Genomic DNA, 56,618 nt, shown 5'->3' with positions numbered 1-56,618 from the left:
GATGTGGCCGAAGCGCGTCTCGGTCAGCAGGAAGGGACAGTCGATCAGCAGTTCCGTGCTCTCTTCCAGGACCGCCTGTGCGAATCGCGGGTCCTTCTCCTCTCCCGCCACGTCGGCGATCCGGTCGGCGATCTCCCGTGCCCGGCCGCTGACGGGGTAGTCCTCGAGATTCGCCGTTCGTCCCTCGGCTTTCGAGACGATGGTGCTCGCGACGGTGAGTACGTCGCCGGGCTCGAGGGATGCCCGATCCGCGACGAGTTCGGCGATGTCGTCGCCGGGACGGATCTCGGGGAGATCCGCCACTGGTTCGAGTTCCATACCGAAGGGTGGGAAGGCGGCGTCAAAAACGCACCGTCACCGGAGAATGGGGCCAGCGTCGGGACCTCGAGTTCGCGGGCCGTCCCTCCCCGTTCGCTCTCGAGGCGCTCGCGTTGTGCTTCGCAACCGGCACGCGCCGTTCGGCCGGGAGTACGGCTCCGCGCACTCTCGCGCGGAGCCGTCCGACCCGGGGGAGGGCAGGCCGGCGGCCGTTCCCGGCGGACTGAAAGGGCGAGCGGTGCGAGGTCGAAGCGACCTCGAAGCGAAGCGGCGAAGCCGCGGAACGAGCGCTGCCGAGCCCTCGCGAGGGCTTTCGCCGGAGTAGCCGCGTTCGAGATGGTTTTTCAACCGATCAACCGCTCAACCGATAGACGTCCCTACACTCCGTACGCGCCTCGTATTCAGCTCGAGTCTCCCAACGGTCTCAACCCGGCGGAATCGCGGTGTTACGGAAAATCACGGAGAACGTCCCGCCCTTCAGAGCGGGGATGTCGAGTTTACCTCTGGGTCACGCCCGATCGCAGTCGAACAGCGCACCCGGCCCGTCGAGGTCGATCTCGAGCCCCGAACTCCCACAGACGTCCCACAGCGTCGCGCCGTTGCTCGTGATCACCGGCACCTCGAGTTTCGCCTTGAGAGCTTCGACGGCGGCCAGCGACCGGAAGTTCGTACAGGAGACGAAGACGGCGTCGAGATCGTCGGCAACGCCGCTCCCCACGTGCTCGAGCACCTGCCGATACGCGTCGTCGGCGTCTAACGCGCCGATCGCCGTGTTCTCCTCGAGTCCTCGCCCGTCGATCGAGACGACTTCGAACCCTGCGGCCTCGAGGAAGTCGCGCTCCTTCGCGTCGAGGTCGGCGGTGTAGGGCGTCACGACCGCGATCCGTTCGGCGTCGAGCGCCTCGAGCGCGCGGCTCACCGATCTGGCCGTCGCGACGGCGGGGACGCCGGCCGCCTCCCGCAGTTGCTCCTCGAGTTCCGCGTCGAACCCCGGTCCGTGGATCAGGCTGCCGGTGGTGCAGGCGTAGGCGACCGCGTCGACGTCGGCGTGGGAAAGCAACTCGGCGGCCCGCGCCGCATCGTCGCTCATCGCGTCCAGCGCGTCGACGGTCACCGACTCGAGTTCCATCCGCGCGGCGTGGACGGTGATTTCCTCGGGCAGCCACCGCCGGAACTCCGGTTCGGCCGTCGCGTTCGAGGAGGGAACGATCAGCCCGAGTCGGCCCTGTACGGGTGTGCCGTTCGCGTCGGGTCCCACGGCGATCACACCTCCTCGTCCGACTCGGTTCGTTTTCCAGCGGCGCGGTCGGTCTCGAGCGCCGCCGCATCGCGCTCGTTCGGCTCTCCGTGTCCACCGCCGCCGGGCGTCCGGACGGCGACCGTCGCCCCGGCGTCGACGTCGACGGTCGTCTTCGCGGGCACCGGCTCTCCGTCGATCAGGTTCTCGCCGAGTGCGCCGTTCTCGCCGCCTGCGACGCCCTTCGGCGCGTGGCGACGCCGTTCGGTCAGCAGCGACACCGTCGCGTCCGTCTCGACGGTGACGGTTCGCTCGAGACCCAACCCACCCCGGAACCGACCGCGGCCGCCGCTGTTCGGGCGGAGCGCGTAGCGCTCGACCCGGAGCGGATACTCGGTCTCGAGGGACTCGATGGGCGTGTTCAGCGTGTTCGTCATGCCGACCTGCACGCCGTCCATCCCGTCGCGATCGGCTCGAGCGCCGAAGCCGCCGCCGATGGTCTCGTAGTAGGTGAACGAGCCGTCGCGCGCGCCGATGGTCAGGTTGTTCATCGTTCCCTGGCCCTGGGCGGGTACGCGTTCCGGTGCGGCTCCCGCGAGCGCGGTGAAGACGACGTCCGTGACGCGCTGGCTGGTCTCTACGTTACCGCCTACGACCGCCGCGGGCGGCTCCGGATTCAGGAGCGATCCTTCGGGCGCGTGCACGCTAACGGGCTCGTAACAGCCGTGATTCGGCGGGATCTCGGGGTCCGTGATACAGCGCACGACGAAGTAAACCGCGCTCTTTGCGACCGCGATCGGGGCGTTGAGATTCCCCTCGAGTTGCCCCGCGCTCCCCGCAAAGTCGACGTCGACCGTCGTTCCGTCGATCGTCACCGCCACCGTAATCTCGATATCGTCGTCGGTGACGCCGTCGCCCTCGAGGCGGTCGCTCGCCTCGTAGGTGCCGTCGGGCAGCGCCGCGATCTCGTCTTCGATCCGCTCGCGGGAGTAGTCGATGACGGTGTCGAACCCCCGAAGCACCGTCTCGCGGCCGTGCTCTTCGAAGAGCGCCGCGAGCCGGGTTTCGGCGCGTTCGTTCGCCGCCAGTTGCGCGCGCAGATCGGCCCGGCGCTCGGTCGGGTTGCGGATGTTCGCGAGGATCAGCGACTGTACGTCCGTACGACGTTCGCCACCCTCGACGAGTCGGGTCGGCGGGAGTCGAAGCCCCTCCTGATAGATCTCCTGCGCCCCGGCGGGCATGCTGCCGGGGGTCATCCCGCCGACGTCGGCGTGGTGGGCTCGCGAGACGGCGAAACCGACGATCTCGTCGGCTGCGTCGCCGTCGGTTTCGCTTTCGCCAGCCCCGCTGTTCCCGGGTGCGATGGGCGAGACCATCGTCACGTCCGGCAGGTGCGTCCCGCCCGTGAAGGGGTCGTTGAGGACGAAGACGTCGCCGGGCCGCGGATCGTACTCGAGCACCGCATCGACGGCCGCGGGCATCGCCCCGAGGTGAACCGGGATGTGCTCGGCCTGCGCGATCATCCGCCCGTCGGCGTCGAACAGGGCCGTCGAGCAGTCCCGGCGCTCCTTGATGTTCGGCGAGTACGCGCCGCGGATCAGCGTCTGTCCCATCTCCTCGGCGACGCTCTCGAGTTGATTCCGGAGGACCTCGAGGGTCACCGGATCGATGCTGTCGTCGGAATCGTTTTCGGTGTTCGTCTCTCTCGTCATCGCTCGCTCACCTCCTCCTCGTCCGCCGTTCGACTCATCACGAGCGTTCCGTCGTCGAGAATTTCGCCGCCCCAGTTCGGCGGGACGACGGTGGTGCTCTCGGCTTGCTCGAGGACCGCCGGACCCGAAACCGTCGTCCCCGACTCGAGGCGATCGCGGTCGTAGACGGTCGTCTCTCGCGGCCCGGTACCGCTCTCGCCGGTGCCGGGGAACTGCGCTTCTCGGGTACCGAGGCGGGCGTCGCCCGTCCCGTCGTGGCGGACCGCGGGCTCCGTCCCCGGGATCGTCGCCGTCGCGCGCAGGTTGACGACCTCGAGCGATTCGTCCATCGCGTAGCCGTACGCGCGCTCGTGGGCCTCGTGGAACCGTTCGGCCACCGCCGTCGCATCGAACGACTCGTCGACGGGAACGGTCAACTCGAAGCTCTGACCCGCGTATCGACAGTCCGCGGCGCGTTCGACCCGCGCCGCGTCCGGATCGGACGCGTCCGCGAGCACGTCGGCGACGAGGCCGTCGTACACCTCCTCGAGTTCGGCCGGATCGGCCGTGTCAAGTTCGACGCCCACCGTTCGCACGGCGTCGTAGCTCTCGTCGGCCGCGAGCAGTCCGAACGCGGAGAGCACGCCGCCCGGTCGCGGGACGACCACCCGATCCACCTCGAGCGAGTCAGCCAGCGCGGCGGCGTGCATCGGTCCCGCACCGCCGAAGGCGACGACGGCGAATTCGCGGGGATCGTGCCCTCGCTCGACCGTCACCGCGCGAATCGTCCGGGTCATCGTCGCGTTCGCCACGCGGTAGACCCCGCGGGCTGCTTCGAGCGCGCTCTCGAGGCCGGCTTCGTCGGCCAGTCGCTCGAGGGACGCGCGGGCGGCCTCGACGTCGAGGGTCATCTCGCCGCCGAGCGCGGTCTCGGGACCGATGTAGCCGAGCACGACGTTGGCGTCGGTCACGGTCGGCTCGGTGCCGCCGCGGCCGTAACAGGCGGGTCCGGGGTCGGCGCCTGCGGAGCGCGGGCCGACGCGCAGCGCACCGCCGGCGTCGACCCACGCGATCGACCCGCCGCCCGCGCCGACGGTGTTCACGTCGACTATCGGCGTCCGGATCGGCAGCCCGTCGATCTCGGCGTCGGTCGTCCGCTCGGCCCGGCCGTCCCGGACGAGGCTCACGTCGCTCGAGGTTCCGCCCATGTCGAAGGTGACCAGCCCCTCGACGTCGGCGTCGTCGACGGTCGCCGCAGCGCCGACGACGCCCGCGGCGGGGCCGGACAGCGTCGTCGTGACCGCGTGTTCCCGAACGGTTTCGGGATCGGCGATGCCGCCGTTGGCCTGCATGATCCGCGGTGCGGGAATCCCCGCGTCCTCGGCTTCGTCGACCAGTCGACCGACGTAGCGGTCGATCGCCGGCCGAACGTACGCGTCGACCGTCGTCGTCGACGTGCGCTCGAACTCGCGGAACTCCGCGAGCACCTCGTGGGAGGCCGAAACCGGAACCTCGCACTCCTCGCGCAGCGTCTCGGCGACGAGGCGCTCGTTTTCGGGGTCGGCGTAGGCGTGCAGGAGGCAGACGGCGACCGCTTCGACGTCCGACTCGCGCAGCGTCGCCGCGAGGTCGCGAACCTCGTCGGGATCGGCCGGCCGCTCGATACCCTCGGTCGTCGTTCGCTCCCCGATTTCGAACCGGCGCTGGCGCGGGACGAGGGGGTCCGGCTTCTCGGCCTCGAGATCGTACAGATCCGGACGATTCTGCCGACCGATCTCGAGGACGTCCCGGAACCCCTCGGTCGTGACGAGCGCCGTCTTCGCGCCGCCGCGCTCGAGGAGGGCGTTCACCGAAACGGTCATCGCGTGGGCGAACGCGTCGATCTCGCCGGGGTCGATAGCCGCTCGGTCGCAGGCCTTTCGGATGCCCTCGAGGACGCCGAGTTGCTGCGGATCGGTCGTCGGCACCTTCGCGGTGACCAGACGATCGTCGACGGTAAGCGCCACGTCGGTGAAGGTGCCGCCGACGTCGACCCCGATCCGGGTGTCGTCGCTCGAGCGGCGGCCGCCGTCGGCGCGCAGGGCGGTTGGGCGATCGCCGCCGTCGGTTCGCGCGGTGTGGTCGTCCATCGATACGTTCGAATTCGTGTCGCAGTCGTTTGAATTCATTCGCTTAGAGGATCAGCACGTCGTAGAGCGTCTGCAGACCGATTCCGACCACGACGAGCGTGACGAGCCCGCCGAGGACGTTCTGGAGGGTCGTGTTCGTGTGTTCGCCGAGCAGTTCGTCGTTGTTCATCGCGTAAATGAGGAAGACGGCGAGAATCGGCAACAACAGGCCGTTGGCGACCTGCGCGAAGACGATGACCTCGACCGGGTTGTAATCCAGCGCCGAGAAGACGATGCCGGTGCCGAGGATCGTCATCCAGATCGCGCGGAATCGAGTCGATTTCAGGTCGTGCTCCCAGCCGAGCACACCGGCGGTCGCGTACGCTCCCGCCAGCGGCGCGCTCATCGCGCTCGTGAAGCCGGCCGCGAAGAGTCCGATCGCGAAGAAGGTGAGCGCGTAGCCGCCGAAGACCGGCTCGAGCTGGTCGGCCATCTCGCCGACGTTGCCGATCTGGGTTCCCTCGGGGAACACCGCGGCGGCCGTGACGACGATCGAGGTCGTGATGAGCCCGCCGACGAGGATCATTCCGATCGTATCGGTGCGACACTCCGCGAGGTCGTCGGGGCCGTCCCAGCGCTCCTGGACGGTACTCGCGTGTAAGAACAGGTTGTAGCCGACGACGGTGGTCCCGACGAGACCGGCGATCAGATACGCCGAACCCTCGGGAACCGTCGGCACGAGGCCGCCGCCGAGCGCGCCGAGGTCGGGTCGGACGATGATCGCGTTGAGCACGAACGCGAGGCCCATGACGGTGACGAGACCGATGAAAACCCGTTCGATCAGCTTGTAGTTGCCCGACCACAGCAAGGCCGCGGCGACCAGCCCGATCGCTGGCCCCCAGACGTTCTCGCCGACGCCGGTGATCGTCGCGAGGCCGGCGGCCCCGCCGACGATGTTCCCCGTCTGGAACGCCGCCGTGCCGATGCCGATCGCGCTCACGACGAGCGCGATAGTCGCGCCCCTCGCGATCGGGTTCGAGAACTCGCCGCGAAACGCCTCGCCCAGTCCTTCCTTCGAAATCAATCCCAGTCGCGCGCTCATCTCCTGCAGCACGATCGTCGCCAGGATCGAGAACGCGATCGTCCACACGAGCAGGTACGCGTACTCCGCCCCGATGACGCTCGCGGTCGTGACGGTTCCCGGACCGACGAACGCTGCCGCAACCAGCGCGCCCGGCCCGATCGCCTTCAGTCGGTCTATGACTCCCATGTTACACCCATGATGTATGTCCACACACAACCCTCTCCGAAGCGGGCAAAAAGGTTGTTAAGAACCGGACATACGAATCGAACCTGCGATTCGGAGTTGGTGATCGTCGTATGAATTCGTATGAACTCGTGTGAGGCGGTGGTTTCGTCGACGTCAGTCGCTCGAGCGTTCGGTCACGATCACCTTCGAGACGCCCTGGTCGACGTCGATCTCCGTCGGCATGTCGACCGTACTGCGTTCGATAAAGCGCGTCATGAACCAGCGGATCGCCTCGGAGGGGAAGACGATGTGGTAGACGTCGTCTTCCTCCCGGCGAACGTCGAGAAAGCCACAGAACGAGAGCCACTCGAGCAGTTCGCCGACCTCGTCGAACCGGGCCGCGTACTCGCGGGCGTGATAGTCCGAGACCCGATCGGCCGCCTCGATGAACGCCGGATCGGGATCGTCCCCCGCGTAGCAGTGCTCGAGAAAGGCGTGAAGGAAGTCGACGTCCAGCAGCACGTGTTCGCCCGAGGTGAGCATCTGATAGTACTGTTCCAAGTTGTCGCTCGGCCGTCCGCTCGCCGCCTCGAAGTTCGCGGCGTAGAAGGCGAGCGCGCGGCGGACGATCTCGCTCTGTCCCTTCCCCGTCTCGGCCAGCAGCGTCTCGAGTGCCGCGTGCGAGTCCTCGTCGAGCGAGACGGTTACGCGCTGTGTCATGCTCTCACGTGGAACGCGAGACGGGTATAGTTCACGGCACGTCCCGTACGACTCAGCGTCCGTCGCGACTCCGATACCCCCCGAACCGACCGGATTTGGGCCCGAAAGCCGAAAGCGATTCCCACCGGCCGACCGTCGGCTCGCGTATGAGCGATCGATCGGGGAGCGAAAGCGGAAGCGACCGCGGGAGCGAGGACGAACCGAGCCGCGTCGTCACCGCGTTCCTTCGAAATCGTGGCGAAGTACTGCTGTTGCGTCGCAGCGACACCGTCGGCACCTACGCCGGCCGGTGGGGCGGCGTCTCCGGCTTTGCGGAAGGCGATCCCGACGAGCAGGTCCGCGCCGAAATCCGCGAGGAGACGGGCCTCGAACCGGGCGACACCGTTTCGTTCGTCCGCTCCGGTCGACCGGTTCAGTTCGAGGACCCGGATATAGAGCGCGAGTGGATCGTCCATCCCTTCCTGTTCGATTGCGACACCCGCGAGGTCGAACTGAGCGAGGAACACGACGCCCTCGAGTGGGTCGCGCCGACCGAGATGCTGCTCGGCGGCGGGGACGCGGACGGCGACCGCGAGACGGTCCCCGAGCTGTGGACCGCCTACGAGCGGGTCGCGCCGACCGTCCGATCGATCGCGGCCGACGACGAACACGGCGCTGCATACCTGTCGATCCGCGCGCTCGAGGTGGTGCGCGACCGCGCGGGGTTGCTCGTCGGGGAGCGCGCCGACGCGGGAGCGGATCCGGACGGAGAGTGGGACGAACTCGCCGAACTCGCCGGCCGAGTACTCGAGGCTCGACCCTCGATGGCCGTCCTTCGCAACCGGGTCAATCGGGCGATGGCCGACGCGACGGCGGACGCCGCGCCCGATGGCGAACCCGCCAGCGCACCGGCCGTCCTCGAGTCGGCGGTCTCGAATATCGATCGCGCGCTGTCGGCCGACGACGACGCGGCGACGAACGCGAGCGAGCGCCTCGAGGGGGCCATCGCGACCCTCTCGCGGTCGGGGACCGTTCTCGAGGCACTCCGCGGCGGCGACCCGTCGCGGGTGTTCGTCGCCGAATCCCGGCCGGCGCGGGAGGGGATCGCCGTCGCCGAGGAACTGGCGGCAGACGACGCGATCGACTGTCCCGTGGCGGTCCACACCGACGCCGCTGTGGCGCACGTCCTCTCGAGCGAGGAGGTCGATCAGGTCGTGGTCGGCGCGGATACGGTGCTCGCCGACGGCTCCGTGGTGAACAAGACCGGCACGCGGACGCTGGCGCTCGCCGCCGCTCGCGAGGGGATTCCGGTATCCGTCGTCGCCGCGACCGATAAGCTCTCGACCCGCGAGGAGACGAACCTCGAGTCCGGCGCTCGTTCGGACGTGTACGACGGGGAGGCGTCGATCGACGTGCTGAACCCGACGTTCGACGTGACACCTGCGGATTGCGTTACCGAGTTCATCACCGAGCACGGGGCACTCGATCCCGGCGCTCTCGAGGGCGTGGTCGAAGCGCTACGCGGGTTCGAAGGGTGGCGCGATCGGTAGCGAGAAGCGATAGACGGAAACCCCTCGAGGGCGTACTCGACGACGGCGGCTGTGACGAACTGTTACCCCCTCTGAGCCCCTTGTGACGAGGATTTTTCCTGAGCCGCCCTTTCGAAGTACCCGGCGACGGCACCGTCTCTGAACCGTCCCCTCAGTAGTTCCAGTAGTCGACCGACTTCGCGGATCGATTGTCAGTAGAGGCGAAGAACGGTGCACTCACCGCGAGCGACCGAAGGGAGCGAGCGGGCCGACGACCGACCCGGAGGGGAGGGAGGAGTGCTTTTCATCAACGTTTTGCCGAGCGATCGAGCGCCAGCGAGGGAGCGCAGAGCAAAAGGTTAGCCCACCGAATGAACACTATCCTTTGTCCGACGCAGACTCCAGCAACGATGCCGAAGGCGAGTCTTCTCTGGAAAGGTTCAACTCGAGTTCGTCCGTACCCACACCCATGCAATTCGAACTCGAGCGACTCGGGGTTCACGATTCGGTCGACGCGGTGTTTCCGCCGTCGGAACTCGCGGGATTCCTGTCGGGACTTCCGGTTCCCGTCGACGTCATCGGCGACGACGAGATCGGGACCTGCGACGCCGTCGTCACCCTCGAGTACCGCGAGGCGTTCCTCGGCCTGAACTGGGTTCACTCCATTCAGGCGGGCGTCGATCGGTTTCCGTTCGACGACTTCGAGGCCAACGGCGTCGTTCTCACCAACAGTACGGGGATTCACGACCGGACCGTCGGCGAGACGGTCGCAGGGTACCTGCTGGCGTTCTCCCGGCGACTGCACGATCACGTCGCCGACCAGCAACAGCGCCGGTGGGACCGCCCCGAGTGGGACGAGGCGTTTACCCTCCCGGGGACGACCGCCTGTATCGTCGGCACCGGGACGCTCGGCCGCGGCGCCGCGGAAACCCTCGGCGCGCTCGGCGTCCGTGTGACGGGCGTCCGGCGATCGGGCGACCCGGTCCCCGGCTTCGAGGAGATCCATCCGAACGACGAACTACTCGAGGCTATCGCCGACGCCGAGTTCGTCATCGTTACCGTGCCGCTGACCGACGAGACGCACCACCTCTTCGACGCCGAGGCGTTCGCTGCCATGCGCGACGACGCCTACTTCGTCAACGTTGCCCGCGGCCCGGTCGTGGACGAGGCGGCGGTAATCGAGGCCCTCGAGTCGAACACCATCAAGGGTGCAGCGCTGGACGTCTTCGAGGAGGAACCGCTGCCCGAGGACTCCCCGCTGTGGGAGATGGACGAGGTGATCGTCACGCCTCACTGTGCGGCCTACACGCGGGACTACTTCCGCGACATCGGCGAAATCGTCCTCGAAAACGCGGATCGACTCGCGGACGGCGACGCGCTCACGAACCGCGTCGTCTGAGTCGCGCTCGAATTAACCCCATCGTCGTCCGAATCGCGTCGAATTACCCCAACCGCCGTCCGAATCGCGTCGAGTTACAGTCGATCGTCGTCCGACTGCTGGCGTCGCCGATAGACGGCCCCAGCCGTCACCCCGGCCGCCGCGAGGATTCCCGACCCGGCCAGAATGGGCGTTCGATTCTCCCGAACTGTCGAGCCGAGCGAGCCGTCGGTCGCTGGCGACTCCGCGTCGTCGGAGTCGGATTCCGTCCCCGTTCCGCCGTCGCGCTCGTCGCCCGCGCCGTTCTCGCCGGATTCGTCGGCAAGCGCCTCCCGAAGCGTGACGATCTCGAGGTCGCGCGCTTTCGCCTCCTGAATCGCGAATCGGACGCGCTCGGGCGTCGTCTCGTCGAATTGGCTGTGTCCGACCACGATCCCGAGGTGGTCGCCCGCGGCGACGTCGTCGTAGAAGCGCTCGATTTCGCCCCTGTTCACCGACTGTCCGTCGATGCTCGAGCGTCCGAGTTCGTGCGGATCGAGCCCCTCGAGCGGGTTCAGCCCGTTTCCGCTGTGGTTTGCGAAGGCGGCGTAGTGATCCCGGATGAGTTCGTCGGCGAACCCCTCGCCGCGGCCGAACGGCGAGACGAAGGAGTCGACGGTGACGCCCATGTCCTCGAGCGCGTCTTTCGAACCGACGACCTCCTCGCGGACGCGATCGTCGCTAAAGCGCGCGAACGCGGTGCCCGCGTCGAACGCGTCGCCGACCGGTTCCGCGAGGTCGAGGTAAATCCCGGTCTCGTCGCGGTCGCCGCCGGCGATGGCGTTCTCGACGGTCCGATCGCCGTCGCTGATCACGATTTCTTCGCCCTCGTGATGACCGAGGAAGCTGCCGTCGAGATAGAGCCGTTCGTCGTCCGATTCGGCGGGCTCCGTCAGGTAGAGATTCCCGACCGCGACGTGGCCGGCGGTGTGCGACATGATTTCCCAGCCTTCTGCCTCCATCTCTCGAAGGTGCTCCGGAAGCAGCCCCCAGGAGGTGTCGATGTAGTCGACGACGGCCGAACAGCAGGCGGGGACGCCCTCCTCCTGGTGGATGGGGAACGTGTCGGTCCAGTCCTCGCGCCGGCTATCGTCGTAGACGAACACGACCTGACCGCCGGTGCTCGCTCCGGTGGAGCCGACGACCGATCCGGTTCCGGACCCGACCCCGGCCACCGCCAGTGCGCCCGCCGCTCCGAGCCGACAGGCCTCGCGTCGCCCCAGTTCATCCATCACTCCCACCCGCCGTCTTCGGCCGGTTTCGTGTGCGCTGCTCGTCGGAGCGTCGGCGAAGCGTATCCAAACTGCACGCTGAGATCCATAGATACGAATCGGAGCCACGTAGCCGTTATTATTGTACCGTTAAGCGCTCGAACAGCGGGGAACCGGATCGTAGAAGAGCGAGCGGTTAGCGTCTGTACCCGCGGTCGACGTCGTCGCGTGTCGGCGAGGAACTGGGCGACGACGCCCACACCGCCTTTCGGTCGCCCGTGCCGGGATCGGCGCGGACACCAACACGGCAGACCGCAAAGGGAACGGTCGTTAGAAAAACTTGAACAGGTCGTCGCGCTGTTGCTCGTGCAGTCGGTCGCGGACGGCCTCGTTCAGGGAGCTGATTTGTCCGTTCTTGGCGGTGATCGGGGCGATTGTTTCCTGCCACTGTTTCCACGGCGGGAGCAGGCCGAGGCGGTCGCAGAGTTCGTTCAGCCGCTCGTCCCTGTCGTCGACCTTGTCCATCTTGTTGACGGCGACGACGGTCGGCACGCCGAGTTCCCGCAGGAAGTGAAACATCTCGACGTCGTAGGGGATCTCGTCGGGACCGGAGTGGCGGTCGATGATGTCGACGACGCTCTTGCCGTCGACGACGAGGATCGCGACGAGGATGTTGTCGGCGTACTCCTCGAGATAGCGGACGATTCCCGTCTTGATCTCCTCGCGGTGGTCCTCGTGGACGCCGCTCATGAAGCCGAAACCGGGCAGGTCGGTGATGACGAAGTCCTCGGGAGCCCAGTCGTAGTGATTCGGTTCGCGGGTGACGCCGGGTTTCCCCCCGGTGTCGAAGCTGTGGCCGGTTATCTCGCGCATGAGCGTCGATTTGCCCACGTTCGAGCGACCGACGAGGGCCACTTCGGCGTCTCGGTCGGGGCGCGTGTCGAACATACGCCACCGTAGGTGCGTCCCGTGTTTATATACACCGTGTCGGCTCGCCCGTCCGCCCCTCGAGCCGCCGTCTCGTCGACTCGAAACCGATCGACAGACCGGCGAAAGCGCCCCAAGTTATGACCCCGGGGGTATTCAGCCACTCGTGTGCGGCTCGTACAGCTGACGGTTCCGACGGGAAAGCGCCAACTGATCCTCGAGCGACTCGAGGAGCGCGGAATCGACTACGTGCTGACCGACGAGAACAGCAATCGAGACTACACCGCCGTCGTTTACTTCCCCTTACCGTCACCGGCGGTCGAACCAGTTCTCGACGAGTTGGACGAGGCGGGCGTCGACGAGGATGCCTACACGGTCGTCGTCGACGCGGAAACGGTCGTCTCACGCCGGTTCGAGTCGCTCCGCGAGGAGTACGAAAACGGCGACGTCGCGACCGATCGGATCTCGAGACAGGAACTCGAGGCCGAGGCCGATTCGCTGACGCCGACGTTCGCGGTGTACGCGATCATGACGGTCATCAGCGCCGTCGTCGCGACGGCGGGGCTCTTGCTCGACTCGCCCGCCGTCGTCGTCGGTTCGATGGTGATCGCGCCGCTGATCGGCCCGGCGCTCGGATTGTGTGTCGGCTCGGTGATCGCCGACGAAGAACTGTTCAAAGAGAGTCTGCTCTACCAGATCGTCGGCATCGTCCTCGCGATCGGTGCAGCGGCCATCTTCGCCTGGCTCGTTAGGATGACGAATATCGTCCCGCCGGGACTCAATATCGGTTCGGTCGGAGAGATTTCCGAACGGCTCGCACCGGACCTACTCTCGCTCGTGATCGCACTCGGCGCCGGCGTCGCGGGGATCATCAGTATCGCGACGGGGACGTCCGTCGCGCTCGTCGGCGTCATGATCGCGGCGGCGTTGATTCCGCCCGCCGCGGCGGCCGGCATCGCCATCGCGTGGGGACAGCCGTCGGCTGCGATCGGTTCGACGGCACTCGTGTTGGTCAACGTCCTCTCGGTGAACCTCGCCGGCCTTCTCACGCTGTGGTGGGCCGGCTACCGCCCGGAGAACCTGTTCTCGCTCGGTGAAACCCAACAGCGCGTCCGCAGGCGGGTGATCGGTCTGGCCGTCATCGTCCTCGTCTTCGCGATGTTTCTCGGTGCCATCACCTACTCCTCGTACGCCGTCGCGACCTTCGAGGAAAACGCCCGCATCGAGACCGAAATGGTCCTCTCCCAGGAGGAGTTCGCCGAGTACCAACTCCTCGAGTTCGAGGTGATCATGGACGACGACTACCCGTTCGTCGGTCCGGAGCGCGTGATCGTCACGATCGGCGGGCCACAGGGCGAGATATCGCCGGCGCTGGCCGACACGTTGTACGAGCGGATCAATCGACACGCCGACAACCCGGTGGGGGTCGAGATCAGATCCGTCGGGATCACCGAGCGCTAGGGAGGCGCGTTCGCCGGCCGGAAACCCATAGGCGTTCGATTCTCTCCGACAGCGATTCCTCGAGTCCGGCACAGATCGGTCGGGATCGTCAGGATACGAGGCGGGATGCGCTCGAGACCGAATCACCGACGAAACCGGTCGAAGCGCGACGTCCGCCCGTCGGTGCTGTCCGAAGCGGGTTCGGCGTCGGAATCGGACTCCGTCGCGGTCTCGGAACCCGTCCCGAGGACAGCGTCTGCGTTCGCCGTTTCTTCCGCGTCCGTAGCCGCGCTGGCGCTCGCATCGGAGTTCGACCGCCTGCGAGGCAGTCGGCGTCGAATCCAGGCTCTCGGCCCGCCGATCCGGTTCACGAGGTACGTCGGGAAGTAGAGGACGAGCGCGCCGAGCGTCAGGTAGCCGACCGCCCAGGTGTACCGTCCCGTTCGGAGCGACTCGAGGCCGAGGAAGAACATCGGCCCGGCCATCGAAAAGCCGACGGCGGTCTGGAGCATCCAGAGGATTCCCGGTCCGTTCATCGCTGCTGTGGACTCGTGCGCTGGCTTCGATCGCGGTTTCGACGGCTCGCCGGCACGACTACTCCTCGAACGGAAGTTTCGGCCTGTGGTCGATCGCGTCGACGGCCGCCCTGAGAACCGTTTCGACGTCCTCGCCCGTTTCGACGCTCATGGTGTAGTCGGCGTTCATCTCGTCGGCCAGACTGTCGTCCCACACGTCGGTGCGGTCGACCTTGTTCGCAACCGTGAGGACGGGAACGTCCTCGAACTGGGCGGCGATCGAGTCTCGAAGCTCGAGTTGGGAGGCGAGCGGGTAGCCGCACTCGGCGCTCGGATCGAGCATGACGAGCATGCAGTCGGCGAGGTGTTCGACGGCGCTGACCGCCTGGGATTCGATCTCGTTGCGCTCCGCCGGTGGACGATCGAGCAGGCCCGGCGTGTCGACGATCTGGTAGCGAACGTGATCACGCATCGCGGACCGTTCGGTCCCCTCCGATTCGGCGGACAGGTCCGCCCCCTCGAAGTGGCCGAGGCCGATTCCGCGGGTCGTAAAGGGGTACGACGCCGTCTCGCCGCGGGCGTTCGTGACGTCGTTGACGAACGAGGACTTGCCGACGTTGGGGTAGCCGGCGACGACGATCGTCGGCTCGTCGGGGTTGATCTCGGGCAGGTCCCGCAGGTCGTTCCGGGACTTGTTGATGTACAGCAACTCGTCGTCGACCTGCTCGACGATGTCCGCCAGGCGCGCGAAGGCCTGCTTTCTGAACTTCCGAGCCGTATCGACGTCGGTCTTGCGCAGCTTTGGCTGGTACTCCTGGTGGATCTCGCGGGCCTTGCGGCTGGCCCACATCACCTCCGAGAGGCTCTGTCGGAGCTCGTCGACGTCGACGATCGCGTCCGCGAGTTCGTAATAGAAGGGGTGGACGTCGTCCTCGTACTCGAAGTCCGGCCACGCCGTGACCACGTTCTCGAGGTTGTCTGAAATGATGTTGGCCGCCACCTGGAGCATCGACTGCTGGGCCTCGAGGCCGCCTTTCGCATTCCCGGCCCGCGCTGCCCGCGAAAACGCTTTGTCGATCAGCTCTTCCGACGTGGGCGTTGTCGGAAGGTCTTCGAAAATCATACCCGACACTAGATCCCCCGCTCATAAAAGGTCGTTCGTTACGTACCGGCGGAAATCACCGCGGGATTATATCCCGTCCGACTGTTTAGATGGCACATGCACGTTTGTTGTTTCGTTTCCGGCGATCTCAGAGTGAGGAAACGGCTCCGGTCACTCGAACGAGAGAGCCGCGAGGTGACGATCACCGTCGTGGACGCGACGGACGTGGACGACTGGGACCGGACGGAATCGGTCGACTGCGTGCTCTGTCACGAGAGCGTCTCCTCGCCGGAGATCGACCGGATCCGATCGGAGTGGCCGGCCGTTCCGTTCGTTTACGTGATCGCTGATCGCGGCGAGGGGTTCGAGGAGGGAGTGATGTCCGAGTTGCGTCCCGTCGACGACTGGGTGGGCGAGGACCGACTCGTCGCGGAGCCGTCGTTCGTCGTCGCTCGTCTCCGCCGAACGGTCGAACGGGCGGAGGTACTGTCGGGTGTGCGAGAACGCGCCGCTCACTTCTCCGGCCTCGTCGAAAACGCGTCGGACCTCGTCACGGTTCTCGACGAAAACGGTGTGGTCCAGTATTTGAGCCCGTCTATTTCCGACATTCTGGGCTACGAACAGGACGAACTCGTCGGCGAGTACGCGTTCGACTACATTCACCCGGACGACACGGACCACGCTGCGGAGGTCTTTTTCGAAGGCGTCGCATCCGAAGGGAGCCGTACCGGTCGTGCAGTGTTCCGGTTTCGACACGCAAACGGATCGTGGATCTCCCTCGAGGGAGTCGGCCGGTCGATTCCAGCCGACACCACCGCCGATACGGAACGCGACGGCCGCGAGTTCGTGGTCATCTCCCGAGACATCACGGAGATGGGAAAGACGATCGAGGAACTGCGGAGCACGCGCGATCAGTTGCAGGTTATTCTCGACAACACGACGGCAGTCGTCTACATGAAGGATCTCGAGCAGCGGTATCTCTACGTCAACCCGGCGTTCGAGCAACTGTTCGATCGGTCGCGTGAGGAGATACTCGGAAAGCGATCGGAGGACCTCCATCCGGCGGTCAACGTCGAGCAGATCAACGAGATGGACCGCGAGGTGCTCGAGAAGGGACAGTCGAACAAGTACGTCGAAGATTTCCGGATCCAAGGCAAGCGCCGGGTCTTCTTCAACGTCCGAGCGCCGCTGTTCGACGCCGACGGCGATCCGTACGCGATCTACGGAATCGCCACCGAGATCACCGAGCGCAAGGAGCGCGAAGAGAGCATGCAGGCGCTCGCCCAGGCCGGGCCGCGGTTGCTGGAGTGCGAAACGATGGAGTCCGTCGGCTCGGTCGCCGTCTCAGTCACGAAATCGGTGCTGAACCAGCCGATCACCGCTATCCTGGTCCCCGACGAACGAGACGACGTGCTCCGACCGGCTGTGATGACCGACGAACTGATCGAGCAACTCGGCGACTCGCCGAGGATAAACGGGAGCGCGAGCGTCGCCTGGCGAGTGTTCACCACGGGTGAGCTGTACGCGTCGGGCAACGTCGACGCCGATCCGGAAGTGGAAGAGCCGACCGCGATCGCGAGCGAGATCATCGTCCCGCTCGGCGAGCACGGGGTACTACTCGCCGCTTCGACCGAACCTCGTGAGTTCGACGAACACGACCTCGAGTTCGCGACGATTTTGGGGTCGATGATCCAGGGGACGATCGACCGGGTCGACAGGGAACGACAGCTCCAGACGAAAAACCAGCGGTTGGGTGAGTTTTCGAACGTCATCGCACACGACCTCCGGAACCCGCTCGCCGTCGCGAAGGGGTACACCGAACTCGCACAGGACACCGGCGACGTAGCACACCTCTTGGACGTCGAGGAGGGTATCGAACGAGCGCTGTCGATCATGGACGGACTGCTCGCGCTCGCGCGGACCGGTCAGGGGGTCAGCGAGTTCGACTCGGCCACGCTCGAGCGTCTGGCCAGCGAGGCGTGGTCGTCGATTGAGACGTGCGACGCGACGCTACAGGTCGAGACCGACCGGACGGTTACCGCCGACCTAAGATGGCTCCGGCAGCTATTCGAGAACATGTTCAGAAACGCGATCGAACACGGCGGTACGGACTGTTCCGTTCGCGTCGGCTCGATCGACGGCGGCTTCTACATCGCGGATGACGGCCCCGGGATCGACCCGGAGCACCGAGATCGGTTGCTGGAGGGTGGAACCACCGATGGCGACGTCCGGTTCGGCTTCAAGATCATTCAGGATGTCGTCGGCGCACACGGCTGGGAGCTCTCGATCGGGGAGAGCGAGGATGGCGGTGCGAGGTTCGAAATCGTCGGCCTTCGGTAGGATCGCGCTCGGTATTTCGATCCACCGTCGCACTGCAACTCGAGATCTCGTTCCTCTGTGAGCGCCGCGAGCGGATCGATGCTCCCGCGTTCGGACGGACGACAGATGTCGATTGACCAGCCAGTTCCGGCCGACAGTATATCCGCATCGTCCGCGTACACTCGGTTATGACGAACTGGCGCGCGGTCATCGTCGGCTTCCTCGTCACGACCGTCCTCGGACTGTTCGGACTCGTCCTCCCCGGAATCGGCCAACTGGCCGCCGGACTGATCGGCGGCTTCGTCGCCGGCTACATGGCCGGCGGCGGTTTCGGACGGGGCTTCTGGCACGGCTTACTCGCGGGTTCGCTCGGCGGAATCGTTGCCGGGGTGCTCATCGCACTCGTCGTCGGCCTCGCCGGGTGGACGCTCGGCCCCATCGGTGGTGCCGTCTCCGGTGCGGCTGGGCTCGGGATCCTCGCCGTGGCCGTCGTCGTCTCGCTCGTGATGGCCCTCGAGAGCGCGATCGCCGGTGCCGTCGGCGGCGTGCTCAACCCCGATCGATCCGACCGCCGCCGGAGCGGCCCCGGGACGTACTGATCGTCGGCGCTTGAAGCAAGATACCGGCACGACGGAATCGGCGCTGTCAAACGGTACCTCGAGGCCGAAAAATCGGTTCGAGTTCCTCGGAGTAGCGTCGACGGGAGCCGCGGCTACCTCGATTCAGGCCGACGCCATCTCGCGACAGCTCTCGGCACACTTCGGGAGAATCTCCGCGCACGCCTGACAGTGCTCGTGATCGTGCTGAGCGCACTCCTCGGCGCATTCCTCACAGAGGTCCGCACAGATCTCCCCCAGTTCCTGGTGGTAACCCGAGTTCCGGGCCATCCATCGCGCGTGCAGCGCCGCGATATCCGCCACGTCCCGACAGAGCCGGATGCAACGGGCCATCTCCTCCCCCTCGTCCAGACAGGCGTCGGCACACCACTCGCAGACCTGGGCGGCCTCGAGACAGTTGTCGATACACTCTTGCATGTGGTCGTCCGCGTGGTCGATCTGTTGGAGCGCCATCGTGTGAACGAACGGTGAACACCGCCATCAAAGTTTGACGAGCGACTGCAAGGGCGACGGCCGGCGGTTCCGACGGGACCGACGCCGCGCCCGCAGCCGTCGGTTCTCAGCGCCGCGCCTCAAGTTCCGCCTCCAACTCCTCGAGGGACACGCCTTTCATCGAGAGCAACACGAGCAGGTGATAGACGATGTCGGCGGCCTCGTAGGCGATCTCGTCGTGATCGTCGTCTTTCGCGGCGAGAACGAGTTCGGTCGTCTCCTCGCCGAGTTTCTCAAGCACCGCGTTCTCGCCCTTCTCGTGGGTAAACAGCGAGGCGGTGTAGGAGTCCTCGGGGAGTGTTTCCTTGCGATCCTCGATCACGGCGAACAGTTCGTCGAGTGTGTCTTCCATCTACATTTCACCGGGTACGTTGCGAATATCCTCGAGTTGCTCGAACTTTTCGCTATCGTCTCGGCCGTCCTCGAACACGTCCTCGGTGATCTCGATCGGAACGTTCGTCCGGGCCGCCAGCGCGAGCGAGTCGCTCGGACGGGCGTCGATGACGGTCTCGCCTCTCGGCGTCTCGAGGTGGAGGTCGGCGATGTAGGTGCCGCCTTGCCCGTCGTCGCGTTCTTTGATCTCGTTGACGACGACGCGATCGATTCGGCTCCCCAGTTCCTCCATGACGTCGAGCAACAGATCGTGGGTCAGCGGTCGGCCGATGTCTTCGGCCTCGAGGCCACGGGCGATGCTCGTCGCCTCGGTGAATCCGATGAAGATCGGGACGACGTCGTCTTCGTCGTCGACGCTGAGGACGACCACTGGAACCGGTCCCTGTGGCGTCCCCGCGACGCGGACCGCGTCGATGGAAGCCTGCATATCCCTAGCGTCGCGTGCGGGAAAGAAAACACGTCCGGTCGCGAGTGCATGCACGTCCGGTTGCGAGTGCATACACGAGGGGTCGGGTGCCGGTCGACGCGAGGCCGCGTCGCGACACCTCGAGACGAGGCGTCGACGCGTTACTACGTCGACTTCTCGACGACGACGGTTCCGTCGCTCGAAACGGTCACACGACACCCTTCGTACGAAAACGAGACTTCGATCGGCTGCGCTCGGTTCGACACCACGAGGTCGGTGAGCGCTTCGGGGTCGACGGTCTCGAAAAGCGGTGTCATGTCGATGGGATCGCGGTTCGTAATCGTCGCCACGGTTTCGACGATCGTCACGACGACCGCGTCGGGATCCGCGTCGAATCGGGCGTGAAACGTTCCCGTCGTGGGATCGTGGCCCACGCTGTCCTCTCCGAACGGGCTGGCAGATGGGGGGTTCGATGTGGTCGTATCGTTGCTCATTGCTCTCTCATACAGGACACCGCGTGGTAAGAGGTGACGCTGACCTGTCAGCGTGCGTCCGCGCCGGACTTCTCGAAGAGGTGCCGGAAGACGGTTTGCTGGGCCTTTCGAAGGTGCTGGTTGAAGGTCTGTCGAGTGACGCCGAACCGATCCGCCAGTTCGCCGCCGGTACTGGTCCGAGGGGTGTCGAAGTAGCCGCCGAAGTACGCGGAATCGAGCGCCGCGATCTGCCGGTCGGTGAGCGCGTCGGCGACGACGTCGTACAGCAGGTGCGGCGAGTAGACGAGTTCCTCGGACGCCAGTTCGGCCTCCGGGTGGAACCGTCGGATCCCCTCCGCGGCCAGACGGGGATCCACATCGCCCGGTAGTTCGCCGAGGAACCGGACTTCGTCGGGAGCGACGAGGATGGCGCGGGCGCGGCCGCCGAGGGACTGAAACACGTAGGATACCGTCGTCGATTCCGCGTGGGCCTCGATGCGACTGTAGCCGTCGATCGAACTGAGCAACCGCGTGTCGAGATAGTGGGGGACCTCTTCGACGGCGGTGACGAAGTCGCTCGCGGAGAGGTCCGACGTTCCCATGTACTGGACGGTCGTTTCGTCCGGCAGCGAGACGATAGAGTCGATCTCGATCCACGTTTCGCCGTCGTCGACGCGAAGGGAGGGCGGGACCGCCGACTGGGACGCGCGGAACTCGAGTCGTCGAACGTGGTCGCTGGTCAACCGCTCCTCGCGTCGTTTCAGCGCCGTTACGTCCTCGAACGCAACGACGACGTACTCGACCGCCCCCTCGTCGTCCAGCACGGGTGAGGTGTTGCTCGAGAGCCACCGCTCGGAGCCGTCCGACAGTTCGATCCAGTGTTCGAATCCGAGCTCGCGCTCGCCCGTCTCGAAGACGTGTGTGATGGGGTGGTCGTCCAGGGGGATCGGCGCACCGTCGTCGTAGTAGACGTTCCACTCGGGCGGATCGTACGCACCGCTGGTGAGTTCCTCGCGGCTGAGGCCGAGCGTCTCCGACGCGCGTTCGTTCGCGAAGACGATGGCTCCCGTCGAATCGACCACGATAGCGCTGACCGGATTCACGTCGAACACGCGCTGTGCGAGACCGCTGGGCGGTGTGCACTGGGGCGCGTCCGTCCGATCGCCGGTTCGTTCGCCGTCGCGAAGTTCCCCCGGGGGCGGCTCCGTCATCGTTTCACCGGCCGTTCGATGGCTCGAGGCTCCACGTCGAACCGACGAAACCGTTCGCTGCCGCGGCGACGACTGGGGGAGTCGCGGTTCGCCTGCGACCGTTCCGTACGCGTACTCCCGAGGGATCGAACGGACGTGCTGGCGAAGTGATGGTGATCCACAGCGGCGGTACGGGCTCGTCGGCTAAATCTGTTCCACTGGTAGCGAATCCTGAGGCTCCGTGCGGACGGCCGGTCCGGTGCGGTACTCCCGCCTCGTCGACCACCGCACACCGCCCGGCTACTCCGCCGTCTCGGGGGCGGCCGCCGACGCGGTGTCGTTCTCGAAAAACGCGAGGCCGTGAATACGGCTGTCGGGGGTCAACTCGGGGTGAAACGCGGTGCCGACGACCGGTCCGTCTCTGACGGCGACGGGTCGCCCGTCCCACGACGCGAGCACCTCGGCGTCCCCGTCCCCGACGGCGTCGATGGCCGGTGCGCGGATGAACACCGCCGGATACGGCTCGTCGTCGGCGAGTCCGTCGACGGAGAGCGGCGCTTCGAAACTGTCCTTTTGTCGCCCGAAGGCGTTGCGCTCGACCGCGACGTCGACGAGCCCGAGCTCCTCGACGCGGTCGTCGTTCGCGTCGCTCGAGGCGACGATCAACCCGGCACACGTCGCGAGCAGCGGTTTTCCGGCGGCGACGTGCGCCCGAATTTCGGGCGCGATCCCCTCGCCGTGAAGCAGTCGGGAGATGGTCGTCGACTCGCCGCCGGGCATCGCGAGCAGGTCGCAGTCGGGAACGATGCCGGATTCGCGGATCTCGCGGACGGCGACCTCGCGGCCGCGGGCCGCCGCCGCGCGTTCGATGGCGGCCGCGTGTTCTTCGACGTCGCCCTGGACGGCGACGACGCCAGCGGTCAGTGACATGGCCGTCGATACGCAACGCGGTCTCAAAAAGGTCGCGTCCCCGGTTACGGGACGCTGACGAGTCGAACGCTGTTCCCGTCCGGATCGGTGACCTCGAGGCCGTCGTCCGTCTCCGTAACGGAGGCTCCGCCGTTCTCGAGTCGCGTCCGAATCGACTCGAGCGCGTCGTCCGCGGGAACGACCACCTCGAACCACGCCAGTCCGCGGGTGTCGTCCGAAGCGGGCGTCGATCGCCCGTTCCAGGTGTTCGCGCCGATGTGGTGGTGGTAGCCTCCCGCGGCGAGGAACAGCGCTGTCGGGGTGGCCATGGTGACGTCGAATCCCAGTAACTCGGCGTAGAACGTTCGAGCGGCGTCGATCGACGTCACCTCGAGGTGGATGTGGCCGACCGTCGTCCCCGGCGGTGCCGCGTCGGCCGACTCGCCGCCGGCGTCCGCTCCGAGCGCCTCGAGATCGAGCGGTTCCGATCCGATGCGGAGGCCGCCGTCAGCGCTGTGCGGCCAGTCGGCCCTGTCCCGATCGCGGTAGAGTTCGACGCCGTTTCCCTCCGGATCGGTGAGATAGAGCGCCTCGCTGACGCCGTGGTCGGACGCGCCGTCGAGCGTCCAACCGTCGCGAACGCGGACCAGCGCGTCGCCCAGTGCCCCGCGAGTCGGGAGCCTGAACGCGTTGTGGTAGAGCCCGGCTTCCGCTCGAGGCCGCGCGTCCGCAGTTTCATCGCCGCGTAACTCAAGCAACGGCGTTTCGTCGACGCCGAGTACCGTCGTCGACGGCTCCCGGTGTAGAATCTCGAGCCCGACGACGTCGCGATAGAACTCGCTCGTCGTCACCCGGTCGGTGACGGTCAGTGCGGTCCGGCCGAGCCGGGTTGGTTCCGGGAGCCGCGCGGTGGAATCGCTCATATCTGTCCCATACGCGCCGCCGGGATATACACCGGTCGACTGACCGTTGCCCCATGGACCACTGGAGTGCCGCTCGAGCGGAAACGGACGGGATCGGTCTCGATCCTGCGAACGGAAGGGAACTGGATAGCGCCGCCGCTGGCCGTTCGAGGATCGCCGAAAAGCTGGGCTCGGTAGCTACGAAGCGAACGTCAGGAGCTGGACGAGCACACCGATCATGACGCCGGTCGCGATCACCGTCTTCGGATCGATCTTGATCGCGTTCGAGTCCTCCGAGTCGAAATACCGAATCAGCCCAGCGCTGGACATCAGCCCACCGGTATTTTGCCCTTTATCCATACTCGTACCTACGGGCGGGAGAAACTAAACCTTTCGTCCCGTTTCAGCCCCGTTCGGTTCCGTCGATTGCGGCAATCACACCCAGGTGGGAAACCCTTATCCGCACTGCGTTGGAACTAGCGATGAACCGTATGACTGTCACACTCAAGGACTTCTACGCAGACTGGTGTGGCCCCTGCAAGACCCAGGACCCGATCCTCGAGGAACTCGAGGACGACTGGGAGGGCCGATTCGAGGTCGAGAAAGTAAACGTCGACGAACAACAGGATATCGCGAACGAGTACCAGGTCCGTTCCCTGCCGACGCTCATCATCGAGAACGACGACGGTATCGTCGAGCGATTCGTCGGCGTCACCCAGCGCGAAGACATCGCGGACGCCCTCGAGTCAGCCGGCGCGTAAGCGACGGACACGCGAACACGCGCAGTTTTTCGCTCTTTGCACCTCCGAGTCGAGACGCCATGTGTGGCCGCTCGATTAGCTACGGAAACGCGGACATGTTCGCCCGGCGACGGCCGCCGCTCGCCCGGGTCCGTCGACCAGGCGTGGCGCGTCGGGCCGGGAGCCGGTGTTACGGCTCGTCCGGATCGACGTCGTCCGAACCGGCGTCGAACTCGTCTCCGGTGTCGAACTCGTCGCTCGAGAACCCCTCGGCGTCCTCGAACGCGTCGGTGTCGGTCACCTCGTCCTCGTCGACGTCGAACGCGTCGGTCTCGAGATCGTCGCCGTCGACGACGACGCTGCCGTCCTGGATCTCGATGACGATTCCATCGTGTTCTTCCGTGCGACCGATCAACCGGTTTGTCGCCGATTCGACCTCCTGGTTGACCGACCAGACGAACCGGAGGACGGACTCGAGTTCGGTGCCCGCCTCCTGAAGACCCCGTTCGGGCGAGAGTTCGCCGAGGCTCTGGGCACCCTCCGGGTGGAGGTACTGGATCGGGTGATCGGTGGGAACCTCCCGCAGGTCGACCTCGAACGACCAGAGGTAGGGGAGCAGTTGAACGGCGTACCCCTTCGGTTTCGGTGCTTTGCGACCGGCGGCCGTCATGGCCACGCCGATAGCCGTCGTCCCCGAATCGGTATCGTAGTAGACGCCGGGAATGCCTGGAATTGAAAGGCGCATACGTAACGGTGGCTCTCGCCACGGGTGAGTCTGCACCCGGCACTTCCACCCTCGTTTTATACTCTCGAGGACAGCCCCGGCGACCGGAATCGTCCGACGAAAATCGCGTTTCAGTACCCCTCGAGCCCGTACAACTCGCCGTACTTCGAGTTCACGTACTCGAGGAAGTGGTCCGCCGTATACTCCTCGCCGGTGGCCCGCTCGATCAGTTCGGGCGTTGTGTAGCGCTTGCCGTGTCGGTGGACGTTCTCGCGGAGCCAGCCGTTGAGGTCGTCGAACTCGCCGTTTTCGATCCGGTCGTCCAGCGCTCCCAACTCCGCTTCGGCGGCCGCGTACAGCTGCGCCGCGAGCACCGAGCCGAGCGAGTACGTCGGGAAGTAGCCGAAGCTCCCGTGGGACCAGTGGATGTCCTGCAGGCACCCCTCCGCGTCGGTTTCGGGGCGGACGCCGAGGTACTCCTCGTACTTGTCGTTCCAGACCTCGGGGACGTCTTCGACGGCGAGGTCGCCCGAGATGAGGTCGCGCTCGATCTCGAAGCGGATCACGATGTGGAGGTGATAGGTGAGTTCGTCTGCCTCGACGCGGATGAGGTTGTCGTCGTAGACCTGGTTCGCGGACTCGTAGGCTGCTTCGGGTGTGACGTCCTCGAGACTCGAGAAGCGCTCGCGGACGATCGGCAGGAAGTGCTCCCAGAAGGGTCGGGAGCGACCGACGTGGTTCTCCCAGAGGCGCGACTGGGATTCGTGGACCGAGAGGTCTCGAGCCTCGCCGAGCGGCGTGCCGTACCCCTCGTCGGGGAGACCGAGGGTGTAGTTCGCGTGGCCGAACTCGTGGATCGTCGACGTGATCGAGCCCAGCAGGTCGTCTTCCTCGAAGCGGGTGGTCACGCGGGCGTCGAACTGCGTGCCGGAGGAGAAGGGGTGGGGTGCGGTGTCCAGTCGGCCGCGGCCCCAGTCGTAGCCCAGCGAGTCGAGGACGTCCCGCGCCAGGGCCTCCTGGTCGTCGTCCTCGAACGTGCCCGCGAAGGCGTTCGTCTCGATGTCCGCGTTGCTGTCTTCGATCGCGTCGATCAGCGGGACGAGTCCGTCGCGCAGGCGCTCGAGCACTCGTTCCGCCGCCTCGAGGTCGAGATAGGGTTCGTACTCCGCGAAGAGGACGGCGTAGGGGTCCGCGTCGGGATCGATGTGGTTCGCGTACTCCCGCTTCAACTCGACCAGGGTCTCGAGGGTGGGCGCGAACTGCTCGAAGTCGTCTTCCTCCCTCGCCCGTTTCCACGTCGGGTGGGCGTTTGCGGTCGTCTGGGAGATCTCCTCGACGAGTTCCTGCGGGACGCTGGTCGCGCGGTCGTATCGCCGGCGGACCTCGCGGACGACGGCGGCCCGTTCGCCGTCGAGATCCGCCGCTTCGAGTTCCTCGAGCAACTCGCCCGTCTCGTCGGCCGTCAGCAGTTCGTGGCCGAGCGAGGACAGCGTCGAGAGCTGTTGGGCTCGAGCGGGCGTTCCCTCATCGGGCATCACGACCTCTTGATCCCACTGCAGGATGCCGGCGGCGTTCGAAACGTTCGAAATTCGCCGGACGCGCTGTTCGAATTCGTCGTAGGTATCGCTTGCAGCCGCCTCGCTCCGGGCCTGATCGGTCGACATGGCATATCGTAGGCGAGGATGTGGTATCAACGTCGTGGTTCCGGCGACCTCGAGTCGAGATCGTCGAACCGTCGAACGCGCCCTCCGCAGAGACCGCCGATCGACACCTGTCGAGGATGCTGATAGTCTCACACCCGTAATCGCATCGATCGTGACGTTCTCGTCCCGATATGCCGAATTGGTGATAGCGATCCAGAACTCGCAAGCAGTGAACTGTTCGGGCCATCTGACGTGTGTCGTGACAGTATGGTTGTAGCCTCGGCAATCGTGTTCGTCGTGAGTCTGTTGATCGGTGCACTGGGCGTCTACGTCGGCGCACGCGTCATCGTCGGCGCTGGCGATTACGATCACGCGATCGTCACCGCGTTAATCGGGGCGATCGTCTGGGCGGTCGTCGGATTCTTCGTCGGTTGGATACCCCTGCTGGGTCCGCTCCTGGCCCTGCTCGCGTACATCGCGGTGATCAATTTCCGATACCCCGGCGACTGGACCGCCGCGGCGATGATCGGGCTGCTCGCCTGGGTGACCGTCCTGGTCGTGTTGTACGTCCTCGCCCTGCTCGGCATCACCGGCTTCGGTGCGGTTGGTGTCCCGGGCGTCTGATCGATCTCGACTCGTTCCGGCGCGACCGACCCGCAGCGGACGTCCCACAGACGTAAGCGGGTTCACGTCGAACCCCGACGCATGGTCACTCGCATTCTCGTTCCGACCGACGGGGGCGATTCCGCGACGGCGGCCCTCGAGCACGCGGTGGATCTCGCCGCCGAACAGGACGCGACCGTTCACGTACTCGCGGTCGTAGAGACGAATCACTCGAGTCTCGAGCGGCTCGGCATCGACGTCGCCGACACCCTCGAACGGGAGGCCGAAGAGATCGTTTCGGACGCCGTGGAACTCGCCGACGACCGCGGCGTGGCCGTCGTCACGCACATCGTTCGGGGCGATCCGGGAGGCGTGATCGTCGACTTCGCCGCCGGTGACTCCGATCGATGGGTGGACGGCTCGGAAGACGCCGGAAACGGGTCTTCCATCGCGTTCGATCTGGTCGCGATGGGCGTCCGCGGACGACGCGGTCTCGGAGAGTACATCCTCGGCAACGTCACGGATCACGTCGTCAACAGAAGCGAAGTCCCGGTCCTGACCGTTCGCGCAGCCGACCACGGAACGCGAACGTGCCCGTACTCCGACGTCCTCGTCCCGACGGACGGGAGCGTTCACGCGAAGGCGGCGGTGGAACTGGCCGCGACCATCGCCGGTCGACACGGCGCAACGGTGCACCTGCTGTCCGTTATGGACGAACTTCCGGAAGTTCTCGACGCGGAATCGGCGCGACTTCCGGCACAACTCGAGGAGAACCTCCAGGCCGTCCTCGACGAGGAGGTGTCGAACGCCGAGCGCGCGGGGGCCGACGACGTCACGACCGCGATCACGTCCGGATCGGTGCCGCGAGAGGTCACCGACTACGCCGAGGCGGAGGACGTCGATCTCATCGTCATGGGCACCCACGGGCGGTCGGGTATCAACCGACACCTGCTCGGGAGCTTTACGGATCGAGTGATCCGCACGGCACCGGTTCCCGTCCTCACGACCAGAAAAGCCGACGAGACGGACTGAGGCCGAACCCGTGCTGCCGCCGCCGATGCTCGTTTTGTGGCGCTAGCTGAGCCACGACTCGGCCACCCGCCGGTAGGTCTCCCGACACCGCTCGAGCACCTCGAGCGAGACGCTCTCGTCTTTCGTGTGGGCCTCGCCGGGTTCGGACGGGCCGTAGATCACGCACTCGGTCCCCGCCTCCGAGAGCCACCCCGCGTCGGTCGCGTGGGGTTTCGTCACCAGTTCCGGCGATCCCGACTGAACGTCGCTCGCGGCATCGAGGACCGCCCGGGCGAACGCCGCGTCGTCACAGCGCATCGGCGGCAGGTCCTGGTCGACGGTCCACGTGACTCCCTCGAGATCCTCGACCCGCCCGAGGGCGGCCCGTTCGCCCGGAACCGTTCGCTCGTCGACGGTTAGTTCGCAGCGCTCGGGAACGACGTTCATCGCCGACCCACCCTCTATTTCGGTGACGACGAGGCTCCCCTCGAGCGTTTCGCCCGCGACCGAAACTGACGGGGCCTCGAGAGTACGCACGATATCGACGGCGTCGGTAGCGCGGTAGATGGCGTTCTCGCCGACACTGGCCTCGCTGGCGTGGGCCGCCGTTCCGCGGGCCGTGATCGTGCTCCCGCGGCGGCCCTTGTGCGCGACGGCGACGTCCGTGACGTCGGGTCCCGAGTAGTTGGTCGATCCCTCGCCGACGATGGCGTACTCGGGAGCGAACCCGTTCGCAATCGCGTGGCGCGCGCCGACCCCGCCGACCTCCTCGCCGACGAAACTGGCGAAGACGAGTTCCCCGTCCGGGTCGGCGTCGCCGGACTGCGTCCGGCCGCTCGAGGTGCGTCGCGCGTCGCTGTCCCGGAACGCGAGCATCGCCGCCGCGACCGCCCCTTTCATGTCCGCCGCGCCGCGGCCGTAGAGCCGACCGTCTCGTTCCTCGAGGACGTACTCGGGGGCGGCGTCCGCGTCCGAAGCCGGGATCCTGCGCTGTGACTCCGCCGGTTCGACGACGTCGTGGTGGCCGACGAGCGCCAGCGTTTCTCCACCGGTTCCGCGTCGTGCGATCACGTTCCCCGCGGCGTCTCGAGTCACGTCGGCGTCGGTTTCGCGTCGTAGCCACGCTTCGATGTAGTCACCCGCGGCCGTCTCGTCCTCGTGGATCGGGATCGAAACGAGGTCGCGCGTCAACTCGCGTACGGTCATACGTTCGACTACGGTGTCATCCGTGTTGTGTCCGTCGCGAACCGTCCGTCACCGTAGCGGGTTGTCGATCGGTCTCACGCCGTCCGCCGACCGGATCGGAGACCGACTCCCGCAGCCTTATACTCGCGGGAGCCAAATCGTCGCCCATGAACGTCGTGCCGGATACGAGCGTAGTCATCGACGGTCGCGTTTCGGCGACGATCGGCGATGGGCAGTTCGAGGGAGCGACGATTTCGGTGCCCGAAGCCGTCGTCGCGGAACTCGAGGCGCAGGCAAACGACGGGATCGACAGCGGCTGGGACGGCCTGGAGGAACTCCAGCGACTCGCGGATCTCGCCGACGAGGGGACGATCGAACTCGAGTACGTCGGCGAGCGGCCGAACGCCATCGAGCGCGGTCACGCCTCCGAGGGCGAGATCGACGCGCTCATTCGCGACCTCGCGGAGGACCTCGGCGCAACCTTCCTGACGAGCGACATCGTCCAGGCCGAAGTCGCCGAGTCGAAGGGCCTCGACGTCGAACACGTCTCCCCCGAAGTCCGCGAGGTGGGGACGCTGGCCGTCGAGGAGTTCTTCGACGACCAGACGATGAGCGTCCACCTCAAGACCGACGCCGTGCCGAAGGCCAAACGCGGCGAACTCGGCGAGATGCGCTACGAGGCGATCGCCGACGAGCCGACCGACGAGGCCACGATGGACGAGTACGCCCGCGAGGTCGTCGACGCGGCCAAGGAGGCCACCGGCGGCTTCATCGAACTCTCCGAACCGGGCATGCAGATCGTCCAGTTTCGGGACTACCGGATCGCCATCGGTCGACCGCCGTTTTCCGACGGTATCGAGATCACCGCCGTCCGACCGATCGCCCAGACCGACATCGACGACTACGAGCACGCCGACGAGTTGAAAGAGCGACTGCTCGAGCGCCAGCGCGGCGTCCTGATCTCGGGCGCGCCGGGAGCCGGGAAGTCGACGTTCGCCCAGGCGGTCGCCCGCTATATCTCCGACAACGACTACTCGGTCAAGACGATGGAGAAGCCGCGGGACCTGCAGGTCGGCCCCGAGATCACCCAGTACACGGAACTGGCCGGCGAGATGGCCAAAACCGCGGACGCCCTGCTGATGGTCCGACCCGACTACACCATCTACGACGAGGTCCGCAAGACGAACGATTTCGAGGTCTTCGCGGACATGCGACTCGCGGGCGTCGGCATGATCGGCGTCGTGCACGCGACGCGGGCGATCGACGCGCTGCAGCGACTCGTGGGCCGGGTCGAACTCGGCATGATTCCGCAGGTCGTGGACACGGTCATCTACATCGAGGCCGGCGAGGTCGACACCGTCTACGACGTCAAGACGGAGGTCAAGGTACCCGCCGGACTCACCGAGGAGGACCTCGCCCGGCCCGTGATTCAGATCACGAACTTCCAGACCAACGAGCCGGAGTACGAGATCTACACCTTCAACCGGCAGGTCGTCACCGTGCCGTTGAAAGACGAGGACGGCGGTCCCGCGAACGAATCCGGCGTCGACCGCATCGCGAAACAGGAGATCGAACGGGAGATCCGCTCGATCGCCCAGGGTCACGTCGACGTCCACCTCAAGAGCCAGGACACGGCCGTCGTCTACGTCGAGGAGAACGACATCTCGAACGTCATCGGGAAGGGTGGCGGCCGGATCACCGACATCGAGAACCGACTGGGGATCAGCATCGACGTCCGCACCCACGACGAGAACCCTAACTACGGCGCGGGCCGCGGTGCCGGTGCCAGCGCCGACGGCGGTTCCGGAGGGGGACGGGTAGCGGGCGAGATCGTCACCCCCGAGATCACCTCTCGACACATCGTTATCCCCGTCGACGGCAACCACGGCGAGACCGTCGAGGTCCAGGCCGCCGGCGAGTACCTGTTCACTGCGACGGTGAGTCGCGGTGGAGAAATTCAGGTGTCTCGAGGGAGTGCGATCGCGGACGAGTTAGAGCAAGCGATCGATCGGAAAGACCCGGTAACGGTCGTGCCGTCGTAGGTGGCTATCGCGTGAGCGGCTTTTTGGTGGAGATTTTTGCGCGAGTGGTCGCTTTAGCGACCCGAGCGGAAAAAGGTCCATCGCGAAGGACCCGGTAACGGTCGTGCCGTCGTAGGCGACTATCGCGTGAGTGGGCTGGCTTCGCCGCCTCGAAATGCGAGCGGTGCAACCGGAGCGAACGGGAGTGAGCGGCTCTTGTGGCCCTCGGTTAGAGGACCGTCCATCGCCGTCCCGGCTCCGCTCGGAACCCGTACATGCCATCGTCAGTGACCACGACGAGTCGGTCGTCGACGAGGTACAGGTCGCCCGAGCAGTCCAGTGCCGCAAGCGACGAGACGCCCCACCACGGATCGCCGGCACCCGTCACGGCGACCAGCCCGCACTCGTTCATGTCGGGTCCCGACCCCTGCCCGTAGATTCCATCGGCGTCGGCGACCGGCGTTCCTCGAAACGAATAGTCGTTCCGCCGCCACGCGACCTCGCCGTCGGCGATGTTTATCGCCTCGAGCGCCCCCCTCGAGTCGTGGTAGAGCCGAGCGGATTCGTCGACGAGTATCGGTGTTCCGTTCCCGGTCCCGGCCTCGAGTGCGAGCGAAAACCGACGATCACCGGCCGGCGTTCTGGCGCTGACGGTCCCGTCGACGCCGACCACCGCGTTCGTCCCGCTCGTCTCCAGCCAGTCCGGTGATCCCTGGAGCGCGGTCATCGATCGAACGCTGCCGTCGCCGGTGATGCTTTGTAGCGTAAATTCGGCGACGTTCCCATCTGCGCTCGGTCCACCGGCCGTCGTCAACCACACCCACCCGTCGGCGACCCCTGCATCGATGAGTTCGTCCGCACCGACCGCCTCGCGCTCGAGCGTGAACCGTTCCTCGCCGTCGTCCGCGTCGAAGCAGACAAGCCCATCGTCGTGGACGCCGACGACCAGTTCGGAACCGGCGCGCAACGACAGGGCGGGTCCGCCCCAGTCGGTCGTCCACCGCGGCTCCGGGTCGTCGTCGCCAGTCGGCTTCTCGAGCGCTGTTACGTGCCCGTTCTCGAGCGAGAGGTACGCCGCCCCGTGGGCGACTGCGGGGTCGCCCGCGTACTGGGTCTCGGCGCTCAGGCCCCAGACGACCTGTCCGCTCGAGTCGTACGCGGTGACACGGGCGTCGTCGACGCTGGCAAAGCCGAAGTCGCCATCGTGTTCGATTGACGTGCCGCTCCGATTTCGGACGTGGAACAGCGTTCGACCGTCGCCGAGCCAGATTTCGTCGTTCGAGCGAGACAGGCCGGTGGACGTGGTGCGCTCTTCGTGCCAGTCGATCTCGCCGCTGCCGGGCTGGTAGCCACAGCCGGCGACTACGGCCGCGAGTCCGGGTCCGGTCGCCGCGAGCAGTCGGCGGCGGGTGAGTCGATCATCCGTCATCGTCTCGTCTCGGTCACGGTCCCGGTTTCGGCGGCCAGATCGCGTAGCCGTTCGATCCGTTCTTGCGTCGGTGGATGCGTATCCGGGAAGATGTCCGTACTGACGAGTTCCTTCGACCCGAACGCGCGGGACTCGAGCGGCGCGAGATACAGCGCCTCCGCGCCGCCGTCGAGCTTCCGGAGGTCCGCGTCCGGGACGTCAGGCATCGATTCGTCGATCTTCTCGAGCGCACCGGCGAGGGCCGCGGGCGAGCCCGTGATCGCCGTGGCGGCCCGATCGGCGGCGTACTCGCGCTGCCTCGAGAGGACCCGATAGAACAGCACGCTTGCGGCCCAGAACATCGCCGAGACCGTCAGCGTCACGACGGCACAGACGACGATGACGACGATCGCGACCACGAGACCGCGGCCGTCGTTCTCGCCACGGCTCGAGCCGCCGCCGAATCCGGAACCGAACAGTCGATAGAGCCCATAGAGCACGTAGAACGCGGCGGTCGCGAGGTAGTACGTGAGCGTCGGTAACAGCCACGCGACGGTCATCAGGTTCGCATCCCGATTCTTCAGGTGGGCGAGCTCGTGGGCGACGACTGCCTCGAGTTCCTCGTCCTCAAGCGTCTCGAGCAGTTCGCTCGTCACGACGATGCGCCCGGTCCCGCCGCCGGCGACGGCGAAGGCGTTGGGGACCCCACTCCTGACTATGGCGACGTCCGGTTTCGCGACGTCGACCTGTGTCGATAGTCGGGTCACCGTGGCGTGTAGCTCGGGGTACTCGCTCGCGTCGACGGCGCGAGCCCCGACTGATCCGAGGACCGTTCGCGGGCCGAAGTAGTACTGCACGACGAGCCCGCCGAGGACGACGACTGTCAGGACGAGGGGATCGACGTAGAATTCGCCGTGGTACGGCCGCTCGTTGGCCCACTCGAGGAGGGCGATGCCGATGGTGTTCGCGAGGAAGACGAACGTGTAAACGAACGCGAACGGGAGGCAGACGATCAATCCGAGCGCGACGAGCATTCGGAGCCGGAGGGTCTGGGATGTGTCGGGAGCGGACATGACAGCAGTGAAATCTGACCGTAGTTCGCCATCAAACTGTTCGAATATAATTGTATCCTTCGATGAATGAACCGTCGGAACCGCTCGAGGGGAACCCAGAGAACGGTGGTGGCAACCGTGTCACCGTTACCCAATCTGGAACTACTAGCTGTTTAAGGAGTAAGCATTTATACGATACGAATGTTTCACCACAATGTACAACAGATGGTGTTTGACCACTATGGCCGCAGATAGGAAGACAGTTGTCTATTCGGAAACCAGCCACACGAACGGCTCGTTCATCACGGACCGACCGGGACTCGAGTCGGTCCGCTCACGGATCACCGATGATATTCGGACGACCGTCGCTGACGCGGGTGCCGAGGGCGTCGTCGTCGCGATGAGCGGCGGGATCGACTCCACCGTTACGGCGGCGCTGGCCGTCGAAGCGCTGGGAAGCGATCGAGTGCTCGGTCTCGGACTTCCCTGCCACAAAGCCGAACACACCGGTGTGAGCGAGGCTCGAACGATCGCGGAGGGGCTCGGAATCGAGTTCGAAGAGATTCAGCTCCGACCGCTCCTCGAGGCGTTCAAAGAAACGGTTGGAACCGAACTCGAGTCTCGCTCGGCGGGAGACGAACGCGACCGCCCGCACGAGCGAAACCACGCGATCGGGAACGTAACCGCGCGGTTGCGGATGGTCTGTGCGTACTACGCGGCGAATCGCCAGCAGCGACTCGTCCTCGGGACTGCGAACCGCTCCGAGTGGTTGCTCGGCTACTTCACCAAGTACGGTGACGGCGCGGCTGATACGTACCCGATCGGCGATCTCTACAAGACGGAGGTGCGCGCGCTCGCGAAACGGATCGGCGTACCGCGGCGAATCGTCAGCAAGGAGCCGACGGCGGGGTTCTGGGCCGACCAGACCGACGCCGACGAACTCGGGGCTCCCTACGACGTCCTCGATCCGCTGTTACAGCGACTCGTCGACGAAGACGAGCCGATCGGCGACGCTGCGGATGCGCTCGACATCGACCGCGAGACGGCACGGTCCATCGCGTGGCTGTGCGCCGAAACCCAGCATAAACGAGCGACCCCGCCAACACCCGGCGTCGCCGGACGCGGTGACGGATCCGACTGAACGGAAGCCGAAAGCACCGCCGATCCATCGATTGCCGACGGCGTCTCGGTCGCTCGAGGAGCACAACAGCGTGCGACGAGAGCCCGATGCTCGGCTGGATTCCTCAAGAGACCGAATCGACCTACTCCCGGTCAGAGATCGGCCTCTCGCTGGTACAGCTCCGGGTTGCGCCACCAGAACAGTCCCCACGCCAACATGAAGCCTGCGGCCATCGCGCCGACGTCCTGAATGATCCGCGGCAGGCCGAAGTCGATGACGCTAACGAGTGCGATCGACGACCCGATCGCGGCCCCTACCACGATGAACACTAGATCACCGACGATGTGCTCTCGCGACCGATCCCAGTACTGCTGGCGCTCTTCGTCGTACCAGACGCCGAGGTAGATCAATACGGGGGCCATCGAGGTGATGATCGTGATCACCTCGTACTCTCCGGGGAGCCCGGCCGGTCCGAGTACGAAGAAATTGAGCAGATTGGCGGTGACCGCCATCGCGAACAGACCGACCAGCAGCCACCCCCATCGCGGGAGCATCTCCTTGTCCATGCAAGGGGACCGTTACCGCGTCAAAATAACCCTGCCGTTTGCTCGCAGGTTATTCCGCACAGCAGGCGTCCTTTTTCGGGGACTCTTCGACACCGTTACCATCGGCCGCGACGGGGTCTTCGATCCGATAGAGGCTCTGTCGAGCGTCCGCAAAGTAGATATCCTCGTCGACGATTCCGATCTCCTCTAGCCGCTCGAGTGCGTACCGGACGGTCCGGGCAGATAACATCGATTCCTCGACGATCTGCTTCTGGGTCAACGGCCCATCGTACTCGAGAACCTTGAAGACGAGTTTGGCGCTCGGTGGCAAGTCTTCGATGTCCTCCCCGTCAGTCTCTGCCATATTACGAATCGAAAGGTCCCAGCAGCATAAAAGTTGAGCCTTACGAGGAGGAACCATCATAAATAATTACAACGAACTTGAGTTGGTAAAGTGGTCCGAGACGCCGCTTACGGCCCAATATCGATAGTTGACTGGCTAGTCAGGAATTGATAATCCGTTGATCGATAGCCCCGATTCGGAACGGTTAGTCCGTTATCCTTCGCCAATCAGTCGGTCCTCGTCGTCCCACTCCTCCTGACGGAGTTCGTACTTTTGGGTCTTGCCGGTCGCCGTTTTCGGTAACTCCTCGACGTACTCGATCCGGTGGACGACCTTGTAACTCGCCAGTCGCTCGCGAGTGAAATCGGTCAACTCGTCGGCCGCAACTGGCGGGTTCTCCGGATCGCCGTTGGTCGGCACCACGAACGCTTTCGGCGTCTCGCCCCACTGCTCGCTCGGGGCTGGAATGATCGCCACGTCCGCGACCGCGTCGTGATCGAACAGAGTGTCCTCGAGTTCGATGCTCGAGATGTTCTCGCCGCCGGAGATGATAATGTCCTTCTTGCGATCGCGAATGGCGATCATCCCGTTCTCGTCCATCGTCGCGAGGTCGCCGGTGTGATAGTACCCCTCGACGCGGTCGTTGAACGCCTCCTCCGTGGCCTCCGGTTTGTCCCAGTAGCGGTCCATCACCTGGTTGCCGCGGACGACGACTTCGCCGAGCGTCGCGTCGTCTCGAGGGACGTCCGCACCGTCTTCGTCGACGACCCGAACGTCGGTGCCGAGGATCCCCATCCCCTGTCGCTTCTTGAGTTCGAAGCGGTTTTCGTCGGTCATGAGCCGTTTGGCGTCGGAGATGGTGATCAGTGGCCCCGTCTCGGTCGCGCCGTAGAGGTGTTTCAGGTACCAGCCGAACTCCTCTTCGACGGCGCGGATGGTCGCCTCCGGCGGCGCGCTGCCGGCGGTCGTCGCCCGAACTCTGTTCGCGCCCATCATCTCGGGTTCGCCCTGCGCCTCGTAGTAGTCGATCAACTGATTGAGAACGGCCGGCGCGGCACAGAGGAACGACACGTCTTCCGTCGTGACCGCCTCGACGACCTCGTCGGGATTGACGCCGCGCGTACAGACGTGGGTCGCGCCCATTCCGGTCACCGCGTAGATGTGTCCCCAGCCGTTGACGTGGAACATCGGGAGCGTCCAGAGGTAGACGTCGTCGTCGCTGATCTCGTGGTAGATCGACATTAGATAGGCGTGGATGCTCTCGGTTCGGTGCGTCCGGCAGACGCCCTTCGGATCGCCCGTCGTCCCCGAGGTGTAGTTGATCGTGATGATCTCGTCTTCGCTCATCTCGGGTCGGTCAAATTCGGTACCGGCCGACGAGAGCAGCGCGTCGAAATCTTCCCACGCTCCGGCGGACGACGACGAGGATCGTCCGGCTTCGTCGGCCCCACCGCCCTCGACGCGCTCGAGGTCGTTCGTCACGAACGTCTCCGTCGGAATCTCGTCGCGGATCGCCTCGATCTTGTCGGCGTACTCGTAATCCGCGTAGATCGCGTCGACGCCCGCATCGGACAGGATGTACTCGTAATCGTCAGGCGTCAGCCGGTAGTTCAACGGCGTAAAAACCGCCCCGATCTGCATCGCTCCGTACGCCGCCTCGAGGTGGTAGTGCGTGTTCGGATCGAGCACGGCGACCCGATCGCCCTTCTCGATCCCTCGTTCCTGAAGCGCGGCCGAAAATCGGTCAGCGCGCTCGCCGAACTCCGCGTAGGTGAATCGGTCACCGTCCGCGCCGACGATGGCCTCTTCGCCGCCGTAGTGTGTCCGCGCCTGCTCGAGAAAGTCGGTGACGATGAGCGGTGTCTCCATACGTCATGTTCTTTCGTGACCTGCGTCATACCTATTTTGGTCACGGAAGCGAGGATTCACCCTGCGAGAATCGGCGGTCGGGTGCGACTCTGTACCCGAGATCATCCCGTGCGGAGCGAGTGTCGGTTACAGTTTCTTCCAGACGTCCTCGTCGTCGTCGAATCCTCTCTCGTCGGGGCTTCCGAACTCCGCGTCGCCCTGAAGATCCATCTCGTCCGGCGTGAGTTCGGGCTCGCCGCCGCCGACGGCCGGCCGTTCCTGAAGGGTCATCTCCGGCCAGGCGGTCTCTTCCCAGAGGCCGCGGTCGCTGTAGTAGTAGACGACGCCATCGTTGACGACGGCGAACAGGCCGCGTTGCTGGTCGTGAACGACGCGTTCGTTCGTATCGATTGCGACGTCGACGACGTCCTCTAAGGTGTCGAGCGAGACGTGATAGTCGCCGATCCACATCGGGATCGAGCCCTGCGAGATCCACTCGGCGTACCGCTGTTCGTGGACCGCACGCCGGGCGGCCGCTTCGTCGACCGGCGAGCGACGAGCGACGAACGCGGCACTGACGAGCGAGAGCGTCCCGAGAAGCGAGAGACCGGCGATAGTCGCGAGGCTCTGTGGCTCGGTCGTCCGCTGCGTTCCCGTCCGGTGTGTCGGCGTATCCGTCACCGAGGGCGGTTCGGACAGCCAGTAGGCGTCGTCGGTTACGTGAAACGTCGACGACTCCTCTTTCGTCCCCCGGTTCGTCCCGGTGTCGTACTCGACGCGAAACTCCAGTTTGGTGGCGACGTCACCGACCCCCGATAGCTCGCGTTCCAGTTGCCGCTGTCGCTCACGGTAGGATTCGACGTCGATGGTCGCCTCCGACGTCGCGACGCCGTTCTCGACGGACGGCGAGTCATCCACCACGGTGTGAGTCTCGTTCCAGAACGACTCCCCGTCTCGAGTCGCCTCGAAACGAACTGTTAGCTCGTGGGTTACGCTGCCGTCGTCGATCGGCGTTCCGTCGGTCTGGTTTACCAGCGTCGTCTCCGGCTCGACGGTTAGCTCGGGCGAGGCGTTCAGCATGTACACCCTGCTGTTCTCGAGTCGATCGCCCTCGTTCCAGAGCGCCCCATCCTGGACGACGTCGGCGCTCGTCCCGACCTCGCTCGAGATGCGTTCTTGGCCGTACTGCGTGGTCGTCGACGTCGACGGATTCGCGACCACCCATCCCGTCGCGACGAGCGCGAGTATACCGACAACGACCAGGACAATCACGATCCGGCGACCGTATCTGACGAGCAACAGGTCGAGCCGAGGACTCTCAATCACCGTTCGGGCACCCCAAACAGATCGACGCCGCTCCCCTCCCCCGCACTGTCCATACTGATCCGACATGACGGATCGGGTGAAGGACGCGCATGCATACATTCACTGCAGGCGACCATTATAACGATAATGGTTCCTGAGCCGCTGAACGCATCTCCCACACTACTTTCGGAATTTTCGCTCGAGGCGAGTCGACAGCGGGACGTGGTCCCCCGCGGAGCGAACGCGCAGGTCGTTTCGGCCGAAGACGACGAGCACGATTACGACCGTAACCCCGACGATGACGCCGTTTACCGCAGCGATCGCGACGAGAGGGTGGACGCCGTGCAGCCAGACGAGTACCGACGGCGGGAGAACGGTGAGATACCGGTACTCGCCGACGTGCCGGGTGTACTCGCCGGTCTCGTCCGGCGCGGTGAGCGAGACCGTCGTCTCGCCGCTCGAGCGTATCCCCACCGTCTGCGCGCTGGGGTCCGTCGCGACGTTCCGGCTCTCGGCTTCGTGAACGACCACGATGGGGACGTAGCCCGCGTTGTCGACGGTTCGGGCGAGTTCGCCGGTCTCCCCCGGTGCGAGTATCTGGGGGTTGTCGTCCGGCGTCTCAGTGCTCACGAGTTCGTACTCGGTCGTCCCCGAGGGAACCACCATCGCCGCGGTCGCGAACGTGACGAAGACGAGCAACGCGAGTCCCAGCGCCGTCCAGAACGCGATCACGTTTTCGCGGGATCGCGAGCGCGTCGTCTCGCGAACGCCGGGTCCGAGTCGCTCGACGACCACGCCGAACCCGAGCAGCGCGACTCCGCCGGCGACCAGCAACGCGCCGAGTCCCTCCGAGTCTGCCGTCGTCGTCAGTCCGAGAATCGGTGCGACGGTCCCGTAGGCCGACTCCGCGACGCCTCGGACGCCCATAATCGCCGACCCGAGGTACGGAATCGTGACGACCTCGCCGTTTACCTGCCACGCTTTGGCGACGATCTGTCCGTCAGTGACGTGGGGTTCGCCGCCGTCCTGGTCCGTGAACGGATTGGCGTCACCTCTCGTGACGTACCCCTCCTCGGTCTCGCCGACGACACGATGAGTGGTCAGTTCGCCGCCGTGAAGCTCTCGAGCCTCGAACACGACGACGTCACCCTCCTCGACCGAACCGGCTGCGATGCTGGGAATCGCGACGAAACCGTCTCCGGCGTCCATCGTCGGCTCCATGCTTCCGGTCGCGACGTAGCCCAGCAGGATCGGCTGTCCCAGCAGCTGTCCGACCAGTAGAAGGACGATGCAGACGGCGACGACCAGCCCCAGCCCTCGCTTGAGGAACGCGGCGGACGTCATCGTCTCGTCACCTGGACTATCATGGCTTCTGAGTTATTTTACTTCTTACTAGTTTCGAAATCGAACACCTTAAAGTCCCCGAGAGCGGGCGTTCGTCCCGTTCCTTCGAGTTCGGGGTTCGTTACCGTCTCGAGACGAACGCCCATCGGCGATTCGCTGCGACAGCTACGAACAGAAACCCCGTCGCCATCGGCGGAGCGAGCGCCGCCGTCGTCGCTGCCGACAACTCGCGGTTCCGGATCGGGAACGGCTCCCGTTCCGTGACGGTAACCGAACCCGCCTTCACGCCGCTGACCGCGATGTCGTGCGTCCCCGCGTCGTCGAACTGCCGCTCGAACGTGACCGTCCGCTCCGACTCCGGCGCGATCGACACTGTCTTCGCGTCGACGACGATGCCGTCGACCGCCAACTCGAGCGTGCGGTCGACCCGCGTCTCCGTGGGGTTGCTGACCGTCGCTTCGGTGGTCGCCGTGTCGCCGACGGTGAGTTCGACGGGAGAGACCGTCGCGGACAGAACGTCGATCGGTGGCCCCTCGACGGTCACCGACTCGCTCGCGATTCCGTCGACACCGACCTCGTACGTGCCCGGCCACTGCATCCGGCGCTCGAAAACGACCGAGGCCGTCTCGTTGGGCTCGACCTCGAGCGTCTCGGTGTCGACGACGGTCCCGTCGACGGTCAACGCCGACGTCACCTGCTCCGTGGTCCGTCCGTTGTTCCGGTACGTCGCGTTCGCCGTCACGGTGTCGCCCGTCTCGAGCGTCGTTGGGTGAACCTCGAGAGACTCGAGGTTGATTCCTTTCGGCACCGCGTCCGTATCGTTCTCGTCGTCGTCGTCCGCTTCGTCAGCGTAGGCGACGTGCACCGTGAACGTTTCCGTGCTGTCGTAGTCGCCGTGCGTATCGACCGCGACGCCGACGCTCGTCGTTTCGCCGGCGGACGGCTCGAGCGGAGTCCGTTCGGTGATCGTAGCGGTTCGGTCGGTCCCCTCGTAGAACTCGAGGCCGCCCTCGTTACTGATCCAGACTCGCTCGACGGCGTCGTCGTTGACGGTGATCGCAAACACGTCGTCCGCAGTGGTTATCGCTCGTTTGTTGAGTGCCTCCAGATCGAGCCGAATGTCGCCGTTGGCATCGACTGAGGCGTATCGGGAGGTCGGCTCGAGGACGACGTTATCGGCTGCCGTGTCCTCACCCACCGTGATCGCTACTGTCGGGACTGCGAGCGCGAAGAGAAAGCAGGCTGCGGCGGCGGTGAGTAGAAGCTTGGTAGATGGCATGACGGTCTCCCTCTCTCCGGCATGATTCGACGCGACGGACGGGTGCGGTCGCTACCGATTACGGTACTGATTACTGACCGTGCGCCTCAGTGCTGGCGACGAGCGTGACGGTGTCGATGTCGCCTACGCTATTACTGTCATCCGTATCGACGACGATTCCCACGTCAACGGGACCGGGAGCGCTCGCCGGCAGGTCGATCTGGCTTCCGCCCTCGTGGTCTGCCTGTACGATCGAATTCCCATCTTCGTCGATGAAGTCGATGATCCCATCGCTCGCAATATTGGTTCCGTCCTCCTTTACGTAAAATCCGACGTCTTCTCCCCCCGTGTTTTCCACGGTGAACGCGGGATCGAACGTCGTCACTGCGTCTTCGTTGAGAGTCGTCTCATCGAACTCAAGTTGCCCGTCTCCGCTCCCCCCGTCGGTGCTCGCGACACTACTCGTTGCGGAGAACTGGAGGAGTGCACTGGCGTCGCCTGTGGTTTCCAGCGTCACCGATCGATCGGCTTCCACGCTACTAAACGCGCCCGTACCGAGTGCTGCTCCGCCGCCCGCGACAATCGTACCCAGTCCGACTAACACATTACGTCGATTCATTCTCATGGTTGTGGTCTCCGTACAACCGCGCGCCTCGTCGCCTCGACAGCGAGATCCGGAACGCGGTCCTTACGCTCTTCCAGACAGTCTCCCCACTTTGTATTCGGTTGCCAGATCTGCTGAAGGGCGAGCGATACACTCGTTCAAGGCGGTCTTGAACGCCGAAATACCGACTCGAGACGCCGAACGGCCGAATGCTATTATAACACGTGAGTACGTGTGGGTATTGTTCCGGTCGAATCGGACGGTTGCTCGAGTATGCCTCCCATCTCGAGGCGATGAGATGTCACGAGACGCTAACGGCGCTCGACCGAGTAGCTAGTACCGTTTACACATTCTGTCCATGGATCGTCTCGATTTGGTCACGTCAACCTCTAGAGTTCCATGAATATATTTATAGTGATACTGTGTAGGGAGTAAGTAATGTTTGGTGCAGGTGGGAAAAGGCGGGGGAATCGCGCTCAGCGGGGACGGGGACTGAGCCCCATCGTGGGTCTCGTACTCCTCCTCGGAATGGTGATCGCAGGGACGGCACTGCTGTTTATCGTCGGGTCGCCGATGCTTGACACGTTCGAATCGGGGAGCGAACGCGAGCGCGCTCACCTCTGTATGGACGAAACGGACCACCAGCTCGCGACCGTTGCGGCAACTGGTGAGCAACGCTCCATGCCGGATACCGACATCTCGGACTGTCAAATCGACGTCGCCGACAAAGGGCAGGTCGACATCCTCTGGTACAACGACTCAGAGTCCGACGACCTCCCTTGGGACGACGACACCCGGACCGCAACCGCCGAACTCGGTGCGCTCGAGTTCGAACTCGACGATCGGACGATCGCTCATCAGGGCGGTGGCATCTGGGAGGATACCGGGTCGGGGACGCAGATCATCTCGGAACCCGGAATCAGTTACGAGAACGGTTCCACAGGCTCCAACGGATCCGTTCGGTTCGATCTCATGCTCCTCGATCAGGACGAGCTATCAGGGTCCGATCCGATCGCGCGAGCCGACCACGAGAGGAGCGACGAACTGGCCGCAGACATCGCCGAAGCTGCGAGCAACTCCGACGGAACTAACGTCGCGATCCGAATCGAGAGTTCGTACCACGACGGGTGGAAACAGCACCTCGAGACGGCTCTCGTGTCGAATGTGGACGAGAACGTGAGTAGCAGCATTTCACACAACTCGGGAGCCGAGACCGTCGAAGTGAAGGTCAAGGGAATCAGGGAGCAGTCAGACGATTCACAGTTACGTATTGAAGAGGATAGAGGCATCGGGAATGCGGTCGAAAGCGACGGTAACCGGGTCGAGTTCGGTCAGGATCTCAATTTCACAGCGTTGTTAAATAACACCGGCAGTGATCCTATCGATTCCGAGATGACCGTTTCTATCGAAGGCGGGATGGTTAAAGAAGCAAACTCGGATGTTACGGAGATGACTGGTGGTGCCACTCATGAGGAAACAGTCGAGATCGATAAGAACAATTACAGCACCGTTCTGGAGCCGGACAATACCTATCAGTACGTAATTTCTACTCCAGACGATTCGCTCGACACACCCGGCGAGTTCTACCTCGGTAAAGAGGGAACTCACCTGAACGTCACCGACATCGAAAATACGTCGACCGGCGACGAGAACACAACGATCAGCGCTACCATCCGGAATCAGGGCGTCGAGAACGCGACGGGAACCGATGCGCAGAACATCTCACTCGAGTTCGACCACCCCGACATCGACGGCGTCGAGCAGGAACTCGAACTCGAGTACGGTGCTGAAGGAACGGTCTCGTGGATTATAAACGAGAGTGCGTGGCCCAGTGAGGAGTATCCGTTCTCGATCGAAACTGAAAACGACAGTGCAAACGGAACACTCCACATCGAGGGCGGCCAGGAGGGAGACGGAGTTGTCGTCACCGCGGATCACGGCGTACTCGACGGGCCCGGAGACACCGGCGACCAACGCGTCGACGTGACGGAGTCGACGTTCACGATCGGGGCGGAGGTTACGAACACGAATCTCACCACCGAAACGCAAAACGTGACGCTGACGCTTCCTGGTGAACCGGCGAGCGAACCCGACCCCGAAACGGTGACGCTCGAGTCGAACGAATCCGAAATAGTCGAGTTCGAGATCGAGACCGACGACTTCGAGGCCGGTTCGGTGTACGAGTACAATGTCTCGACCGAGGACAGTGCGATGACCTCCAACGGTTCGTTCTACGCCGGGAAATCCGGGACGTACTTCGATCCGGCGGACACGAACGCGACCCGTAACGACGGTAACGTGACGATCACTGCCAATATCACGAACCTCGGTATCGAAACCGGATCTCAGGACGTTGGCTTCGAACTCGAGTACGTCGGTGAACTACCGGAGGAACTCGATGGCGATCCGTATGGGTATCTCGGTGAGACGAACGTCAACCGATCGTTCGGCGAGACAGATTCCATCGAACTGGTACTCAACGAAAGTAAGCTTCTCGATGGGGAGTACGAGGCGACGATTCACACGGACGACGGTACGGACAGTGTCGAGTTCGATGTCGACGCGGGCATCGATCCCGGACGAGTGGGACTGGGTGAAATCGAAGACGCGGAAGTGATGGTCGAAGTCGTTGGCTCGCAAGTTTCCGGAGACGGAAGAATCCGGACCGGATGGTGGGACTTCGAGGACGTTCATAATCTGGCTCCGATGTCCCTCGACGTGAGGACGAACGGAGTAACGGAACATTCGTTCGAAAACCCTACTGGTGGCGATAATATCAATACCGGCCCAACGTGGCAGAACAAAAGCGACGGCGCTTTCACGCACAATTTCACCGTCGACGAGGAAACCGAACTTACGCTCCGGAACACGAGGTACACTACGTGCCAGGCCGAGGCCACCGATCCGAATACGCTCTCGCACTACTCGGGACCGACCGATCGGGACCTCATGTGGTGTAATGATGCACCAAACGGCGAGGTGTTCGGACCGATCGACGCCTCGCAGGGCGAGAACTTGCAGAACGTCCGGGTTCGGAGCGCGGAGAACAACACGATTCCCGCCCTTCCCGCCGGTAACGAGCAACAACTGAGTGCGACCGAAGTGCTCGAGCAGCGAGGACTGATCGCGGACAGCGGTGACGAACTCGACCTCGGCCCGGGTGAGTTCGTATTCCTCTTCGAAAACACGGAGTCGACGGACGAGGACGGTATCGATGCCCTTTGGGATGATGCGATAGACTCCTACGAGCAAAACCCCGATCAAACGTCCGACCCGAACTTCAATGATCTGATCGTCTACGTCGAGGTCGAACGCGCAGGTGTCGACCCCGGCACGCCTAGCATCACGATTATGCCCGGTGGCGGCAACGAAACTGCTGTAGGCCCCGGTGGCTCCGACAGCGTAGACGAAGTCGGCGATATCGATATGGAGTTTGGTGAGGGCGATCCCACTGCGGGCGACTCACCCACTGTTGGAACCGGCGAGTCCGTCGAAGGAACGGGGGACAATCAAACGACTGAAACGGGGGTCAACATCGATACTGATTACATCGTAATCGGATAGTCCCTCGCGATATTCTCCGCTACCGATACACGAACGACAGACCATAGAATGAAAACCATCCGAACTGTTCACTCCTGCGAGTCCAGATTTGGATGATGATCTCGTTATTCGGGGACGGAAAACCCCTTCTTAGGCCGTAATGGAGTCCGAGGAAGTCACTACTCTGCCACGGCGGTAAGGGTTATGTATCAGAAATACGTATTTTCACACTATCAGGGAGTATTCGATGGGGACTAAGATGGGGGCCGATTCGGATCGAGGCGAAATTTTCGAGTTGCTGAGTAACCACCGTCGCCGGTACGCCGTCCACTACTGCAAACTCGAGGACGAACCCGTGACGCTCGGCGATCTGGCCGAACACGTCGCCGCCTGGGAACTCGACAAGGAGGTCCAGGAACTCACCTCCGCGGAGCGAAAGCGGGTCTACACGTCGTTACAGCAGACGCACCTGCCGACGCTCGAGCGGGCCGACATGATCGAGTTCGACGATCGGACGATCGCGCTCACCGACAGGGCGACCGAACTGGACGTCTACCTCGACGTCGTTCCCGGTGACTCCGTGCCGTGGGGCACGTACTATCTGGGACTGGCTGCGGTCGGGTCGATCGTGATGGCGGGGCTCTGGCTCGAGGTGGTGCCGATCGGGACGGTACCCGAACTCGGCTGGGCGACGCTCGTGTTCGCGCTGTTCGCGGTGTCGGCGGTCGTCCACGTCGCACAGAGCCGTCGGATGCGACTCGGAGAGATGGAACGACCGCCGTGATAGTTGTCTGGACCGTCGTTTCTAACTGCCGATCGGCACTCGAAATGTCGCTACCTCAAACCTGATACACCGATGCGATGGATCACGTACCTCGGCTTCGGACTGCTCGTCGTCGGTTCGCTCGCCGTCGTCGCCTCGAGTGGCGCGTTCGACTCGACGGTCGCTGATCGAGGGGTAGCGGTTGAGACCGCAGGTGATGAGGACGCCCTTCTGGGCCTCGAGTACCCCTCCGAAGAGAGAGTGCTCGAGTTGGAGAGTGAAAATGGCGATCTCGGAGGGTTCGGGTTTTGTTTTTTTGGATGCCCTGATTACGAGTACGACGCCGAAAGCGTCGTCGTTCTCGAAGATAATACACCGTCCGGTCCCCTCTCTATAGAGGACGTCTCGTTTTCGAAAGCGAATGACGAAGACGATATAATCGATGAAGAGAGTCTCAGACGGGAACCCGCGGAGGATGGATTTCGCGTCGTTCTCGGTGATTTTAGCTGTCCGACGAGTGGTGATTTTTCCCCGTCGCAACAAGAGAGCGATGCGACGGTGACAGTTGCAATCGAAGTTAGTGATGGCGAGGTGAGTATCGACCTCGAACGAGAGATCGACGTTGAGTGCGTTCCAGACTGAGTCTGTCTCCCGGATCGTCTTCGGTTTGCTGAGAGATCCACGTGTTCTAAGACACGAACATCCACTCGAAACCTTGCCTATCGTCGTCAGAGCCGTGCTCTTGCCGGCGCTGGATACGGTTTCATCGCTACGGACGTCGACCGTCAGTTCGAGTGACACGGTGTCCAGCGAAAATGCCCACGTAGGCGTGGCTCCTCCCGATAGTGACACGAATATTCCGGCGGTATCGCCGTCGGGTAGCGGTCGATCCCATCGACTCCACCGAGACCAACCCGAACGCCTTTTTAGCCCCGCACACGGACTTCACCACATGTCGACCGAATCGATCAGTGACCGACGCGAGCACATCCGCTCGATCGGCGTGACGGCGCTATCCGCGCTGCTCGGCGTCGCCGCGGCGCTGGCCTCGATGGCGATAGTAGGCAATGCGGCGGGCGACACGCGTGCGCTGATGCTCGTGGCGGGTGTGATCCTCGCCCAGTTCGTTCTCTACGATTTCACGGGCATCTACGATGATGACGAGTTCGGGCCGAAACACTACCTGTTCATCGTCTTCATGACGTTCGCGCTGTGGTTCGTGACGTGGGGAATCCTGCTCACTTCGGGGATGTCCGGCTAACCATGGCGGACGACAGCATCGCCGTCGTAGACTTAGATCGGTGCCAGCCCGACCGGTGTAGCTACGAGTGCAAGAACTACTGCCCGCCGAATCGCACGGGCAAAGAGTGTATCACGCTCCGCGGCGAGGAAGCCGAGGAGGGCCAGCCCGAACAGATCCACATCTCCGAGGAGATCTGTCTGGGCGAGACCTGCGGGATCTGCGTCGAGAAGTGTCCCTTCGACGCCATCGAGATTATCAACCTCCCGAGCGAACTTCAGGACGAACCCGCCCACCGCTACGGCGAGAACGCCTTCTCGCTGTACGGGCTTCCCGCGCCACAGGACGGACAGGTCACCGGTATCCTCGGTCCGAACGGGATCGGGAAGACGACCGCCGTTCGCATCCTCGCTGGCGACCTCGAGCCGAATCTCGGCCGACACGACGAATCCCCCGGCTGGGACGAAGTGCTCGAGGCGTATCGCGGAACGGAACTGCAAGACTACATCGCGGACGTTCGGGACGGCGAGGTCACGGTGGCCCAAAAGCCCCAGTACGTCGACCAGATTCCGAACAGTTTCGACGGCAACACCCGCGAACTGTTGGCGCGGACGGACGAACGCGACGCCCTCGACTATCTCGTCGAGCGACTCTCGCTCGGCCCCGTCATGGAGCAGTCGATCGACGACCTCTCGGGCGGTGAACTCCAGCGGGTCGCCATCGCGGCGACGCTCGCTCGCGACACGGACTTTTACTTCCTCGACGAGGTCACGCCCTACCTCGACATGAGCCAGCGCGTCACCGCGGCGCGGCTGATCCGCGAACTCGCCGAGGAGGAGAACAAATCGATGCTCGTCGTCGAGCACGACCTCGCGATCCTCGACCTGCTGGCGGACACGCTCCACGTCGCCTACGGTGAGCCCGGCGCGTACGGTGTCATCACGCCGCCAAAGTCCGTCCGTAACGGGATCAACGAGTACCTCTCGGGCTATCTCAACAACGAGAACATGCGGATCCGCCCGAACCCGATCGAGTTTCAGGAGCACGCACCGCGTACGGTGACCCGGAGCGACACCCTCGTGGAGTACCCCGACCTCACCAAGAGCTACGGCGACGGCGAGTTCACGCTCGAGGTCGAAGGCGGCGAGATCCGCGAGAACGAAGTGCTCGGCATCGTCGGTCCGAACGGAATCGGGAAGTCGACGTTCGCGAAACTCCTGACAGGCAATCTCGAGTCGGACGAGGGAGACACCGATCTGAACCTGGACATCTCCTACAAACCCCAGTACGTCACCATCGACCAGCACATGCGGGTCGACGCGTTCCTCTCGTCGATCACCGACCAGTTCGGGTCGTCCTACTGGAACACCGAGATCGCCCAGCCGCTCCAACTCGAGCGGATCATGGAGCAAAACCTCGCGGACCTCTCCGGTGGTGAGCGCCAGCGGGTCGCCATCGCGGCGTGTCTCTCCGACTCGGCCGACCTCTACTTGCTCGACGAACCCTCCGCACACCTCGACGTCGAACAGCGGGTGCAGGCGACGAGCGCGATCCGGCGCTACGCCGAACAGCAGGACGCGACCGTGCTGGTCATCGACCACGACATCTACACGATCGACCTGCTCGCGGACCGGCTGATGGTCTTCGACGGCGAGCCCGCCGCCCGCGGTCGCGCCGGCCAGCCCCAGCCAATGCGCGAGGGCATGAACGAGTTCCTCGCGAACCTCGAGGTGACCTTCCGCCGGGACGAACGCACCTCGCGACCCCGGATCAACAAGCCAGACTCGCAGCTGGATCGCCAGCAGAAAAGCGAGGGCGAGTACTACTACGCGCCCTGAATTGGCACCCACTTCCGTTACCGCCGCTCCGGCTTATCGAACGATGCGCTGACAGCTCCCACAGAGGTTCTCCTCTTTGATATCGACCTCGCGAACCGTCGGCGAGAAGTTCATCACGCAGCGGTTGTTGTCGCAGTGTTCTAACCCGTAGGTGTGGCCGATCTCGTGGACGATCTCCTTGCGGACCCGGTCCTGAAAGATGTCGCTCGCGCTCTGGTTCGAGAAGCCGCCGTCGCTCGAGGTCTGGAGCCGGTAGGTCGAGACGACGCTCCCGCTGCCGTCGAGATAGGCGAGCCCGAAGACGTAGTTTCGCCGTCGATAGAAGAGGTCGTGTGGCGTGATGGCGATGTTTTTCTCTCCCCGGCCGACACGCTCGGCGAGCTGGATGAACGTTTCGGCGGTGTACTGGTTTCGATCGGCATCGTACGCGCCGTTTGGGACCGACTGGGCGTCCTGAATCGTGACGTCGCAGTCGTAAACCGATCGCAACGCGGCAGAGGCCGCCCGCTTGACGTTCGCGGGGACGTTGCCGACCGGCACGATATCGACGAGCATGGCAAGGGCTATGGCCGCAGGTGGCATAAACGTCCCGCCGTGGTCCACTCTCGTCGCCACTCCGGAACCGTAATCGACGCGCTCAGTCGGTACGACCGCGTCCTCGAGGTCGGGATCGGTCGTCGAACCGACGTCGCGGCTGCCGTCGCCGAACGCGGCGTTTCAGTCACTGCGACCGACATCTACGACCGTGCGGTTCCCGACGGCGTGGCGTTCGTTCGCGACGATATCGTCGATCCAGATCCGGAACTCTACGCCGATATCGACGCGGTGTACGCGCTGAACCTCCCCCCGGAGCTGCATCGGCCGGCGCTCGAGGCCGCCCGAGCGGCCGACGCGGATTTCCTGTTTACGACCCTCGGCGGCGATCAGCCCGCGATTCCGGTCGAACGGAGGACCGTCGAGACGGGGACGCTGTACGCGGCTCGAGCGCCGGATCGTTGAGTCGAGAAGCGGACAGCCGCTGGACAGTTGACGGAGTCGAAGGAACTACGAGTGATTACGACAGTTAGGTGATCGATGGCCGCCGACTTCGTCGTCCTCGCCGTTGCGATCGTCCTCGCAATCGCGGTTCTCGCGGCGATGATCCTCGGGATCACGACGTTGCTCTGGTTCGGCGTGCAACTCGCTTCGATCCCGGGGATCGTCGTCCACGAATTCGCCCACAAGAAGGCCTGCGATCTCGTCGGCGTTCCGGTGCTCGAGGTCGTCTACTTCAGGTTCGGAACCCCGTCGGGTTACGTGCGCCACACCCAACCCGATCGGTACCGGGAGTCGTTCGTCATCAGCGTCGCTCCGTTTCTGGTGAACACCGTCGTCTCGATGGCCGCCTTCCTGGGTCTCGCCGCGCTCGTGACGGCAGTCGGAACCGAAGGGGCTCCGCCGGGCGAGTTACTCGACGCGATCTGGACCGCCTCGAGAGGGACGCTCGCCCTCGCGGTCGTTCTCTGCTGGCTGGGACTCTCCGTGGGGATGCAGGCGTTTCCGAGTACCGGCGATGCGAACACGCTCTGGACCCGTTCGCGATCGGAGTGGCGGCGATCGCCGGTCGTGTTGCTCGCGGTTCCGTTCGTGCTCGTGATCTACGTCGCGAACCTGCTCTCGTGGCTCTGGGCCGACGTGCTCTACGCGGTCGGGCTGGGGATCGTCGCGTTTTACGCCGTCGGCGCGTTCGGAGTGTAATTCGCTTTTCGTTGGAAGCGAGGCCGGAGAGCGCCCGCGTGATCGCAACCACTATCCACTCACCGGACAGTATCGCGGCATGGTCGACGAACTCTCGCTGGACGGACGGACGTTCGTCGGCGTCGCGAACGACGACGCCGGAGACGTCAGTACGGAGACACGCTTTCAGTTCGAGCAGACGGGTGAACGAATACACGCGAGCTACTCCGGCGGCGAAATCGCGGACGGACATCTGGTCGGGACGTTCGACGGTCGGCAGTGGGAGATCCGGTACGCTCAACTCACGACGGACGGCGAGACGGCGACCGGACGCTCCGTCGGAACCGTCGAGCGACTCGAGGACGGACGTCTCAAAGTCGAAGACGAGTGGGAGTGGGAATCGAAAGCCGGGAGCGGGAAGTCGGTCCTCGAAGAGGTTCCCGAGTAACCCCACCCGGATCCCGCCGTTAGCCGTCGCGATGCGCGTACTGGATACCGCTGACGGAGCTCTGGTCGCCCCGACGACGAATCCGACCGCCTTTATTCCCACCGCCCCGTCTGGACGGGTATGAACGCAGATGCTGTCGTCCTCGATATCGACGGCGTGCTCGTCGACGTCGCCGATTCGTACCGACGCGCGATCGTCGAGTCCATCGACCACGTCTACGATCGGACGATCCGCAAGGCCGACATTCAGCGCTTCAAGGACGCCGGCGGGTTCAACAACGACTGGGGACTGACGTACGCCGCCGCGCTGTACGTACTCGCGACGAGCGAGGGATACGGCAACTCTATCGCGGACTTCACCGACGACATCGCCTCGAGGGGCGGCGGCCTCGAGGCCGCCGAAGCCGCGGTCCGGGACGAACTCGGCGCTCGAGCCACCCAGCGCGCGATGGGCCGCTGGGATCGCGAGCGGCTCCGTGACGTCTTCCAGCAACTGTACCTCGGTGCCGATCTCTACCGGGGACTCGAGGGCGGCGAGCCCGATATCGAGACCCGCGGCTTCATCCACGACGAACCGGTGTTGCTCGAGGAGTCTACCCGAGAACACCTCGTCGAGGGCTACGACGTCGGCGTCCTGACCGGCCGGCCGGAAGCCGAAGCCGAAATCGCCCTCGAGCGGGTCGGACTCGAGGATGCGATTCCGCTCGAACACCGGTTCACGATGGACGACTGGGAGGAGGGCAAACCGCACCCGCGGGCGCTCACGACGCTCGCCGAACGGTTCGGCGCTTCCGCCGTCGTTTTCGTCGGCGACACGCTGGACGATATCCGGACGGCAACCAACGCGAACGAAACGGATCCCGGGCGCGACTATCGCGGCGTCGGCGTCCTCACGGGCGGACTCACCGGCGACGAGGGGCGCAACAAGTACGCCGCCGAGGACGCGTCCGCAGTTCTCGAGTCGATCAACGAGTTACCGGACCTGCTCGAGGAGTAGCGCGGTGCCGGTCCGCCCGTCGGTGATCCCAACTCGAGTCGAGGGGCGGTCTAGTTGCCGGGAAATCGAACGAACGTGAGCCAGAAGTTCTCGAACGAGCGGACGAGCGCGACGAACTCGTCGGGGTTGACGGGTTTTTGCAAGTAGGCGTTCGCGTGGAGATCGTAAGAGCGAGCGATGTCCTCCTCGGAATCCGAACTCGTCAGCACGATCACGGGGATCGACCGCAAGGCCGGTTCGGACTTGAGTTCCGAGAGGACGTCTTCGCCGCTCAGACTGGGGAGGTGGAAGTCGAGCAGGATGATATCGGGTCGCGGACTCTCGGCGTGTTCGTTTCGTCGGTGGACGAAGTCGAGCGCCGCTTCCCCGTCGGCGACGGTGTACACGTCACTCGCGATGCTCGCGTCCGCGAACGATTCGGAGAACAGCCGAGCATCGCCGGGATTCGGTTCGACCAGCAGTATCGTAATCGCGTCCTCGACCGAGGGCACCATACGCCTATTTCGGGCGTGAGAAAGATGAAGGGCGTGGTCCTCGGAACCGACCGTATCGCATCCCAACACACCCGACACTCCTCGCCAGCGACGGACTCGAGGCGGTCGATCCCGCTGGCGGCTCGAGTCATGACGCGACCGAACTTGCACGTCCGCCCGCCCCTTTTTTGCCCGTCGTCGATGTAGCCCGCTGCAGTTCCATGGCCGAGTTCACTCGCAACAGCGACCTTCCCGGCGAACCGACCTCCCTCTGGCTCGCGAGCACGCTCGAGGCCGGACACGACGAGACGACCGGGCGCGATGACGAACCGGCGACGGCCGAGCTCGAGGAGGCGCTCGCGGAAGATCGATCGGTCGACGTCGCCGTCGTCGGCGGCGGTATCGCGGGTCTCTCGACGGCGATCAACCTGCGCGAGCGCGGCGAAACGGTCGCCGTTCTCGAGCGCGATCGAGTGGCGACGGGGGTGACGGGCAAGTCCACGGCGAAGTTGACCAGCCAGCACGGGAAGATCTACGACCACCTACGCCGGGAGTTCGGCCGTCGACAGGCGAGCCAGTACGCGCGGGTGCAAGAACGCGCCATAGACGAGGTCGAACGTCGAATCGCCGATCTGGAAATCGAGTGCGGATTCGAGCGCCAGCCCTCCTACCTGTACAGCAACGAGCCCGACGAGATTCGACGCGAAACCGACGCCGCATGGGCCGCGGGCCTCGAGGCGACCTACGTCACCTCGGTGCCGCCGTTCGAGCGTGCTGAAGCGGGGGTCCGATTCGACGACCAGGCGTGGTTTCACCCGCGAAAGTACCTGCTCGGGATCACCGACGAACTCCGGAGCGACGACGGAGCAGCGGTCTACGAAGGCACGCGCGTGACCGACGTCGAGCCGGGAGCGCCGTGTCGCGTCCGAACCCCTGCGGCGACGGTGACGGCCCGGCGGGTCGTTCTCGCGACCGGATTTCCGATCCTCGACCGGGCGGGATACTTCGCCCGAATGCACCCGAAACGATCCTACGTGCTCGGGATTCGCCTCGACGGCGAGCCGCCCGAGGGGATGTACTACCGGCCCGGCGACAACTACCGCTCGGTGCGAACCCACCGCGACTCCGACGGCGAACTCCTGCTCGTCGGCGGGGAGAACCACAAGACGGGACAGGGCGGCTCGACCGCCGATCGGTACCGACGCCTCGAGCGGTGGGCGCGCGAGCGGTTTCCGATCGACGAAATCGCCTACCGGTGGTCGACGCAGGATTACAAGCCGGTCGATAAGGTCCCGTTCGTCGGCCGCGTCGGTGCCGGTGCCGAGAACGTTTTCGTCGCGACCGGCTTTCGCGGCTGGGGGATGACCAACGGCGTCGCTGCGGGACGGCTCCTCGCCCAACTCATCGCGGGCGGGGAGCCGCCGGAGCGCGACCTGTTCGCGCCGCTGCGATTCACGCCGAAGACGTCGGCGGGGAAGGCCATCACCGAAAACGCCGACGCGGCGAGCCAGTTCGCCACCGACTGGGCGCGGACGCTCCTGGCGTCCGACGATCCCGCGCTCGAGCCGGGGGAGGGGACGGTCGTCCGCCGCGGCGGGAAGCCCATCGCCTGTGCGCGAGACGAGGACGGCGACCTCCACGCGACTTCGGCGGTCTGTACTCACCTGTACTGTCTCGTCCAGTGGAACGACGCCGAGCGAAGCTGGGACTGTCCCTGCCACGGTTCGCGGTTCTCGCTCGAGGGCGAGGTCCTCGAGGGACCGGCGACGGAGGCATTGCCGACTCGAGCGCCGGATCCGGATTTGGACTCGGACTGACCGTCTAGACCGAATAGTTATCTGACACTCCTTCGAAGAGCTACCCGATGGCAGAGACACTGCGCTCGAGCGTCGGCGAGGCATTCGTCGACTTCGGTCGCTCGGTGGGCACGTTCGTCGGGTTCGCGTGGACCTGTTTCATTGCCGGAATGGTCCTCTATCGGGCCGTCGGCGCGTCGCTCGACGAGGTTCCGGTTCCCGAAGAACTGCTCATCGTTGCGATCATCGGCGTCGCCTTCCTCGGGACCAGTTGGTTCATCGAGGGCGGTTACGATCGGATCGGCGCGGACCCCGACGGTGGTGCGACCTTCGCGTGGTTGGCTCTGTTCTTCGTCCCGCTCGCGTTTCTCCCGTCGCGGATGGCGCTGGGATCCCTCGCGGGCGGCCCCGGCGTTCTCGATGCCCTCTTTTTGCTCGGAATCGTCCTGTTTTCGGGCTGGCTAGCGTTTTACGGCGGCCTCGAGCGACTGGGGCTGGCTCCTGACGACTTTATTCGCGTGATCGTCTACGCCATCGCGCTCGGCGTGGTCTCCGTCGCGGTCGTGATTCTGTTCGATATTGCGCGGTTGTCCACCAACTTCGGCGGTGCGGCCGTCGCGATGGCCGTCCAACTCGCGGCGTGTTGGCTCGGCTTTACGAAAGACGTACCCTGACGGCTCGCTACGGATCGCTCGAGAAGGCCCCCAGCCCCGGATAGTCGGCGATGATCCCGTCGACGCCGGCGTTCGCTAGCGCCTCGAACTGGTTCCAGTTCGTGGCCGTCCAGACGTTGACCGCCCGGCCTTCCGCGTGTGCTTCCCGGAGCACGTCGACCCGCGGCTCTCCCGGCGACAATCCGGCGTAGTCCGTCCCGGCGAGTACCGTCCCGCGGATCGCGTTCCTGGGCGGATGAATCGCCTCGCAGTCGTAGCGACGAGCGATCTCGAGACCCGCCTCGAGGTCGTCCCAGACGAGCGTTGCGGCGGCGGCGGGTGCGACCTCGCGGATCGCTGCCAGCGCGCCCTCACAGAACGACGAGAAGAGGAGTTCGCCGTCGAAGGCGTCACAGTCCTCGGCGACGCGCTCGACGAACGGCATCCAGACGTCGCGGCGTTCGTCGCACTCGGCGGCCGGAAGCGACTCGCCGAATCGAAGCTCGGTCGTTCCCGGGTTCTTCAATTCGACGTTGACGGCCATCGTGTCGGGGATCGCCTCGAGGAACTCGGCGAGCGTGGGAATCGTTTCCGCGGTCCCGAGCACTCGAGCGGTCCGGAGGGCCTCGAGTTCGGTCTCCCAGACGAGTCCCGACGCGTCGGTGAGCGTCCGGCCGTCGCGTGTGCCCTCGAGTCGCTCGTCGTGGATCACGACCGGGGTTCCACAGCGAGCCGGCTGGACGTCGATCTCGAGCATCGCGGTTTCGTCGTGTTCGGCCGCGGCGAGGGCCGCACCGACGGTGTTCTCGGGAGCGACGCCTGCAAAACCGCGGTGGGCGATGACGGTAGGACTGGTCATAGTCGGGAAACGACGGCGTGGCTATTGGGTGCTGTGTTCCCCACGGGACCGTCGACTGACTCGAACGTGCCGCCGGCGGTCGATCAGGGCTCGTACGTCTCGCGGTAGACGACCAGTTCCTCGCCATCGGTGATCGCGGTGACGACAATTTCGTCGCCGTCGGCGTCGAATTCGGTCGAGAAACTGCGGGCGAGAAACGACTCGGCGTCTTCCCCGCGATAGACCGACGCATCGGTCTCGAGGCTCGCCGAGTAGACGATCACCTCGTCGACGGCGGTCGACTGATCGATGTGAACCGTCACCATCTCGTCGTCCGCGTCGAACTCGAGGCCCTCGAGGGGATCCGGTTCGTCAACGGGCTCGCCGTCGGGGATCTCGAACGGTTCTTCGTACGT

General features: G+C 64.8%; 55 protein-coding genes (2 of these 55 running past the window's edge). 21 read left to right on the top strand and 34 right to left on the bottom strand.

What is annotated here, in order from left to right; all coding sequences use genetic code 11:
• From DWB23_RS05945 to DWB23_RS05920, 6 genes are all read right to left on the bottom strand, one after another.
• Positions 1–318: the beginning of a coenzyme F420-0:L-glutamate ligase gene (locus tag DWB23_RS05945; protein WP_121741849.1), read on the bottom strand. 456 nt of this gene lie to the left of the window's left edge; 318 of the gene's 774 nt are visible here — the first part of the coding sequence; it begins with the start codon at positions 316–318; the stop codon falls past the left edge of the window.
• Between the two features lie 508 nt (positions 319–826).
• Entirely contained in the window at positions 827–1,576 is a 750-nt protein-coding gene (locus DWB23_RS05940) for a maleate cis-trans isomerase family protein (RefSeq protein WP_121741949.1), read from the bottom strand.
• A gap of 5 nt (positions 1,577–1,581) precedes the next feature.
• Positions 1,582–3,267 (bottom strand): hydantoinase B/oxoprolinase family protein, encoded by a 1,686-nt coding sequence (locus tag DWB23_RS05935; RefSeq protein WP_121741848.1) that lies wholly within the window; start codon positions 3,265–3,267, stop codon positions 1,582–1,584.
• A complete protein-coding gene (locus DWB23_RS05930; RefSeq protein ID WP_238717356.1) occupies positions 3,264–5,375 on the bottom strand; it encodes a hydantoinase/oxoprolinase family protein in 2,112 nt (703 codons plus the stop codon). Before DWB23_RS05930 ends, DWB23_RS05935 begins: the two co-directional genes overlap by 4 nt.
• A 43-nt stretch (positions 5,376–5,418) precedes the next feature.
• Positions 5,419–6,624, bottom strand: a complete 1,206-nt coding sequence (locus DWB23_RS05925; protein ID WP_121741847.1) for an Nramp family divalent metal transporter — start codon at positions 6,622–6,624, stop codon at positions 5,419–5,421.
• Between the two features lie 153 nt (positions 6,625–6,777).
• Positions 6,778–7,323, bottom strand: a complete 546-nt coding sequence (locus tag DWB23_RS05920; RefSeq protein ID WP_121741846.1) for a ribbon-helix-helix protein, CopG family — start codon at positions 7,321–7,323, stop codon at positions 6,778–6,780.
• A 146-nt stretch (positions 7,324–7,469) separates the two neighbouring features.
• Here DWB23_RS05920 and DWB23_RS05915 point away from each other — a divergent pair, with 146 nt between their 5' ends.
• Together DWB23_RS05915 and ddh are read left to right on the top strand one after the other, a co-directional pair.
• Positions 7,470–8,852, top strand: a complete 1,383-nt coding sequence (locus DWB23_RS05915) for an NUDIX domain-containing protein (RefSeq protein ID WP_121741845.1) — start codon at positions 7,470–7,472, stop codon at positions 8,850–8,852.
• A 448-nt stretch (positions 8,853–9,300) separates the two neighbouring features.
• Positions 9,301–10,230, top strand: a complete 930-nt coding sequence (gene ddh / locus DWB23_RS05910; protein WP_121741844.1) for a D-2-hydroxyacid dehydrogenase — start codon at positions 9,301–9,303, stop codon at positions 10,228–10,230.
• A gap of 74 nt (positions 10,231–10,304) precedes the next feature.
• Here ddh and DWB23_RS05905 read toward each other — a convergent pair whose 3' ends face one another.
• Both DWB23_RS05905 and engB read right to left on the bottom strand, forming a co-directional pair.
• Positions 10,305–11,480, bottom strand: coding sequence for a polysaccharide deacetylase family protein (locus DWB23_RS05905; RefSeq protein ID WP_121741843.1), 1,176 nt, complete (start codon positions 11,478–11,480; stop codon positions 10,305–10,307).
• Positions 11,481–11,789: 309 nt separating this feature from the next.
• Positions 11,790–12,407 (bottom strand): GTP-binding protein EngB, encoded by a 618-nt coding sequence (gene engB, locus DWB23_RS05900; RefSeq protein WP_121741842.1) that lies wholly within the window; start codon positions 12,405–12,407, stop codon positions 11,790–11,792.
• 147 nt (positions 12,408–12,554) lie between these two features.
• On the opposite strand from engB, the gene DWB23_RS05895 reads away from it, so the two are divergent.
• The gene (locus DWB23_RS05895; RefSeq protein WP_121741841.1) at positions 12,555–13,847 is read left to right on the top strand and encodes a TIGR00341 family protein; all 1,293 of its coding nucleotides are present in this window, start codon (positions 12,555–12,557) and stop codon (positions 13,845–13,847) included.
• 122 nt (positions 13,848–13,969) lie between these two features.
• Here DWB23_RS05895 and DWB23_RS05890 read toward each other — a convergent pair whose 3' ends face one another.
• Positions 13,970–14,362, bottom strand: a complete 393-nt coding sequence (locus DWB23_RS05890) for a hypothetical protein (RefSeq protein WP_121741840.1) — start codon at positions 14,360–14,362, stop codon at positions 13,970–13,972.
• A gap of 58 nt (positions 14,363–14,420) precedes the next feature.
• On the bottom strand, positions 14,421–15,464 hold the full coding sequence (locus DWB23_RS05885; RefSeq protein WP_121741839.1) for an NOG1 family protein: 1,044 nt from the start codon (positions 15,462–15,464) through the stop codon (positions 14,421–14,423).
• A gap of 132 nt (positions 15,465–15,596) precedes the next feature.
• On the opposite strand from DWB23_RS05885, the gene DWB23_RS05880 reads away from it, so the two are divergent.
• Both DWB23_RS05880 and DWB23_RS05875 read left to right on the top strand, forming a co-directional pair.
• Entirely contained in the window at positions 15,597–17,783 is a 2,187-nt protein-coding gene (locus DWB23_RS05880; protein ID WP_238717355.1) for a PAS domain-containing sensor histidine kinase, read from the top strand.
• A gap of 167 nt (positions 17,784–17,950) precedes the next feature.
• Entirely contained in the window at positions 17,951–18,361 is a 411-nt protein-coding gene (locus DWB23_RS05875; protein WP_121741837.1) for a DUF5518 domain-containing protein, read from the top strand.
• Positions 18,362–18,484: 123 nt separating this feature from the next.
• Here the strand turns inward: DWB23_RS05875 and DWB23_RS05870 are convergent, their stop codons facing one another.
• The 8 genes from DWB23_RS05870 to DWB23_RS05835 all read right to left on the bottom strand — a co-directional run bounded on the left by DWB23_RS05870 (position 18,485) and on the right by DWB23_RS05835 (position 23,504).
• A complete protein-coding gene (locus tag DWB23_RS05870; RefSeq protein ID WP_121741836.1) occupies positions 18,485–18,832 on the bottom strand; it encodes a four-helix bundle copper-binding protein in 348 nt (115 codons plus the stop codon).
• A gap of 106 nt (positions 18,833–18,938) precedes the next feature.
• Positions 18,939–19,223: a phosphoribosyl-ATP diphosphatase gene (gene hisE, locus DWB23_RS05865; RefSeq protein ID WP_121741835.1), complete on the bottom strand. Its 285-nt coding sequence runs from the start codon at positions 19,221–19,223 to the stop codon at positions 18,939–18,941.
• The gene (locus DWB23_RS05860) at positions 19,224–19,691 is read right to left on the bottom strand and encodes a bifunctional nuclease family protein (RefSeq protein ID WP_121741834.1); all 468 of its coding nucleotides are present in this window, start codon (positions 19,689–19,691) and stop codon (positions 19,224–19,226) included.
• A 143-nt stretch (positions 19,692–19,834) separates the two neighbouring features.
• Positions 19,835–20,164, bottom strand: coding sequence for a HalOD1 output domain-containing protein (locus DWB23_RS05855; protein WP_121741833.1), 330 nt, complete (start codon positions 20,162–20,164; stop codon positions 19,835–19,837).
• Between the two features lie 47 nt (positions 20,165–20,211).
• A complete protein-coding gene (locus tag DWB23_RS05850) occupies positions 20,212–21,354 on the bottom strand; it encodes a helix-turn-helix domain-containing protein (protein WP_121741832.1) in 1,143 nt (380 codons plus the stop codon).
• A 279-nt stretch (positions 21,355–21,633) separates the two neighbouring features.
• Positions 21,634–22,263: a pyridoxal 5'-phosphate synthase glutaminase subunit PdxT gene (gene pdxT, locus DWB23_RS05845; protein WP_121741831.1), complete on the bottom strand. Its 630-nt coding sequence runs from the start codon at positions 22,261–22,263 to the stop codon at positions 21,634–21,636.
• A gap of 44 nt (positions 22,264–22,307) precedes the next feature.
• Complete coding sequence (locus tag DWB23_RS05840; protein ID WP_121741830.1) at positions 22,308–23,165, bottom strand: VOC family protein; 858 nt, start codon at positions 23,163–23,165, stop codon at positions 22,308–22,310.
• Positions 23,166–23,342: 177 nt separating this feature from the next.
• Complete coding sequence (locus tag DWB23_RS05835; protein ID WP_121741829.1) at positions 23,343–23,504, bottom strand: preprotein translocase subunit Sec61beta; 162 nt, start codon at positions 23,502–23,504, stop codon at positions 23,343–23,345.
• A gap of 131 nt (positions 23,505–23,635) precedes the next feature.
• On the opposite strand from DWB23_RS05835, the gene DWB23_RS05830 reads away from it, so the two are divergent.
• Positions 23,636–23,905 carry a thioredoxin family protein gene (locus tag DWB23_RS05830; RefSeq protein ID WP_121741828.1) on the top strand — a complete coding sequence of 90 codons (270 nt, stop codon included), beginning with the start codon at positions 23,636–23,638 and terminating at the stop codon, positions 23,903–23,905.
• Between the two features lie 169 nt (positions 23,906–24,074).
• On the opposite strand, the gene DWB23_RS05825 is transcribed toward DWB23_RS05830, so the two are convergent.
• Complete coding sequence (locus tag DWB23_RS05825) at positions 24,075–24,629, bottom strand: hypothetical protein (protein WP_121741827.1); 555 nt, start codon at positions 24,627–24,629, stop codon at positions 24,075–24,077.
• A 110-nt stretch (positions 24,630–24,739) separates the two neighbouring features.
• Complete coding sequence (locus DWB23_RS05820; protein WP_121741826.1) at positions 24,740–26,272, bottom strand: carboxypeptidase M32; 1,533 nt, start codon at positions 26,270–26,272, stop codon at positions 24,740–24,742.
• Positions 26,273–26,518: 246 nt separating this feature from the next.
• Here DWB23_RS05820 and DWB23_RS05815 point away from each other — a divergent pair, with 246 nt between their 5' ends.
• Positions 26,519–26,875 (top strand): hypothetical protein, encoded by a 357-nt coding sequence (locus DWB23_RS05815; protein ID WP_121741825.1) that lies wholly within the window; start codon positions 26,519–26,521, stop codon positions 26,873–26,875.
• Positions 26,876–26,956: 81 nt separating this feature from the next.
• The gene (locus tag DWB23_RS05810) at positions 26,957–27,886 is read left to right on the top strand and encodes a universal stress protein (RefSeq protein WP_121741824.1); all 930 of its coding nucleotides are present in this window, start codon (positions 26,957–26,959) and stop codon (positions 27,884–27,886) included.
• A 42-nt stretch (positions 27,887–27,928) separates the two neighbouring features.
• Here the strand turns inward: DWB23_RS05810 and DWB23_RS05805 are convergent, their stop codons facing one another.
• Entirely contained in the window at positions 27,929–29,071 is a 1,143-nt protein-coding gene (locus tag DWB23_RS05805) for a M20 family metallopeptidase (RefSeq protein WP_121741823.1), read from the bottom strand.
• 146 nt (positions 29,072–29,217) lie between these two features.
• On the opposite strand from DWB23_RS05805, the gene DWB23_RS05800 reads away from it, so the two are divergent.
• On the top strand, positions 29,218–31,092 hold the full coding sequence (locus tag DWB23_RS05800) for a PINc/VapC family ATPase (protein WP_121741822.1): 1,875 nt from the start codon (positions 29,218–29,220) through the stop codon (positions 31,090–31,092).
• Between the two features lie 208 nt (positions 31,093–31,300).
• Here the strand turns inward: DWB23_RS05800 and DWB23_RS05795 are convergent, their stop codons facing one another.
• Together DWB23_RS05795 and DWB23_RS05790 are read right to left on the bottom strand one after the other, a co-directional pair.
• Positions 31,301–32,500, bottom strand: a complete 1,200-nt coding sequence (locus DWB23_RS05795; protein WP_121741821.1) for an outer membrane protein assembly factor BamB family protein — start codon at positions 32,498–32,500, stop codon at positions 31,301–31,303.
• Entirely contained in the window at positions 32,497–33,552 is a 1,056-nt protein-coding gene (locus DWB23_RS05790) for a M48 family metalloprotease (RefSeq protein WP_238717354.1), read from the bottom strand. The genes DWB23_RS05795 and DWB23_RS05790 overlap by 4 nt, the downstream gene beginning before the upstream one ends.
• 220 nt (positions 33,553–33,772) lie before the next feature.
• Between DWB23_RS05790 and DWB23_RS05785 the strand changes: the two genes are divergently transcribed.
• Positions 33,773–34,672, top strand: a complete 900-nt coding sequence (locus DWB23_RS05785; protein ID WP_121741820.1) for an NAD+ synthase — start codon at positions 33,773–33,775, stop codon at positions 34,670–34,672.
• Between the two features lie 131 nt (positions 34,673–34,803).
• Here DWB23_RS05785 and DWB23_RS05780 read toward each other — a convergent pair whose 3' ends face one another.
• From DWB23_RS05780 to DWB23_RS05750, 7 genes are all read right to left on the bottom strand, one after another.
• Entirely contained in the window at positions 34,804–35,217 is a 414-nt protein-coding gene (locus DWB23_RS05780; RefSeq protein WP_121741819.1) for a hypothetical protein, read from the bottom strand.
• Positions 35,218–35,266: 49 nt separating this feature from the next.
• Positions 35,267–35,560 (bottom strand): winged helix-turn-helix transcriptional regulator, encoded by a 294-nt coding sequence (locus DWB23_RS05775; protein WP_121741818.1) that lies wholly within the window; start codon positions 35,558–35,560, stop codon positions 35,267–35,269.
• A gap of 192 nt (positions 35,561–35,752) precedes the next feature.
• Positions 35,753–37,408: a long-chain-fatty-acid--CoA ligase gene (locus DWB23_RS05770; protein ID WP_121741817.1), complete on the bottom strand. Its 1,656-nt coding sequence runs from the start codon at positions 37,406–37,408 to the stop codon at positions 35,753–35,755.
• A 126-nt stretch (positions 37,409–37,534) separates the two neighbouring features.
• Positions 37,535–38,713: a DUF5305 domain-containing protein gene (locus tag DWB23_RS05765; protein WP_121741816.1), complete on the bottom strand. Its 1,179-nt coding sequence runs from the start codon at positions 38,711–38,713 to the stop codon at positions 37,535–37,537.
• A gap of 159 nt (positions 38,714–38,872) precedes the next feature.
• Positions 38,873–40,036, bottom strand: a complete 1,164-nt coding sequence (locus DWB23_RS05760) for a signal peptidase I (protein WP_121741815.1) — start codon at positions 40,034–40,036, stop codon at positions 38,873–38,875.
• 121 nt (positions 40,037–40,157) lie between these two features.
• Positions 40,158–41,315 carry a CARDB domain-containing protein gene (locus DWB23_RS05755; protein ID WP_121741814.1) on the bottom strand — a complete coding sequence of 386 codons (1,158 nt, stop codon included), beginning with the start codon at positions 41,313–41,315 and terminating at the stop codon, positions 40,158–40,160.
• Between the two features lie 70 nt (positions 41,316–41,385).
• Positions 41,386–41,913: a hypothetical protein gene (locus DWB23_RS05750; RefSeq protein ID WP_162989755.1), complete on the bottom strand. Its 528-nt coding sequence runs from the start codon at positions 41,911–41,913 to the stop codon at positions 41,386–41,388.
• Between the two features lie 423 nt (positions 41,914–42,336).
• Between DWB23_RS05750 and DWB23_RS05745 the strand changes: the two genes are divergently transcribed.
• The 5 genes from DWB23_RS05745 (at position 42,337) to DWB23_RS05725 (ending at position 49,282) form a co-directional block, all read left to right on the top strand.
• A complete protein-coding gene (locus DWB23_RS05745; protein ID WP_121741812.1) occupies positions 42,337–45,462 on the top strand; it encodes a DUF7289 family protein in 3,126 nt (1,041 codons plus the stop codon).
• A 238-nt stretch (positions 45,463–45,700) separates the two neighbouring features.
• Complete coding sequence (locus DWB23_RS05740) at positions 45,701–46,225, top strand: DUF7344 domain-containing protein (RefSeq protein ID WP_121741811.1); 525 nt, start codon at positions 45,701–45,703, stop codon at positions 46,223–46,225.
• A gap of 72 nt (positions 46,226–46,297) precedes the next feature.
• Positions 46,298–46,846: a hypothetical protein gene (locus tag DWB23_RS05735; protein ID WP_121741810.1), complete on the top strand. Its 549-nt coding sequence runs from the start codon at positions 46,298–46,300 to the stop codon at positions 46,844–46,846.
• Positions 46,847–47,156: 310 nt separating this feature from the next.
• The gene (locus tag DWB23_RS05730; protein WP_121741809.1) at positions 47,157–47,465 is read left to right on the top strand and encodes an EMC6-like membrane protein; all 309 of its coding nucleotides are present in this window, start codon (positions 47,157–47,159) and stop codon (positions 47,463–47,465) included.
• A gap of 2 nt (positions 47,466–47,467) precedes the next feature.
• A complete protein-coding gene (locus DWB23_RS05725; RefSeq protein ID WP_121741808.1) occupies positions 47,468–49,282 on the top strand; it encodes a ribosome biogenesis/translation initiation ATPase RLI in 1,815 nt (604 codons plus the stop codon).
• Positions 49,283–49,315: 33 nt separating this feature from the next.
• On the opposite strand, the gene DWB23_RS05720 is transcribed toward DWB23_RS05725, so the two are convergent.
• Positions 49,316–49,837 carry an archaemetzincin family Zn-dependent metalloprotease gene (locus DWB23_RS05720; RefSeq protein ID WP_121741807.1) on the bottom strand — a complete coding sequence of 174 codons (522 nt, stop codon included), beginning with the start codon at positions 49,835–49,837 and terminating at the stop codon, positions 49,316–49,318.
• Positions 49,838–49,876: 39 nt separating this feature from the next.
• Between DWB23_RS05720 and DWB23_RS05715 the strand changes: the two genes are divergently transcribed.
• The 4 genes from DWB23_RS05715 to DWB23_RS05700 all read left to right on the top strand — a co-directional run bounded on the left by DWB23_RS05715 (position 49,877) and on the right by DWB23_RS05700 (position 52,442).
• Positions 49,877–50,281: a UPF0146 family protein gene (locus DWB23_RS05715; protein WP_121741806.1), complete on the top strand. Its 405-nt coding sequence runs from the start codon at positions 49,877–49,879 to the stop codon at positions 50,279–50,281.
• 75 nt (positions 50,282–50,356) lie between these two features.
• Complete coding sequence (locus DWB23_RS05710) at positions 50,357–51,019, top strand: metalloprotease family protein (protein ID WP_121741805.1); 663 nt, start codon at positions 50,357–50,359, stop codon at positions 51,017–51,019.
• Positions 51,020–51,098: 79 nt separating this feature from the next.
• Complete coding sequence (locus DWB23_RS05705; RefSeq protein ID WP_121741804.1) at positions 51,099–51,446, top strand: hypothetical protein; 348 nt, start codon at positions 51,099–51,101, stop codon at positions 51,444–51,446.
• A 120-nt stretch (positions 51,447–51,566) separates the two neighbouring features.
• Positions 51,567–52,442: a TIGR01548 family HAD-type hydrolase gene (locus DWB23_RS05700; RefSeq protein WP_121741803.1), complete on the top strand. Its 876-nt coding sequence runs from the start codon at positions 51,567–51,569 to the stop codon at positions 52,440–52,442.
• Positions 52,443–52,492: 50 nt separating this feature from the next.
• Here the strand turns inward: DWB23_RS05700 and DWB23_RS05695 are convergent, their stop codons facing one another.
• Positions 52,493–52,936 (bottom strand): response regulator, encoded by a 444-nt coding sequence (locus tag DWB23_RS05695; RefSeq protein ID WP_121741802.1) that lies wholly within the window; start codon positions 52,934–52,936, stop codon positions 52,493–52,495.
• 200 nt (positions 52,937–53,136) lie between these two features.
• Here DWB23_RS05695 and DWB23_RS05690 point away from each other — a divergent pair, with 200 nt between their 5' ends.
• Both DWB23_RS05690 and DWB23_RS05685 read left to right on the top strand, forming a co-directional pair.
• Positions 53,137–54,732 (top strand): FAD-dependent oxidoreductase, encoded by a 1,596-nt coding sequence (locus tag DWB23_RS05690; RefSeq protein WP_121741801.1) that lies wholly within the window; start codon positions 53,137–53,139, stop codon positions 54,730–54,732.
• A 47-nt stretch (positions 54,733–54,779) separates the two neighbouring features.
• A complete protein-coding gene (locus DWB23_RS05685; RefSeq protein WP_121741800.1) occupies positions 54,780–55,385 on the top strand; it encodes a hypothetical protein in 606 nt (201 codons plus the stop codon).
• A 7-nt stretch (positions 55,386–55,392) separates the two neighbouring features.
• Here DWB23_RS05685 and DWB23_RS05680 read toward each other — a convergent pair whose 3' ends face one another.
• Both DWB23_RS05680 and DWB23_RS05675 read right to left on the bottom strand, forming a co-directional pair.
• Positions 55,393–56,223, bottom strand: coding sequence for a glycerophosphodiester phosphodiesterase (locus tag DWB23_RS05680; RefSeq protein WP_121741799.1), 831 nt, complete (start codon positions 56,221–56,223; stop codon positions 55,393–55,395).
• An 83-nt stretch (positions 56,224–56,306) separates the two neighbouring features.
• On the bottom strand, positions 56,307–56,618 hold the end of the coding sequence (locus DWB23_RS05675) for a hypothetical protein (protein ID WP_121741798.1). The gene runs 570 nt beyond the window's last position; only the last 312 of its 882 coding nucleotides appear in the window; the start codon falls outside the window, past its right edge; it ends in the stop codon at positions 56,307–56,309.

It is taken from the genome of Natronorubrum halophilum (assembly GCF_003670115.1).
In the GTDB taxonomy this organism is placed as follows: domain Archaea; phylum Halobacteriota; class Halobacteria; order Halobacteriales; family Natrialbaceae; genus Natronorubrum; species Natronorubrum halophilum.
The sequence above is the reverse complement of the archived record's forward strand: the minus strand, read 5'-3'. Positions and strand labels throughout refer to the sequence as shown.

Coding starts and splice junctions, on each gene's coding strand:
- DWB23_RS05935 (WP_121741848.1), bottom strand. CDS start 3,267: ATGACGAGAGAGACGAACACCGAAAACGATTCCGACGACAGCATCGAT.
- DWB23_RS05930 (WP_238717356.1), bottom strand. CDS start 5,375: ATGGACGACCACACCGCGCGAACCGACGGCGGCGATCGCCCAACCGCC.
- DWB23_RS05925 (WP_121741847.1), bottom strand. CDS start 6,624: ATGGGAGTCATAGACCGACTGAAGGCGATCGGGCCGGGCGCGCTGGTT.
- DWB23_RS05920 (WP_121741846.1), bottom strand. CDS start 7,323: ATGACACAGCGCGTAACCGTCTCGCTCGACGAGGACTCGCACGCGGCA.
- DWB23_RS05915 (WP_121741845.1), top strand. CDS start 7,470: ATGAGCGATCGATCGGGGAGCGAAAGCGGAAGCGACCGCGGGAGCGAG.
- ddh (WP_121741844.1), top strand. CDS start 9,301: ATGCAATTCGAACTCGAGCGACTCGGGGTTCACGATTCGGTCGACGCG.
- DWB23_RS05905 (WP_121741843.1), bottom strand. CDS start 11,480: ATGGATGAACTGGGGCGACGCGAGGCCTGTCGGCTCGGAGCGGCGGGC.
- engB (WP_121741842.1), bottom strand. CDS start 12,407: ATGTTCGACACGCGCCCCGACCGAGACGCCGAAGTGGCCCTCGTCGGT.
- DWB23_RS05890 (WP_121741840.1), bottom strand. CDS start 14,362: ATGAACGGACCGGGAATCCTCTGGATGCTCCAGACCGCCGTCGGCTTT.
- DWB23_RS05885 (WP_121741839.1), bottom strand. CDS start 15,464: ATGATTTTCGAAGACCTTCCGACAACGCCCACGTCGGAAGAGCTGATC.
- DWB23_RS05875 (WP_121741837.1), top strand. CDS start 17,951: ATGACGAACTGGCGCGCGGTCATCGTCGGCTTCCTCGTCACGACCGTC.
- DWB23_RS05870 (WP_121741836.1), bottom strand. CDS start 18,832: ATGGCGCTCCAACAGATCGACCACGCGGACGACCACATGCAAGAGTGT.
- hisE (WP_121741835.1), bottom strand. CDS start 19,223: ATGGAAGACACACTCGACGAACTGTTCGCCGTGATCGAGGATCGCAAG.
- DWB23_RS05860 (WP_121741834.1), bottom strand. CDS start 19,691: ATGCAGGCTTCCATCGACGCGGTCCGCGTCGCGGGGACGCCACAGGGA.
- DWB23_RS05855 (WP_121741833.1), bottom strand. CDS start 20,164: ATGAGCAACGATACGACCACATCGAACCCCCCATCTGCCAGCCCGTTC.
- DWB23_RS05850 (WP_121741832.1), bottom strand. CDS start 21,354: ATGACGGAGCCGCCCCCGGGGGAACTTCGCGACGGCGAACGAACCGGC.
- pdxT (WP_121741831.1), bottom strand. CDS start 22,263: ATGTCACTGACCGCTGGCGTCGTCGCCGTCCAGGGCGACGTCGAAGAA.
- DWB23_RS05840 (WP_121741830.1), bottom strand. CDS start 23,165: ATGAGCGATTCCACCGCGCGGCTCCCGGAACCAACCCGGCTCGGCCGG.
- DWB23_RS05835 (WP_121741829.1), bottom strand. CDS start 23,504: ATGGATAAAGGGCAAAATACCGGTGGGCTGATGTCCAGCGCTGGGCTG.
- DWB23_RS05830 (WP_121741828.1), top strand. CDS start 23,636: ATGACTGTCACACTCAAGGACTTCTACGCAGACTGGTGTGGCCCCTGC.
- DWB23_RS05825 (WP_121741827.1), bottom strand. CDS start 24,629: ATGCGCCTTTCAATTCCAGGCATTCCCGGCGTCTACTACGATACCGAT.
- DWB23_RS05820 (WP_121741826.1), bottom strand. CDS start 26,272: ATGTCGACCGATCAGGCCCGGAGCGAGGCGGCTGCAAGCGATACCTAC.
- DWB23_RS05815 (WP_121741825.1), top strand. CDS start 26,519: ATGGTTGTAGCCTCGGCAATCGTGTTCGTCGTGAGTCTGTTGATCGGT.
- DWB23_RS05810 (WP_121741824.1), top strand. CDS start 26,957: ATGGTCACTCGCATTCTCGTTCCGACCGACGGGGGCGATTCCGCGACG.
- DWB23_RS05805 (WP_121741823.1), bottom strand. CDS start 29,071: ATGACCGTACGCGAGTTGACGCGCGACCTCGTTTCGATCCCGATCCAC.
- DWB23_RS05800 (WP_121741822.1), top strand. CDS start 29,218: ATGAACGTCGTGCCGGATACGAGCGTAGTCATCGACGGTCGCGTTTCG.
- DWB23_RS05795 (WP_121741821.1), bottom strand. CDS start 32,500: ATGACGGATGATCGACTCACCCGCCGCCGACTGCTCGCGGCGACCGGA.
- DWB23_RS05790 (WP_238717354.1), bottom strand. CDS start 33,552: ATGTCCGCTCCCGACACATCCCAGACCCTCCGGCTCCGAATGCTCGTC.
- DWB23_RS05785 (WP_121741820.1), top strand. CDS start 33,773: ATGGCCGCAGATAGGAAGACAGTTGTCTATTCGGAAACCAGCCACACG.
- DWB23_RS05780 (WP_121741819.1), bottom strand. CDS start 35,217: ATGGACAAGGAGATGCTCCCGCGATGGGGGTGGCTGCTGGTCGGTCTG.
- DWB23_RS05775 (WP_121741818.1), bottom strand. CDS start 35,560: ATGGCAGAGACTGACGGGGAGGACATCGAAGACTTGCCACCGAGCGCC.
- DWB23_RS05770 (WP_121741817.1), bottom strand. CDS start 37,408: ATGGAGACACCGCTCATCGTCACCGACTTTCTCGAGCAGGCGCGGACA.
- DWB23_RS05760 (WP_121741815.1), bottom strand. CDS start 40,036: ATGACGTCCGCCGCGTTCCTCAAGCGAGGGCTGGGGCTGGTCGTCGCC.
- DWB23_RS05755 (WP_121741814.1), bottom strand. CDS start 41,315: ATGCCATCTACCAAGCTTCTACTCACCGCCGCCGCAGCCTGCTTTCTC.
- DWB23_RS05750 (WP_162989755.1), bottom strand. CDS start 41,913: ATGAATCGACGTAATGTGTTAGTCGGACTGGGTACGATTGTCGCGGGC.
- DWB23_RS05745 (WP_121741812.1), top strand. CDS start 42,337: ATGTTTGGTGCAGGTGGGAAAAGGCGGGGGAATCGCGCTCAGCGGGGA.
- DWB23_RS05740 (WP_121741811.1), top strand. CDS start 45,701: ATGGGGGCCGATTCGGATCGAGGCGAAATTTTCGAGTTGCTGAGTAAC.
- DWB23_RS05735 (WP_121741810.1), top strand. CDS start 46,298: ATGCGATGGATCACGTACCTCGGCTTCGGACTGCTCGTCGTCGGTTCG.
- DWB23_RS05730 (WP_121741809.1), top strand. CDS start 47,157: ATGTCGACCGAATCGATCAGTGACCGACGCGAGCACATCCGCTCGATC.
- DWB23_RS05725 (WP_121741808.1), top strand. CDS start 47,468: ATGGCGGACGACAGCATCGCCGTCGTAGACTTAGATCGGTGCCAGCCC.
- DWB23_RS05720 (WP_121741807.1), bottom strand. CDS start 49,837: ATGCTCGTCGATATCGTGCCGGTCGGCAACGTCCCCGCGAACGTCAAG.
- DWB23_RS05710 (WP_121741805.1), top strand. CDS start 50,357: ATGGCCGCCGACTTCGTCGTCCTCGCCGTTGCGATCGTCCTCGCAATC.
- DWB23_RS05705 (WP_121741804.1), top strand. CDS start 51,099: ATGGTCGACGAACTCTCGCTGGACGGACGGACGTTCGTCGGCGTCGCG.
- DWB23_RS05700 (WP_121741803.1), top strand. CDS start 51,567: ATGAACGCAGATGCTGTCGTCCTCGATATCGACGGCGTGCTCGTCGAC.
- DWB23_RS05695 (WP_121741802.1), bottom strand. CDS start 52,936: ATGGTGCCCTCGGTCGAGGACGCGATTACGATACTGCTGGTCGAACCG.
- DWB23_RS05690 (WP_121741801.1), top strand. CDS start 53,137: ATGGCCGAGTTCACTCGCAACAGCGACCTTCCCGGCGAACCGACCTCC.
- DWB23_RS05685 (WP_121741800.1), top strand. CDS start 54,780: ATGGCAGAGACACTGCGCTCGAGCGTCGGCGAGGCATTCGTCGACTTC.
- DWB23_RS05680 (WP_121741799.1), bottom strand. CDS start 56,223: ATGACCAGTCCTACCGTCATCGCCCACCGCGGTTTTGCAGGCGTCGCT.